The organism is Ruegeria sp. K3, from assembly GCF_056531845.1.
Window position 1 is genome coordinate 111536 of sequence record NZ_JBQFMM010000009.1, and the last position, 57206, is coordinate 168741.

General features: G+C 56.4%; 51 protein-coding genes and 1 pseudogene (1 of these 52 cut by a window edge). 36 read left to right on the forward strand and 16 right to left on the reverse strand.

Annotated features, from left to right (window positions below; all coding sequences use genetic code 11):
- Nucleotides 1–1055: 1055 nt before the first annotated feature.
- Together ACR0MP_RS16255 and ACR0MP_RS16260 are read right to left on the reverse strand one after the other, a co-directional pair.
- Nucleotides 1056–2600: a ShlB/FhaC/HecB family hemolysin secretion/activation protein gene (locus ACR0MP_RS16255; protein ID WP_480887261.1), complete on the reverse strand. Its 1545-nt coding sequence runs from the start codon at nt 2598–2600 to the stop codon at nt 1056–1058.
- 124 nt (nt 2601–2724) lie between these two features.
- Nucleotides 2725–3024, reverse strand: coding sequence for a hypothetical protein (locus tag ACR0MP_RS16260; protein WP_170408154.1), 300 nt, complete (start codon nt 3022–3024; stop codon nt 2725–2727).
- 569 nt (nt 3025–3593) lie between these two features.
- Between ACR0MP_RS16260 and ACR0MP_RS16265 the strand changes: the two genes are divergently transcribed.
- On the forward strand, nt 3594–4109 hold the full coding sequence (locus tag ACR0MP_RS16265; protein ID WP_170395437.1) for a DUF805 domain-containing protein: 516 nt from the start codon (nt 3594–3596) through the stop codon (nt 4107–4109).
- Nucleotides 4110–4183: 74 nt separating this feature from the next.
- A complete protein-coding gene (locus tag ACR0MP_RS16270; RefSeq protein ID WP_170408155.1) occupies nt 4184–4954 on the forward strand; it encodes a hypothetical protein in 771 nt (256 codons plus the stop codon).
- Nucleotides 4955–5230: 276 nt separating this feature from the next.
- Here the strand turns inward: ACR0MP_RS16270 and ACR0MP_RS16275 are convergent, their stop codons facing one another.
- Both ACR0MP_RS16275 and ACR0MP_RS16280 read right to left on the reverse strand, forming a co-directional pair.
- The gene (locus ACR0MP_RS16275; protein WP_170408157.1) at nt 5231–5461 is read right to left on the reverse strand and encodes a hypothetical protein; all 231 of its coding nucleotides are present in this window, start codon (nt 5459–5461) and stop codon (nt 5231–5233) included.
- A 13-nt stretch (nt 5462–5474) separates the two neighbouring features.
- Complete coding sequence (locus tag ACR0MP_RS16280; RefSeq protein WP_480761937.1) at nt 5475–6065, reverse strand: hypothetical protein; 591 nt, start codon at nt 6063–6065, stop codon at nt 5475–5477.
- Here ACR0MP_RS16280 and ACR0MP_RS16285 point away from each other — a divergent pair.
- Nucleotides 6060–6335: pseudogene (locus tag ACR0MP_RS16285) on the forward strand (IS3 family transposase); the annotation flags it as partial. The gene ACR0MP_RS16280 and the pseudogene ACR0MP_RS16285 sit on opposite strands and share 6 nt — an antisense overlap.
- Nucleotides 6336–6532: 197 nt before the next feature.
- Here ACR0MP_RS16285 and ACR0MP_RS16290 read toward each other — a convergent pair.
- Entirely contained in the window at nt 6533–7747 is a 1215-nt protein-coding gene (locus ACR0MP_RS16290) for a TIGR00180 family glycosyltransferase (protein WP_480887258.1), read from the reverse strand.
- A 615-nt stretch (nt 7748–8362) separates the two neighbouring features.
- Between ACR0MP_RS16290 and rfbF the strand changes: the two genes are divergently transcribed.
- The 8 genes from rfbF (at nt 8363) to ACR0MP_RS16330 (ending at nt 16571) form a co-directional block, all read left to right on the forward strand.
- Nucleotides 8363–9130, forward strand: a complete 768-nt coding sequence (rfbF, locus tag ACR0MP_RS16295; RefSeq protein ID WP_170408162.1) for a glucose-1-phosphate cytidylyltransferase — start codon at nt 8363–8365, stop codon at nt 9128–9130.
- Nucleotides 9127–10176, forward strand: a complete 1050-nt coding sequence (gene rfbG, locus ACR0MP_RS16300; protein WP_480893836.1) for a CDP-glucose 4,6-dehydratase — start codon at nt 9127–9129, stop codon at nt 10174–10176. The genes rfbF and rfbG overlap by 4 nt, the downstream gene beginning before the upstream one ends.
- The gene (gene rfbC, locus ACR0MP_RS16305; RefSeq protein WP_170408164.1) at nt 10176–10724 is read left to right on the forward strand and encodes a dTDP-4-dehydrorhamnose 3,5-epimerase; all 549 of its coding nucleotides are present in this window, start codon (nt 10176–10178) and stop codon (nt 10722–10724) included. Before rfbG ends, rfbC begins: the two co-directional genes overlap by 1 nt.
- Nucleotides 10721–11944 (forward strand): class I SAM-dependent methyltransferase, encoded by a 1224-nt coding sequence (locus tag ACR0MP_RS16310; protein ID WP_170408166.1) that lies wholly within the window; start codon nt 10721–10723, stop codon nt 11942–11944. The genes rfbC and ACR0MP_RS16310 overlap by 4 nt, the downstream gene beginning before the upstream one ends.
- Nucleotides 11941–13068 carry a DegT/DnrJ/EryC1/StrS family aminotransferase gene (locus tag ACR0MP_RS16315; protein WP_480893829.1) on the forward strand — a complete coding sequence of 376 codons (1128 nt, stop codon included), beginning with the start codon at nt 11941–11943 and terminating at the stop codon, nt 13066–13068. Before ACR0MP_RS16310 ends, ACR0MP_RS16315 begins: the two co-directional genes overlap by 4 nt.
- A complete protein-coding gene (locus ACR0MP_RS16320) occupies nt 13059–13805 on the forward strand; it encodes a formyltransferase family protein (protein ID WP_480887252.1) in 747 nt (248 codons plus the stop codon). Before ACR0MP_RS16315 ends, ACR0MP_RS16320 begins: the two co-directional genes overlap by 10 nt.
- A 1-nt stretch (nt 13806) precedes the next feature.
- The gene (locus ACR0MP_RS16325) at nt 13807–14583 is read left to right on the forward strand and encodes a cephalosporin hydroxylase family protein (RefSeq protein ID WP_480887250.1); all 777 of its coding nucleotides are present in this window, start codon (nt 13807–13809) and stop codon (nt 14581–14583) included.
- Between the two features lie 131 nt (nt 14584–14714).
- On the forward strand, nt 14715–16571 hold the full coding sequence (locus tag ACR0MP_RS16330; protein ID WP_170398548.1) for an SLC13 family permease: 1857 nt from the start codon (nt 14715–14717) through the stop codon (nt 16569–16571).
- A gap of 9 nt (nt 16572–16580) precedes the next feature.
- On the opposite strand, the gene ACR0MP_RS16335 is transcribed toward ACR0MP_RS16330, so the two are convergent.
- Together ACR0MP_RS16335 and ACR0MP_RS16340 are read right to left on the reverse strand one after the other, a co-directional pair.
- Nucleotides 16581–17681 (reverse strand): Gfo/Idh/MocA family protein, encoded by a 1101-nt coding sequence (locus ACR0MP_RS16335; protein WP_480887248.1) that lies wholly within the window; start codon nt 17679–17681, stop codon nt 16581–16583.
- A 12-nt stretch (nt 17682–17693) separates the two neighbouring features.
- Complete coding sequence (locus tag ACR0MP_RS16340) at nt 17694–18404, reverse strand: GntR family transcriptional regulator (RefSeq protein WP_170408174.1); 711 nt, start codon at nt 18402–18404, stop codon at nt 17694–17696.
- Between the two features lie 105 nt (nt 18405–18509).
- Between ACR0MP_RS16340 and ACR0MP_RS16345 the strand changes: the two genes are divergently transcribed.
- Genes ACR0MP_RS16345 through ACR0MP_RS16370 form a run of 6 tightly spaced genes read left to right on the forward strand, consistent with a single transcriptional unit; the run spans nt 18510 to nt 24087 of the window.
- The gene (locus tag ACR0MP_RS16345) at nt 18510–19664 is read left to right on the forward strand and encodes an LLM class flavin-dependent oxidoreductase (RefSeq protein ID WP_170408176.1); all 1155 of its coding nucleotides are present in this window, start codon (nt 18510–18512) and stop codon (nt 19662–19664) included.
- Nucleotides 19664–20554, forward strand: coding sequence for an aldo/keto reductase (locus ACR0MP_RS16350; RefSeq protein ID WP_480887245.1), 891 nt, complete (start codon nt 19664–19666; stop codon nt 20552–20554). Before ACR0MP_RS16345 ends, ACR0MP_RS16350 begins: the two co-directional genes overlap by 1 nt.
- On the forward strand, nt 20554–21069 hold the full coding sequence (locus ACR0MP_RS16355) for a flavin reductase family protein (RefSeq protein WP_170408253.1): 516 nt from the start codon (nt 20554–20556) through the stop codon (nt 21067–21069). The genes ACR0MP_RS16350 and ACR0MP_RS16355 overlap by 1 nt, the downstream gene beginning before the upstream one ends.
- Nucleotides 21070–21122: 53 nt before the next feature.
- Nucleotides 21123–21710, forward strand: a complete 588-nt coding sequence (locus ACR0MP_RS16360) for a TRAP transporter small permease (protein ID WP_480887243.1) — start codon at nt 21123–21125, stop codon at nt 21708–21710.
- Nucleotides 21711–23000 (forward strand): TRAP transporter large permease, encoded by a 1290-nt coding sequence (locus ACR0MP_RS16365; RefSeq protein WP_170398321.1) that lies wholly within the window; start codon nt 21711–21713, stop codon nt 22998–23000.
- A 25-nt stretch (nt 23001–23025) separates the two neighbouring features.
- Entirely contained in the window at nt 23026–24087 is a 1062-nt protein-coding gene (locus ACR0MP_RS16370; protein WP_170408182.1) for a TRAP transporter substrate-binding protein, read from the forward strand.
- 30 nt (nt 24088–24117) lie between these two features.
- Here the strand turns inward: ACR0MP_RS16370 and ACR0MP_RS16375 are convergent, their stop codons facing one another.
- Entirely contained in the window at nt 24118–24588 is a 471-nt protein-coding gene (locus tag ACR0MP_RS16375; RefSeq protein WP_170408184.1) for a tetratricopeptide repeat protein, read from the reverse strand.
- Between the two features lie 15 nt (nt 24589–24603).
- Between ACR0MP_RS16375 and ACR0MP_RS16380 the strand changes: the two genes are divergently transcribed.
- The 3 genes from ACR0MP_RS16380 to ACR0MP_RS16390 all read left to right on the forward strand — a co-directional run bounded on the left by ACR0MP_RS16380 (nt 24604) and on the right by ACR0MP_RS16390 (nt 28505).
- Nucleotides 24604–25872 (forward strand): cytochrome c peroxidase, encoded by a 1269-nt coding sequence (locus tag ACR0MP_RS16380; RefSeq protein WP_170737055.1) that lies wholly within the window; start codon nt 24604–24606, stop codon nt 25870–25872.
- A 75-nt stretch (nt 25873–25947) separates the two neighbouring features.
- Nucleotides 25948–27333: a bifunctional enoyl-CoA hydratase/phosphate acetyltransferase gene (locus tag ACR0MP_RS16385; RefSeq protein WP_170408188.1), complete on the forward strand. Its 1386-nt coding sequence runs from the start codon at nt 25948–25950 to the stop codon at nt 27331–27333.
- A complete protein-coding gene (locus tag ACR0MP_RS16390) occupies nt 27333–28505 on the forward strand; it encodes an acetate/propionate family kinase (protein ID WP_170408190.1) in 1173 nt (390 codons plus the stop codon). Before ACR0MP_RS16385 ends, ACR0MP_RS16390 begins: the two co-directional genes overlap by 1 nt.
- Nucleotides 28506–28718: 213 nt before the next feature.
- Here the strand turns inward: ACR0MP_RS16390 and gph are convergent, their stop codons facing one another.
- Nucleotides 28719–29381: a phosphoglycolate phosphatase gene (gph, locus tag ACR0MP_RS16395; protein WP_170408196.1), complete on the reverse strand. Its 663-nt coding sequence runs from the start codon at nt 29379–29381 to the stop codon at nt 28719–28721.
- 225 nt (nt 29382–29606) lie between these two features.
- Between gph and hemP the strand changes: the two genes are divergently transcribed.
- Both hemP and ACR0MP_RS16405 read left to right on the forward strand, forming a co-directional pair.
- A complete protein-coding gene (hemP, locus tag ACR0MP_RS16400; protein WP_170408197.1) occupies nt 29607–29774 on the forward strand; it encodes a hemin uptake protein HemP in 168 nt (55 codons plus the stop codon).
- Nucleotides 29771–30247 carry a hypothetical protein gene (locus ACR0MP_RS16405; protein WP_480887240.1) on the forward strand — a complete coding sequence of 159 codons (477 nt, stop codon included), beginning with the start codon at nt 29771–29773 and terminating at the stop codon, nt 30245–30247. Before hemP ends, ACR0MP_RS16405 begins: the two co-directional genes overlap by 4 nt.
- Before the next feature lie 46 nt (nt 30248–30293).
- On the opposite strand, the gene ACR0MP_RS16410 is transcribed toward ACR0MP_RS16405, so the two are convergent.
- From ACR0MP_RS16410 to ACR0MP_RS16420, 3 genes are all read right to left on the reverse strand, one after another.
- Nucleotides 30294–33359 (reverse strand): aminotransferase class III-fold pyridoxal phosphate-dependent enzyme, encoded by a 3066-nt coding sequence (locus ACR0MP_RS16410; RefSeq protein WP_480887238.1) that lies wholly within the window; start codon nt 33357–33359, stop codon nt 30294–30296.
- 104 nt (nt 33360–33463) lie between these two features.
- Nucleotides 33464–34390, reverse strand: a complete 927-nt coding sequence (locus tag ACR0MP_RS16415) for an NAD(P)-dependent oxidoreductase (protein ID WP_480887341.1) — start codon at nt 34388–34390, stop codon at nt 33464–33466.
- A gap of 114 nt (nt 34391–34504) precedes the next feature.
- Entirely contained in the window at nt 34505–35146 is a 642-nt protein-coding gene (locus ACR0MP_RS16420; protein ID WP_170408200.1) for a pyridoxamine 5'-phosphate oxidase family protein, read from the reverse strand.
- A gap of 219 nt (nt 35147–35365) precedes the next feature.
- On the opposite strand from ACR0MP_RS16420, the gene ACR0MP_RS16425 reads away from it, so the two are divergent.
- Both ACR0MP_RS16425 and ACR0MP_RS16430 read left to right on the forward strand, forming a co-directional pair.
- Nucleotides 35366–36523, forward strand: a complete 1158-nt coding sequence (locus ACR0MP_RS16425) for an acyl-CoA dehydrogenase family protein (RefSeq protein ID WP_170398374.1) — start codon at nt 35366–35368, stop codon at nt 36521–36523.
- Nucleotides 36524–36739: 216 nt separating this feature from the next.
- Nucleotides 36740–37492, forward strand: a complete 753-nt coding sequence (locus ACR0MP_RS16430; RefSeq protein WP_170737047.1) for a nuclear transport factor 2 family protein — start codon at nt 36740–36742, stop codon at nt 37490–37492.
- Nucleotides 37493–37499: 7 nt separating this feature from the next.
- Here the strand turns inward: ACR0MP_RS16430 and ACR0MP_RS16435 are convergent, their stop codons facing one another.
- On the reverse strand, nt 37500–38399 hold the full coding sequence (locus tag ACR0MP_RS16435; RefSeq protein WP_170737043.1) for a LysR substrate-binding domain-containing protein: 900 nt from the start codon (nt 38397–38399) through the stop codon (nt 37500–37502).
- A gap of 217 nt (nt 38400–38616) precedes the next feature.
- Here ACR0MP_RS16435 and ACR0MP_RS16440 point away from each other — a divergent pair, with 217 nt between their 5' ends.
- From ACR0MP_RS16440 to ACR0MP_RS16450, 3 genes are read left to right on the forward strand one after another with little or no spacing between them, the layout of a single operon-like run.
- Nucleotides 38617–40809: a dehydrogenase E1 component subunit alpha/beta gene (locus tag ACR0MP_RS16440; protein ID WP_480887236.1), complete on the forward strand. Its 2193-nt coding sequence runs from the start codon at nt 38617–38619 to the stop codon at nt 40807–40809.
- On the forward strand, nt 40806–41840 hold the full coding sequence (locus ACR0MP_RS16445) for an ACP S-malonyltransferase (protein WP_480887235.1): 1035 nt from the start codon (nt 40806–40808) through the stop codon (nt 41838–41840). The genes ACR0MP_RS16440 and ACR0MP_RS16445 overlap by 4 nt, the downstream gene beginning before the upstream one ends.
- A 41-nt stretch (nt 41841–41881) precedes the next feature.
- Entirely contained in the window at nt 41882–43153 is a 1272-nt protein-coding gene (locus ACR0MP_RS16450; RefSeq protein ID WP_170595162.1) for an NAD(P)/FAD-dependent oxidoreductase, read from the forward strand.
- Between the two features lie 2 nt (nt 43154–43155).
- Here ACR0MP_RS16450 and ACR0MP_RS16455 read toward each other — a convergent pair whose 3' ends face one another.
- The gene (locus ACR0MP_RS16455) at nt 43156–43857 is read right to left on the reverse strand and encodes an SDR family oxidoreductase (protein WP_480459942.1); all 702 of its coding nucleotides are present in this window, start codon (nt 43855–43857) and stop codon (nt 43156–43158) included.
- 103 nt (nt 43858–43960) lie between these two features.
- Between ACR0MP_RS16455 and ACR0MP_RS16460 the strand changes: the two genes are divergently transcribed.
- A complete protein-coding gene (locus tag ACR0MP_RS16460; RefSeq protein ID WP_480887233.1) occupies nt 43961–44812 on the forward strand; it encodes a LysR substrate-binding domain-containing protein in 852 nt (283 codons plus the stop codon).
- Here ACR0MP_RS16460 and ACR0MP_RS16465 read toward each other — a convergent pair.
- Complete coding sequence (locus ACR0MP_RS16465; protein ID WP_170408208.1) at nt 44803–45705, reverse strand: LysR family transcriptional regulator; 903 nt, start codon at nt 45703–45705, stop codon at nt 44803–44805. The two genes, ACR0MP_RS16460 and ACR0MP_RS16465, sit on opposite strands and share 10 nt — an antisense overlap.
- Nucleotides 45706–45782: 77 nt before the next feature.
- Here ACR0MP_RS16465 and ACR0MP_RS16470 point away from each other — a divergent pair, with 77 nt between their 5' ends.
- From ACR0MP_RS16470 to ACR0MP_RS16490, 5 genes are all read left to right on the forward strand, one after another.
- Nucleotides 45783–48995 carry a reductive dehalogenase gene (locus ACR0MP_RS16470; RefSeq protein WP_480887232.1) on the forward strand — a complete coding sequence of 1071 codons (3213 nt, stop codon included), beginning with the start codon at nt 45783–45785 and terminating at the stop codon, nt 48993–48995.
- Between the two features lie 129 nt (nt 48996–49124).
- Nucleotides 49125–49991: an FAD binding domain-containing protein gene (locus tag ACR0MP_RS16475; RefSeq protein WP_480887230.1), complete on the forward strand. Its 867-nt coding sequence runs from the start codon at nt 49125–49127 to the stop codon at nt 49989–49991.
- A complete protein-coding gene (locus ACR0MP_RS16480) occupies nt 49988–50467 on the forward strand; it encodes a (2Fe-2S)-binding protein (protein WP_170408211.1) in 480 nt (159 codons plus the stop codon). Before ACR0MP_RS16475 ends, ACR0MP_RS16480 begins: the two co-directional genes overlap by 4 nt.
- Nucleotides 50467–52722: a xanthine dehydrogenase family protein molybdopterin-binding subunit gene (locus tag ACR0MP_RS16485; RefSeq protein WP_170408212.1), complete on the forward strand. Its 2256-nt coding sequence runs from the start codon at nt 50467–50469 to the stop codon at nt 52720–52722. The genes ACR0MP_RS16480 and ACR0MP_RS16485 overlap by 1 nt, the downstream gene beginning before the upstream one ends.
- Nucleotides 52715–52960: a MoaD/ThiS family protein gene (locus ACR0MP_RS16490; protein ID WP_480887229.1), complete on the forward strand. Its 246-nt coding sequence runs from the start codon at nt 52715–52717 to the stop codon at nt 52958–52960. The genes ACR0MP_RS16485 and ACR0MP_RS16490 overlap by 8 nt, the downstream gene beginning before the upstream one ends.
- 28 nt (nt 52961–52988) lie before the next feature.
- Here ACR0MP_RS16490 and ACR0MP_RS16495 read toward each other — a convergent pair whose 3' ends face one another.
- On the reverse strand, nt 52989–53861 hold the full coding sequence (locus tag ACR0MP_RS16495) for a LysR family transcriptional regulator (protein WP_170408214.1): 873 nt from the start codon (nt 53859–53861) through the stop codon (nt 52989–52991).
- Between the two features lie 99 nt (nt 53862–53960).
- On the opposite strand from ACR0MP_RS16495, the gene ACR0MP_RS16500 reads away from it, so the two are divergent.
- The 3 genes in view from ACR0MP_RS16500 to ACR0MP_RS16510 are tightly spaced (each overlapping or abutting the next) and all read left to right on the forward strand, a layout consistent with a single transcriptional unit that may run on beyond the window.
- A complete protein-coding gene (locus ACR0MP_RS16500) occupies nt 53961–55403 on the forward strand; it encodes an aldehyde dehydrogenase family protein (protein ID WP_170737030.1) in 1443 nt (480 codons plus the stop codon).
- A complete protein-coding gene (locus tag ACR0MP_RS16505) occupies nt 55403–56380 on the forward strand; it encodes a membrane dipeptidase (RefSeq protein WP_170408216.1) in 978 nt (325 codons plus the stop codon). Before ACR0MP_RS16500 ends, ACR0MP_RS16505 begins: the two co-directional genes overlap by 1 nt.
- On the forward strand, nt 56380–57206 hold the beginning of the coding sequence (locus ACR0MP_RS16510) for a hypothetical protein (RefSeq protein ID WP_480887339.1). 856 nt of this gene lie beyond the right edge of the window; the window shows 827 of its 1683 coding nt (coding positions 1–827); its start codon is at nt 56380–56382; the stop codon falls past the right edge of the window. The genes ACR0MP_RS16505 and ACR0MP_RS16510 overlap by 1 nt, the downstream gene beginning before the upstream one ends.

Below are 57206 nucleotides of genomic sequence, written 5' to 3' on the forward strand. Positions count from 1 at the left end.
CAACGCATTCCCAGTCTTCCTTGGCCGCCGCGTTGCGGAATCTCGGTAGGTCGTGCGGGTCATGTCGTCCAGGTGTTGCTGCGACGTGATCGTGTTTCTTCGCATTACTTTGGTGGGTTAAATGGTGGGTCACTTGTGTTGTGCTAGGTTGCTGGACACTACCGGTTGTCGGCCTCGGCTTGGGGCGCATGATTGTCACGACGCCTTGAGGTTTCAGATGTCCTGGGACGGCCACGTGAGTTGCCGTCGGTTTCGGCGTCAACTGTGGAACCTGGCTAGGAACCGCCGTGGGAACCTGATTGGGGGTTGCGGTTGGGGCAAGCGGTGGTGTCGCCGTAGTACCGCTGGGTTGCGGAACACGGCCGGGCACTGCGACCGGAATCTGGTTTGGTGTTGCAGTCGGGACGAGCGGTGGCACAGCAGTTTGTCCAGTGGGCTGAGGTGGGACCTGACCAGGAACTGCGACTGGTATTTGGTTTGGCGTTGCGGTTGGCACAAGTGGCGGTACCGCTGTTGGGTCGGTAGGTTGAGGCGGAACCTGGCCAGGGATAGCTATCGGAACTTGATTAGGAGTTGCAGTCGGAACTTGCGGCGGCACCGCGGTAGGACCGGTAGCCAATGGTGGAACCTGATTGGGAACGGCTGTCGGAACCCGGTTTGGTGTCGCGTTTGGTGCCAAAGGCGGAGTTAGCGTCGGCGCTACTATCGGTGTGGGAACCTGACCAGGAACCGCTATTGGCGTCGCAATAGGAACCTGACCGGGAATTGCGTTCGGTACCGCGCCCGGCGCAAGGACTGGAACAGTAACGGAAGTGGGTGTTTGCTGCGTTCCCTTAGGCGGCAACTGATTTGCCACCGGCTGAGTAGGGCCAGTAACTTGATTACCTGCCCCTTGCCCACCAGACTGCCCGCATCCTTGGCTCGACTGGTGCGGGTTCCCTACGCCTCGGCACCACCCGTAGTGATTTCCGCGGGCAACGACCTGGGTAGCGGCCAGTTCTGCGATCAAACAAGCTGCAGTAAGTAAAACAATGCGGTTCCGTTTCATAACATCCTCACCAACTTGTTGTCAGAGCAAGATACGCGCCAGGATCGCCAGATTCGGTTAAAGGGCCGTCTCTCAAAGGGACACCAACGTATCCGGACAGAAATAGGTTTCGCTTGAACTCGATGTCCAAACCCAGACCTGTGGATGCCAGTGTAGCATTATCAACTTCAAAACTCGCAGGGTCATTGTTCGAGATGTAACCCACGTCGAAAAAGGCAAAGGGCGTTAGCCGATGAATGCTCTGAGAGCTGGGGAAGTAGGAGTGAGATATTTCGAATATCGCAGAAATCCCGGAATCACCGTCTACTTCGTCAAATCGATATCCGCGCAAAGCATAACGATCACCAAGGAAGTACTCTTCAACAGAGGGCAACCGGTCTGTTGTGTACTGCCCCCAAATCTCGGTGCGCCAAGCTGTGTTGGGCGACAAGCCCGTAAGTGGGCTTTCGTATCCGACGCCGCCTCGTAGGTGCCAGAACGAAGAGTCCCCGTCGTCAAAGTTTGCGTCTGTGGTGTCGTTGTCATTGTCGCCAACAGACAGTGTTAACCCGGCTTCAAAGGCTTGCCCTTTGGAATAGTTTTGCCCGTACAGATAGGTAAGGCCAACAACACTTGCGTCACTGGACAATGGAACGCCACCGCTAACAGAATCCGATTCTGAAAGGCGATAATCCAAAAGCAGGTATCCATAACGAGCAACATCGCGGATCACAGGATAACCCAACGCAAGGGTGAAGTTCTCGCCGTCAATATCTGTTCTGGCAAAGTCCCCTGAAATGTCGCGTTTTGCGTTGACGTTCCCATAAAAAATCTCACCGTATAGACCATTGCTGTTCAGCGGCGTGCGATAGGTAAGCGCGCCCCACAATGAGTGTTCATCGTCTTTGTCCCAATTGTAATTGCCTGATCCCTCAAATCGCAGCAAATCTCCGACGGTCAGCGTCGAATAAAACTCTTGTACGACATAAAAACTAAGCGCTTCTCCAAGCTCACGCGGAGGGTTGTCGAGTGTCGCACTACCGGCTTGTTTTCGCAGTGGCTCTCCCAATACTCTCAGCCGAGCACCAGTCTGATCCGGGTAATCAAGTTCGGTCGACAATTCCAAGTCAGGTATGTCCTCGGCCAGCATCACTGCCCGCTCAAATCGTTTCAGCGTTATGGGATAGGAGGTGGTGAGGGGCTGAAAAATCTTCTCTAGTGTTTGGAACGTACGCGTATCTACACCTTCAATTTCGATGGTTTGAATGCGCCCTTCATTAACAATTATGCTCTGCCCATCAGGACCGGGCCAGGCTTCAGCCAAAAAATAACCGTCTTCTCGGTAGATCTGAGTGATCGTTGATGCGACCTCCACCGCTGTGATGCGCCCTGACCGATTGAAGGCCAATTGACCGGCAAAAGTTAACAGCTCATCCGTATCATACACCGTTACGCCGTTGACTGAGTGCTGTGATGCTATGTCCCAGGTTTGTGCAATGCTGTATTTTGGAACCGAAACAATGGCCACAAAAGTGCAAATGATCGCAATTACAACCGAGTTGGTCACGGGCATTTTCTACAACCTTTGCATGATTGAGAATGTTAGAGCCTAATCCTATTACGAGGTTTGAATGTCTGAGCTTGCCGTTATTCAAATTTGATCACGACTGGTGCTTTCGAGATACACAGCAAACAGACTACAATGCGCCTTCGTCGCCCAGGAACTCGATACCAGCGGTCGCGCCATCACTGTAGGCAATGCAATTCCAAGGAGCACGATCCTCGCCAACACCGACAGTGACTTGTGTTCCAGCCTCGCTGAACGCGGATGAGAGCACAACGACTTGCGAATTGTTCGTCGTCTTGGCTACATCTCGCAAACATGCTTGCTGAGCCGGTGTGAGCTCGGCGGACGCACTGGATGTACTCGCGTCGTCACAGGCCGCAAGCATTGCGAAACAAGTTGCGCCTGAAATCATCACCATCTTGTTGGTCATTTTCTTCTCCCTCTGGGTCCGTTGAAATTAGTGAAATTGGATGCGTTTATTTGAAGCTCTCGCGTCTGCGCAGCCAATAGAACTTACCTCGATCCTTTGACTATCTTTCCCAAAACTTGCCGCGTGGGGCTTGCTCGGCGGAACAACATTTCGTTGACCATCGGGGCCGCCAACAACGTGTGAAGGCCGAATGACGACACTGGCGAAAGCTAGAGCAAACTCTGGAAAGAGGGGGAGTACGTTAAGCTGCAGCATCGCGTCCTCCCAATGCTTGATCTTTGTTTGAGGGCCTCCGACCGCCAGCACTCACTCCAGCAGTCGGAAGGGCCCGACAAATCGGGCGACAGCGACATCAACGGAGGTAAAATGAAAGTTGTGTCGAATTCGCATGTTTGAATCTATTTTTTCATAAATCAACATTTTTTCCGCGCGTAAATTTCTCTACGCTCTCGTACGATAGGCCTCTGCATTCAAACAAAAAGGTAAGTGAGAGCATCCATACAGGCGAGTTTGTTCTTCTAGGTGGCGAAACGTTTTGAGGCCGCACAGAGATTAAGAAAGGAATGAAAATGGGATTTATTGAGGCCGTTAAAACGTGTTTTTCAAAATACTTCCAGTTCTCCGGCCGGGCTATACGTTCAGAATACTGGTGGTTCTTCTTGTTTGTGGTTCTCGTGAGTGCTGCTTTGGCTGTGTTGGATACGATCCTATTCGGGACTAACCCCGAGACAGGGCAAGGATCTCGGGTTCTGTCCTCTGTTTTTCAACTGGCTGTTCTCATACCTATGCTGGCCGCCGGTTGGCGAAGGCTGCATGATACGGGACGACCTGGCTGGTATTTGCTGCTGCCGATGGCGCTCAGCATTACAACGCTTTTTGTTATGCTGGGTGGCGTGGCGTTCTTTTCGGTATTGGAGCAAGGGACCGAGAACCCTGACGCATTACGAGGACCCGCGGCAGTCCTGGGCGTGACCGGTATTGTTGTTGTCTCAATTCTTCAATTGGTTCTGTCCATTCTGATGATCTGGTGGTTGACGCGCCCTTCGGAAGAAGGCGCAAACGAATACGGCGAACCTGTTTCCTGACCTGGTTGCCGGGGCAATTGGCCGGAATCTCAGGCTGAATGACAGTGCGAACCGTGACACCATGGAGAGAGAAAATGAGTTTCAAAACGATTTCCACTGGGACTCTAATGATGGTTATGGCGACAACTGCATCAGCGGAGTGGTCGTTCAACTCTGGGCCTATTCCCAATGCATTTATTCAAACCGGAAACATGACGCTGGAACTTCAGTGTAACCGTATTCGCTTTGCTCCGGCTGGATATGAGGACAGCCAGGACATTACGGACAAGCAGGGGCTTTCCATTCGTTTCTTGAAGAACGGAGCCACCGAAGTTGGAGCATTTCAGGTTGGCGCAGAAAACGCTGCCGTACAGATCGTTGATAACTATCCCGTCGAGGTCAGTTTCAATAGTCAAGAGGACTATGGTTTTGTACTGGGCCAGCTTGCGGCCAATGCATCGGTTAACCTGTCGATGATTGATCAAGATGTCAGCTACGGAATCTTTGACTTGAAAGGTTCCAGCGCGGCAATTCGGTCCCTTCGTTCCGCCTGCGATTCAGATACTGGCCAGGGGGCCTCCTACGAAGCACCCGAAGGCATCGTCTATTGTGGTGGCGGAGCGATAAACCGCGTGATCGAACCCGTAGTTTTCGACAATCCGGAGGGAGAGTGGGACGCGCGAGTAACGGTCAACGGTGAGTCAATTAGAGCCATGACGGCCTACAGTTACTTCGGAAACTCTGAGCCACCGGCCGGATTTGTCGTCGCCCTGCTAGGGGAAGAAAGGTCCGAGTTTCTGATATTTAGCGAAGGCTCGGTAAATTGGCTGGAATATGGGGACTACAGGTATGATCAGTGCAATTGATACCTCCTTCCAATCAGCTTCCAAATAGTGCGTCAGATGAAATGTTTGGCTTCCGGTATTGTACTGGTTTCGGGCCTAGATTGGACCTCAACAGCTTTCGCGGCTGACGTTTCGCAGCTTCCAACCGGTTTGCGGATAAACGTTGATCTGGCCGCACAGGCCTGCGCGTCGTTCAACGACGGTTAGTTTGACTTAGATTGGGGTGCGGTTGAGAGGGTCGATCTCGACGGAGATCTAAAACACGACTGGGTTCTGAATGAGTCTGGTTTCGCGTGTTCAAGCGCCGTATCTCTTTATTGCGGAACTGCCGGATGCATGTCGCACTTCCTGATCGGGGACCGTATATTTTTGCTTCTCAATCAGGGATGGGACATCGCGAAAATCGGCAACAGCGGTAAGCGGGATGCTGGGTTGCAAGCATAGCACTTTTTCAAAAGTTCGATAGTCGATTCCATAATCAAGAGCTAGACGAAAACTCATGGTGAAGCGTTCGTGTTGAAACAGCATGACTTATCCCAGACTAAAGATGGAAACCGTAATCGCGGTCTTTTTCTATCAACTGCTCGTCTAGCTCTCTTGCAGCAGAGTTTCGGCGGCTCTCGCTAGCTTCAAACTGGTCTGCAAGTTCTCTTCCAGCGTGGTGTGGTTTTGTTCTTCGGTCAGCAAGTCGATCAATGTAGCGACGGACTTTAGAAGTCATTTCATCAGTAGCTCGATGCACTGTACTAAGCCATTTAGTCTGACGTCGATCCTGCTCGTCGAGCGCTCTTCCAAACTGCGCAACTCCATTGTGGAGGTCTCGCAAACTGTCACTAATTTTTCTACGCAGGCGAGTAAGTTGCGTTCTGGTTCCAAAAACCTTTGACAGTCGAGCATGCATCTGAGACGCGTTAGTATGATCCAAAGAAGGCAAACCAACCCGTTCAAGACTGGCGTTCCAGATTTCCCACCAGATCAGCTTTTTCTTGTCGGTGACTTCGCGGCGCTTGTCATAAATGATGACTTCACAGTTTTGAGCACGTGACAGGTAAAGCGTCGGAAGCTGATACTGCTCTGATGGAATATCTTGGTATATGGAATCAGAACTATGGATAAAACCACCGAATGCCATTGTTTAACCCAAGGCAAGATCGAGCGCTGTCATCGGATCCTCAAGAACCGCATTATATTGGAAAACTATTTGCTTCCTGGCGAATTCACGCAGCAGATCGACGCCTTCGTCGACTACTACAGTCACCGTCGCCACCTCGAAAGCCGGCTAGCTCTTATACCCGCTGACGTATATATCGGACGAGGACAGACCATTCTGAAACAACGACAAGTGATCAAACGAAAGACCATCGAAAACCGGGACTTGCTTCGCCGTAAATCCGCTGCATAGTTAATCCATCCAGATGAACCGCACTCTTTCTTAGATCAGAGCGCAGTTTGTCCGAAAGTCTCTGATGGCAGACGCCAGCATCCAAAATGCCCGGTTCAAAGGCGCTGGGTCAATGGCCTTGTGGTTCCTACGTTCTCCTTTACTTAACGAGGAACGCTTCAAGGGAGGATAGGATCACAGCAAGATATCAGAATTTGTTAGCTAGTCTGGCGAGGGTGGTTTTGACTTCCGTCATCGCGCGTTGAAAACGTGGATCGATCTGCCATAAACCCCATCAATTGCACTACTTTTTCTATTTCATTCAAGTTAACAAGCACACCTTCTGCTCGCAAATCCTCAACGGCGAGAAAGATATCTTTTCTTCTAGGAGCATTTGACTTTTGATTTGATGAGCTTTTCTCCATTATGGGTTTTTGCCGTCCTTTCGTGGAATGAGTGGATTGCGGGGTTTTGTCACCGGCTCCAAAAATTAGTTTTTGAAACCTTTGCAATAAGTTTTGTTTCTTTTTTACTACCCGATCAGATCGAGCAGCCGAGTTTCGTGTTTGCCAAGCTGTCTTTCGTTCCTGGATGGTATTGTCATAATGTGTGAACGCTTGTTCTAGATCATGTACAATTTGACGCTCTTCATCTGACGCGGCATCTGTTCGAAGATGCTCGGCCATTAAGCTTAGAAACTCGCAGCGCTGATCAAATTTGTTTTCGTCATTCCACCATTCATGGAATGTGTTGCGCACATCTAAGGTTTCATCTTGTCCGCGTTTAGGCGGTTCGCCTACGTTTCGAAGCCAACTCAGTACCGGTATCACTCGGCTTGGACCTTGGTACGCGATTGCGGCCTCGAATCTGAGTTCAGGAAGGGCAAATACGGGGAAAGACTTTGCTACCGATGCACGTAATGCCTTTTTCCAAACATCCGTCCTTGTCACTGCATAAATTGTGGAAGGCCGATAGTCTCCCAAGTGTGCTCTCACCCTCTCGGCAGCAGTCTTTTGGTCAATTCGGCGCCCGGCCATTTCAGGGTAAGCAGGAACTCCTTCAACCCGATCGGATGTTGCATCAAAGGCAAGTGCCCTTCCAATGCATGCGACCAGTTCTGGGTCGTTCGAAAGTTCTGTCAAACATGCTCTCAGGCCGGTTGGTAAGAAAAATTCGTCATCTGAGATCAGACTGCAGAATGGCGTCTGGACTATTTCTGTTGCGAAACTCAATCGGTCGAACAGAGGTGCAGGCATATGATAGTAATGTATTTTTTGACTCTGCGGCAGTGCTTCAGTGGGAATTGGCTTCTCCGATCCGTCGATCACATGCAGCTCGACACCTAACTCATTCCAATATGACATTGCTAACAGCACTAGCTGTTGTCGCTCAAAAGTTGGGATGACAAGAGTTAGATCTTCAAAACATACCATCGTATTATGCGTCCAAGCTTGATACTAAACCTAGTTTGACTGCTTCGGTTCTTGCAGCAAACCTAGACGACTGCAACCTTCCTTCTATTCGCAAAATTACAGCTGACAGAAACTACTTCATTGTGCTTGTTCGCGACACTACCAACTGTATTGTGCAGGCCGCGAGATTGGATCGCCATCGTTATGCAGCACCTTCCTTAACTGGGATTTGCACTGCCGGAACAGAAACTGCGGCAAAGGATCGCCTCAATGTTACAGGCAGGTATGATTGTAACGCTTTTTAACGGATTGAAGCAGCGGCTTCACGCTACATTTCATGACTTAAGCCAACATCCCGGCTCAGTTGCATTTGTAGTTGGAAACTGGTTTAGAGTTCCCGAATTTACTGTTGGCGAGCGGTTGGCGTGTGCAAGCTTCCTTTGTTTGGACTCGTCTCGCTTGTAGTAAAAAGATGTGATTGTGGGGTTAGGCTTAGGCGATCGAACAGTGCGCCGCTACTGGATGAATACTGGGTATAAAGCTATGCGGTTTTAGGGAAGCATAGGGTGGCTAGGTGGTATATCTTTGCGCAAGTCAGCGCATCATAGCAAAATTACAGAAGGTCTTAGGAACTAGATGAAAGCTGTTTTGCTTGCCGGTGGACTCGGTACCCGGATTAGTGAGGAATCTCACTTGAAGCCTAAACCGATGATTGAGATCGGTGGCCGTCCACTACTGTGGCACATAATGAAGATTTACGGAGCTTATGGGATAACCGACTTCGTAATATGTTGCGGCTACAAGGGATTCATAATCAAAGAGTATTTCGCAAATTATTTTCTGCATATGTCAGACATCACGATCGATATTCAGGAAAATCGAATGGAGGTACATCAACGCCATGCGGAACCTTGGCGTGTCACACTTGTTGATACGGGAGAGATGACACAAACGGGTGGAAGAATCGTGCGTGTGCGCGAGCATCTGGACGATCGGTTCCTGCTTACTTACGGAGATGGGGTTAGCGACATTGATATCAGCGAACTTATAGCATTCCACGAGGCAGAAGGTGTGGAGGCGACCGTGACCGCTGTTCAACCGGCCGGACGCTTCGGCTCAATTCAGGTCGAAGGTGCGCGGGTCAAAAGTTTCTTAGAGAAACCGAAAGGTGACGGACAATGGGTATCTGGTGGTTTCTTCGTATGTGAGCCGTCCGTTCTGGATCGTATTGACGGTGATGACACGCTTTGGGAGCGTGAACCAATGGAGGCGCTGGCGGCTGACAAACAACTGGCAGTCTATAAACATAATGGTTTCTGGTCGGCTATGGATACGCTGAGAGACAAGAACTTTCTGGAAGATCTTTGGGCTAGTGGGAAGCCGCCGTGGAGAGTCTGGAGGTGACGACCGACTGGAAGGGACGCCGTGTCCTGCTCACGGGACACACAGGATTCAAAGGCGCCTGGTTGTCGCATTGGCTGCTATCGCGCGGTGCCAAAGTCTTTGGTCTTTCATTGGCGCCCGAAGATTCACCCTGTCTTTTTGATGAGCTCGAGTTGGCCGAGCGTATGGATCACTCGATTTGCGATATCCGCAATTCGGCGAATGTCAACGCACGTGTTGCCGATGCTGATCCCGACATTGTGTTTCACCTCGCAGCCCAATCACTTGTCCGCCGATCCTATCGCGAGCCGCAAGGCACGATGGATGTTAATGTGATGGGGACGGTGAACGTTCTTGATGCCTTGCGAGAGAGAGACAAGCCCACTGCGGTCGTGATCGTCACTACCGACAAAGTTTATAAGAATCTTGAACAGAATGCGCCCTACTTCGAGGATGACCAGCTTGGTGGTCATGATGCTTATAGCGCCAGTAAAGCGGCAGCGGAAATTGCTATTGCAAGCTACCGATCATCGTTTTTTTCGGGTTCGCCAGTTCGAGTTGCGACGGCCAGAGCGGGTAACGTAATTGGTGGCGGGGATTGGGCCGAAGACCGCATCTTGCCCGATTTGGCCCGCGCGTTTGGAGATGGTCAAGCTTTGGTCGTGCGCAACCGGCACGCGATAAGACCTTGGCAGCATGTTCTGGAACCTTTGAAGGGATACATGGATCTGGCTGATGGTTTGCTTGATGGTCGTAGTGATTTGGAAACTGCCTTTAATTTCGGTCCTGTGGTTTCCGATCAACGTCCCGTTCAAGATTTGGTATCAACCAGCTTGAACGCTTGGCCGGGTGAGGTCAGATATCAAAGCGAAACAAATGCACCACACGAGGCTGGCCGCTTGACACTGTCAATAGACAAGGCGAATTCCCTGCTGGGGTGGGCGCCTCGCTGGAACTTTGACCAGGCAGTAACCCGCACAGTCGATTGGTATCGGCAATTCAGCTCAGGCGTCGATGCAAAAACCCTAGTAGATGCTGATATTGAAGAGTTCGAAAAGGCCGAGTGATGAAATTCGAACCGATGATGATCAGTGATGTGCTGCGTATCGACTTAAATCGTATTGAGGATGATCGCGGTTTTTTTGCGCGTTCTTTTTGTAGCGAAGAGTTTCAGTCGCGACACTTGTTCTCGGAAATCGCACAGATTAACACTTCTTATACTCGGCATATGGGCACAATCAGGGGGCTTCACTTTCAACGAGCCCCGGCTGCAGAGGCAAAGGTTGTGCGCGTCGTGCAGGGCGCGATTTTTGATGTTGCCGTTGATTTGAGATCCGGATCAGAGACCTTTGGACATTGGATCGCTCAGGAGCTCAGCGCAGACAACCGCGTTGCGTTGTACATTCCGGAGGGATTTGCCCATGGTTTCCAGACCATGACAGATGATGTCGAGATGGTGTACTTGCACTCGATTCCCTTCAGTCCTGAGTACAGCGGTGGAGTCCATTTCGACGATCCTGAGATTGGTATCGGCTGGCCGTTGTCAAAAACTGTGATCTCACCTAGAGATCGTGCTCTGCCACTACTTGCCGAACTGGAGCCGCTAGAGTCATGAAATGCCGTCACTGCTATCATCCGCTCGGCCCGGCCTTTCTTGACCTCGGGTTTGCACCACCTTCCAATGCCTATCTTACGCAGGCCGATCTGCATGCACCTGAAGTCACCTTTCCTTTGCGGTTACGTGTGTGTGAACAGTGTTGGCTGGTCCAAACAGAAGATTACGCCAGAGCAGATGAGATTTTTCGCGCGGATTACGCATATTTTTCATCGACTTCACAGTCCTGGGTTTCGCATGCCGCTGAGTATGCAAGCACAATCACCCAAAGGCTAAATCTGGGTGCTGACTCTTATGTGATCGAAGTTGCCTCCAACGATGGTTACTTGCTGAAGAATTTCGTGCAGGCAGGAATACCTTGCCTGGGTATCGAGCCTACTGATGCCACGGCAGAAGTTGCGGAACGCATTGGCATTCCAGTAATGCGGGCCTTCTTCGGTGAAACGCTGGCGCAGCAACTGGTAGCCCAAGGCCACAAGGCTGATCTTGTGTGCGGCAACAATGTATTTGCACATGTGCCCGACATCAATGACTTTGCTCTTGGGTTGGCAACAGTGTTGAATTCAGAGGGTGTTGTTACTCTGGAATTCCCTCATTTGCTCCGGCTTCTAGATGAATGTCAATTTGATACTGTGTATCATGAGCACTTCTCGTATCTTTCGTTAGGCGCGGCGCGGCGGATTTTTGAAATGGCGGGATTGCGTATCTTCGATGTCGAAGAACTCCCAACCCACGGTGGCAGCCTGCGAGTATACGGATGTTTGCATGATGCGTCACATCTTCTAACCGACTCGGTTGCAAGCGTTTTGGCTAAGGAACAAGCCGCGGGTCTAGAGACCCAGGAACCATACATTGCTTTCCAATCTCGCGTAGAAACGGTTAAGGACATGGCACTTTCTTTCCTACTGGAGGCCAAGCGTAGCGGCAAGACCGTCAGCGCGTATGGAGCGGCCGCAAAAGGCAATACGTTGCTTAACTTTGCAGGCGTCGGCAGAGACCTGATTCAATTCGTATCGGACGCGGCTCCATCCAAGCAAGGCAAGTTCCTGCCGGGTAGCCATATTCCCATCCGCCCGCCCCAAGAGCTGAACGACAGCCGGCCTGACTACATCTTAATACTGCCATGGAATATCGCGGGTGAAATTACCGCTCAGTTGGCGGATTTGGCTGATGCAGGTTCAGCCTTCGTGACATTTGTGCCTGAGTTATGCATCAGATGACCAATCGGATACCATATACAAAGCCATCAATTACTGAACTTGAGGTCGAATACGCTGCAGATGCAGCGCGGCATGGATGGGGTGCCCAATGCTATGAGTACATTGATCGGTTCGAAAACGAGTTTGGGAAATATCTTGGTGTGGAACACACCATCGCCACCTCTAGCTGTACGGGTGCGATGCATATGGGCCTTGCTGCGCTAGGTATTGGACCTGGCGACGAAGTAATTCTGGCCGACACCAATTGGATTGCCACAGTGGCTCCAGTGAAGCATCTGGGTGCAAGCCCGGTCTTCGTTGATATTGACCCGGTCACATGGTGCATCGATCCTGAACGGGCTGATGCGGCAATTACCCCTCGTACTAGAGCCATTATCGCGACGCATCTTTATGGTAATCTGGCAGACATGACGGCCTTGTTGGCGCTTGGTGAGCGTTATGGAATTCCAGTGATCGAAGATGCAGCAGAGGCGATCGGATCGGAGTGGTTGGAAAAAAAAGCTGGTTCGATGGGTTTGTTTTCCACGTTCTCATTCCATGGCACCAAGACCCTGACAACCGGCGAGGGCGGGTTATTCGCAACCAATGACACAAAGCTGTTCGAAAAGGTTCTGACGCTGTCTAATCATGGGCGCGTGCGAGGGCAAAGCCGCCAGTTCTGGGCCGATATGATTGGCTTCAAGTATAAGATGTCCAATATTCAGGCAGCGATCGGTTGTGCCCAGCTTCAGCGCATCGACGAGCTTACGGCGCGAAAGAAGGAAATTCTGGCGGGCTACAAGACAAGGTTAATAAATGAAACAGGCATTTCACTAAATCCAGAACCATCCGATGGCATAAATGGCGCATGGATGCCGACTGTCGTTTTTACAAAAGAAACTGGGGTCACTCGCGAGATATTGCAGGCCGCGTTTGCTGAAGCCAACATTGATGCTCGGGTGTTTTTCTGGCCCCTGAGTTCGCTTGAAATGTTCTCAGATTGTTCTGAGAATATTCATGCATGGGATATCCCTTGCCGTGCGATAAATTTGCCGAGCTATCACGATATAAACCATGAGCAGATTGAGAGAGTCGTTAGTGTGATCTCTAGAACCATCCAGTGCTCGGGTACACAATGGAACTAGCAACCTGCAAAACTCTTTTGATGGCCGATGGCGAGGTAGGGTATCGTATCGCCAAGCACTTAACTCGATATTACCTCGACGACATTGCCGCTATTATCACGACCGATAAAAACAAAATCTCTAATGTTGCAAGTAGTTGTGGAATCAACACTACCACCTTCCTAGGCGAGGACGAGCTACTAGAGTGGCTTGGAGCTGATGAGTTCGATCTCGGTCTTTTGGCATGGTGGCCGCATTTGGTAAGTGGAAATTTGCTGTCTAGGGCCCGTAGGGGATTCCTGAATACTCATCCTAGCTTTCTGCCGTACAACAGAGGAAAGCACTACAATTTCTGGGCAATCGTGGAAGAAGCACCCTTCGGAGTTTCTTTGCACGGAGTCACTCCCGGAATTGATGACGGTCCAATCATTGCTCAATCGTCAATACCATATGGGTGGACCGATACCGGCGGTACGCTCTATGAAAAGGCCCAAGTTGAAATGGTCGGTCTGGTTTGCAGATCTTGGGAAGCAGTTCGTGCTGGTCAGCTACCTGCAATCGAACAAGAACGAAATGTGGGCTCATTTCACCTCGCTTCGGAACTAGAACCAGCGAGTAAGCTTGATCTAAATGAAACAACAACCACTCGGGCCCTTTTGAATCTTCTACGAGCCCGAACCTTTCCTGGACATCCAGCTTGCAGTTTCCAAGACGGGGACGAAGCCTTCGAGGTTCGAATTGAAATAACGAGAAAGTAACATGGATCCACACAAAAAATTCAAATTAGAATGTGAAATAGAAATCGCCAGGGCAGGCGCAGATACCGACTTCTCGGACCTTACCAGGCAATGGTTCGAGCAAGCGAACTCGCATAAATACTCCTATCACTTTGATTGGTTTGGCAGACCGATAATCCAATATCCTCAGGACATTGTTGCCTTGCAGGAAATCGTCTGGAACGTCAGGCCTGATCTGATTATCGAGACGGGCATCGCACATGGCGGATCACTGATTTACTCGGCCTCACTTCTCGCGATGTTAGAGTATTGCGACGCCGTAGAAGCGGGCAAGACGCTTGACCCCGCTAGTCCCAAACGCAAAGTGCTTGGCATTGACATTGATATTCGCGCCCACAATCGTGCAGCCATAGAAGAGCATCCGATGGCCTCCAGAATCGAGATGATTCAAGGCTCATCTATTGACGAAGACATTGTGGACCAGGTTCGAACTGCTGCTGAAGATTACCAAAAGGTACTTGTTTGTCTCGACAGCAATCATACACACGATCATGTGCTTGCCGAGTTAAATGCGTATGCCCCGCTTGTTTCTTCGGGTAGCTATTGCATTGTGTTCGATACAATCGTTGAGGATATGCCTCCCACTAAGTTCACTGATCGTCCATGGGGACCTGGAGACAACCCAAAGACTGCAGTTCATGATTGGTTGAAAGTCAATCCTGGTTTCGAGATCGACAAGAGTATCGATCACAAGCTGCAAATTTCGGTGGCACCGGACGGCTTCTTACGACGCCGGTAGTTTTGTCACGGTGGATTTCGACCAAACAGACAAAGTCCATGACAGGCCCGCGCTGATTGCCTAGAAGTGCCTATTAGATTTGCTTTTGGAACCAGGTGATCCCAGTGGAGCAATTGGCGTTTACATACGAAATGGGTGTGGTCTCGGCGCTTTTGGCCTTCACGGTGTTCTTGTTTGTGTCCGAGATTGTAAGGATCGATCTTTCGGCCATCCTGGTGTTGGTCATTGTGGGTCTGCTGAGTTATGCACCGGGTCTCGAAAATCTGGCAAATGTTCCTCATCTGTTTGACGGGTTTGCGTCCAATGCCGTGATTTCGATCATTGCGGTCATGATCGTAGGTGCGGGTTTGGATAAAACGGGCCTAATGAACAAGGTCGCGTCCGTCATTTTGAAATATGGTGGTAAGTCTGAAAACCGAGTGCTGCCGATCGTTTCGGGCACAGTCGGTGTTATCTCATCATTCATGCAAAATGTCGGGGCGGCGGCGTTGTTCCTACCGGTGGTTAGCCGTATCTCATCGCGATCGGGTATTCCGTTGTCACGTTTGCTTATGCCCATGGGGTTTTGTGCCATTCTGGGGGGGACAATGACGATGGTCGGGTCCTCGCCGCTTATTCTGTTGAATGACCTGATCCAAACTGCAAACGAAGGGCTGCCCGAAGCCCAGAAGATGGAACCCTTTGGATTGTTTTCCGTTACCCCCATCGGTGCGGTGCTGATCCTGACGGGGATCGCATATTTCCTGCTGCTGGGACGTTGGGTGCTGCCGGGCGATTCAGGGTCGGAGAGTACGGGTACCGGGCGCGGGACTCAGGAATATCTTCAGCGGGTCTACGGGCTGAAGGCCGATGTGTTCGAGGTTGTGGTTCCGGCCGACAGCCCGCTGGTCGGGCAGATACTGGCCGACATCAACTTTGAAAATCATCTCTATATCATCTCGACCTTTTACCGTGGCAAGACCTCGATGGTTCAGGTGCTAACAGCCGAGATTGCTGCACCTTGTCGATTGGCGATTGTGGGTCGGCGCTGGGTTGTCGAAGAGTTTGCCGAAAAGTATGGGCTGACGGTGCTGCCTGATCTGGATGTGTTTGTCGAAGAGTTCGCACCCACGAATGCTGGGGTCGCAGAGGTGGTCGTGACGCCTGACAGCAAGCTGATCGGCAAATGCCCTCGCGAATTGCTGTTCCGTAAAACCTACGGAATGTCTTTGCTCGCCATCCACAGGGGTGAAGAGACGCTGAGTCATGTCGAGACTGAGACGCATGAATCCACCCAGATCGGGCTTGAGAAGTTCAAGGCTGGCGACATGTTGGTTGCTCATACCCGCTGGGACAACCTGATGCGGATAAAGCGTGATCCGGATTTTGTTGTGGTCACGTCTGATTTCCCGCAGGACGAATTGCGCCCGCAAAAGGTAGGCTGGGCGCTCTTGTTCTTCTTGATCTCATTGTCGCTGATCCTGTTCACGGATGTGCGGTTGTCGCTCTGTTTGCTGACCGGAGCCGCAGGAATGATGTTGACCCGGGTGCTCAGTGTTGACGAGGCGTATCGAGCAGTTGGATGGAACACGGTCTTTCTGCTGGCGTGTCTGATCCCGTTGGGTCAGGCGGTGCAGAATACCGGGACTGCGGCATGGATTGCGCAACAGATCATGATCATCTTGGATGGATGGCCGAATTGGGCGCTACAGGCGGGCGTCGCCATTCTGGCGACGGCATTTTCTCTGGTCATGTCAAACGTCGGCGCGACGGTTCTGTTGGTGCCCCTTGCGGTTTCAATTGCGGTTGCGGCGGGTGCCAACCCGGCGGTCTTTGCATTAACCGTCGCGATTTCGACCTCGAACAGTTTCATTATCCCGACCCATCAGGTAAATGCGCTGATCATGGGGCCAGCTGGGTACAAAGTGACCGATTTCGTCCGTTCGGGCGGGATCATGACGATCATCTTCTTGATCGTCTCACTGTTGATGCTGAATGTGATTTTCTGACCCTGTTAATTACCCAGCTAGGCTGATCGTTTGGCCCTGCTCTGACGCCTGTTGTGCGGCAAGGCCGATACGCACGGCCCAAATCCCATCACGCAGTGAGACCTCGGGTTTGGCGCGCTCGCCCCTGACCAGCTCCAGAAAGCCTTTGTGCTGGTAATAAGTCGAGCCATTGTGGTCGCCAGCCGCCAGCAACTCGGGATCAACGGGGATGTCGCGCTGGATTGGACCTTTCGGTGCGCGAGGGCTGATGATCAGCTGTGGTACAGGCGCGTCGCCCAGATGTTCGGGCCAGAAGCGGCCCGGGCCGGGCACAAGCGCTTCGATTTTGGTATCGCGCCCAATGGCCGAGATTTCTTCTTGATACCGCGAACCCTCGGCAAACATGCAAAGCTCGAGCATCGCGCGCGCGCCCGAAGCAAAATCGACAATGACATAGCCGTGGTCCAGAATATCTGGAGTATCGCCGTCATAAACTTCGTCCAAATGATTGACAGCTTGGCCTCCGCTTGCGGAAACACGAACCGGGTCTGATTGCAGGATCAGGCGCATGAGGTCGAAGAAGTGGCAACATTTTTCGACGAATGTACCGCCAGTGTTACGGTTGAACCGGTTCCAATTGCCGACCTTTTCGAGAAACGGAAAGCGGTGTTCGCGGATCGTGAGCATCTTGATCCCACCACCTGCGGTCGCTGCTTCATCGATCAGCGCCGTGATCGGGGGCATATAGCGATATTCCATTGCGACCCAGATCGGGTGCGGAAAACTGCGTTCCAACTCCTCAAGCCGTGCAAGATCGGTGGGATCAGTGAACAACGGTTTCTCGATCAACAGTGGCAGTGGGCGGGTTTTCGCAATCTCGGCCAGTTGATCAACATGCAGGTGGTTGGGGCTGGCGATGACCAGACAGTCCAGATCATTGACTGCCAGAAGGTCCTGTAGGGAAGACACCATCTGCGCGTCGGGTTCAATCGCCTGCGCCTTATGCGCCATCTCCGGGTCGGGTTCGAAGATTGCGGCGACTCGTGTGCCCTCAAGCAGAGCAATGTTGTGCAGGTGTTCCTGCCCCATCATACCGCATCCGATCAGCCCGTAGTTGGTGGTCCAGGTCATGCGCAGTTCCTTTTATTTCAGGCGTTGAACGTATGTGGCTCGATCTGGATCAAACCATGTTTTTGAAAACTCGATAGGATCAGCTTTCTCAGACCAACTGAACCGTTCGATATACCCTGCGGCTTGGCCCGCAGGTTTGGTGAAGCCTTCAGGAGTCCAGTCGGGCAGGGCACTGACAGAAACGCGATCCTCTGCCCGTGTGATCCAGAAGCCAAGCTGTTGCTGGTAATAGCGATAAAGCGAGTCGGACAGCAGGTTCTGGTCGATGGTCCCGGCTGATTCGTCCAGCCAGATTTCTTCGACCGCGATGATTGTGTCATTCAGATAACGCATCCGGCGTACACGCGAACCGCTATCAGACAGGCCGAACTTCGGCAGTTTCGCAGGCTTCTTGAGATGATCAACCGACAGGATGTCTGCACGCGGTAACCCGCCGCCTTCGGGCAGTTCCAGCCGGAACATGGCATAGACGCTGTTCTGCGTTCCGGTCTCACGAATGTAATTGCCCGAACCCTGAATACGCTCCAACATGCCTTTTTTCTCAAGCTCGGCGAGCGATTTTCGCAAGGTCCCGACCGAGACATTGAGGTTCGAAGCCATGTCCCGTTCAGGCGGAAGACGTTCACCATCAATCAGACGGCCCGCAGCTATATCGCGGATCAGAAGCTCTGAGATCTGGACATAGATCGGCAGGGCATTTGGATTGCGGCTGTTGGCGGACATTGAGGGCGCTTCACTCGGTCGCAGGAAAAATTGATACACTATTGATCTACATCAATGCGCTTGCTACGCAAGAGGAAAGTCAAAGATGTACGGAGCGTGAATCAAATGACCATCGTCCCCATCACATCCCCCGACCTGGATGCGGCCGAGGTTTCGTGGTTTGCAGCGCTTTGCTCGGATGACTACCAGTTTCTGGGTGTGCCCGATGGTGAACTGCGATCCAGCTGGGAGCATTGTTCAGGCATCGTGAAAGAGGCCGAGGCGCAAGGCTTTCGCAACATCCTGTGCCCATCGTCTTATCAGGTCGGACAGGACACCCTGAGCTTTGTTGCAGGTTGCGCGCCGATTACCGAAAACATCAACCTGCTGGCCGCCGTGCGCTGTGGCGAAATGCAGCCCATCATGCTGGCCCGTACCATCGCGACGCTGGACCACATGCTTAAGGGGCGGTTGACGGTCAATATCATCTCGTCCGATTTTCCCGGTGAAAAAGCCGATAGCGCTTTCCGATATCAACGCTCGCGCGAAGTGGTCGAGATCCTGAAACAGGCCTGGACGCAGGACGAAATCAACCATGCGGGCGAGGTCTATAACTTTTCAGGCCTGACCACCGACCCGGCTCGGCCTTACCAGACCGGTGGCCCACTGCTGTATTTCGGCGGCTACTCGCCGTCTGCTTTGGACCTGTGCGGCGAGCATTGCGATGTCTACCTGATGTGGCCGGAAACAAAGGATCAGTTGGCCGAGCGGATGAAAGCCGTTCATGCGGTTGCCGAGAATTACAATCGTACTCTGGACTACGGTCTGCGCGTCCACATGATTGTTCGCGATACCGAGGCTGAGGCACAGGAGTACGCCGACTACATCGTCTCGAAACTGGATGACGAATATGGTCGTGCGATCCGCGAGCGGGCACTGGACGCGACATCATTGGGTGTGGCGCATCAATCCAAGAACCGCGATCTGGCGGATGAGTATGGCTATGTCGAACCCGGCCTTTGGACCGGCGTCGGACGCGCACGGTCGGGCTGTGGTGCTGCGCTGGTCGGTTCGACCGATCAAGTTATGTCTAAAATCGAAGAGTATCATAAGATGGGCATTCGCGCCTTCATCTTTTCGGGCTATCCGCACATGGACGAGGCCAAGCATTTTGGCTCCCGCGTGATGCCCAACCTGAAAACCTGCTCGCTTCCCGAAGCCTACGGGCGCGTGCCAGCAACCATCCCGGCAACCCCGCTGGGCAACGGAGTTCGTCGCTGATGCAACGTGTGAAACTATCTGACACGCTGGAAATGAGCCGTCTTGTCTATGGCATGTGGCGCTTGGGTGATGACAGTGACACCTCGACTGCGCATGTTGAGGCCAAGATTCAGGCCTGTCTGGATCAGGGCATCACCACCTTCGATCAGGCCGACATTTATGGCGGATACGCGGCCGAAGCCGTTCTGGGCAATGCCTTGCGCACCAATCCCAGCCTTCGCCAGAAAATGGAGATCGTCACCAAATGTGACATCGTCGCGCCGATGGGGCGTTATGCCGAGGCCAAGGTCAAATATTACGACACGTCGCGTGCGCATATTCTGAAATCGGTCGATACATCTCTGTCGGAAATGGCGATCGACCACATCGACTTGCTACTGATCCACCGCCCGGATCCAATGATGGATCACCATGAAACCGGTGCAGCGCTGGATGAGGTGGTTGCCAGTGGCAAGGTCGGCGCGGTTGGTGTGTCCAACTTCCGCCCTTGGGACTGGTCTTTGCTGCAGTCGGCGATGAAAACCAAGTTGGTCACCAATCAGATCGAGATATCTCTGGGCGAGATCAGCCCGTTCACTAACGGCGATCTGGCGTTCCATCAGCAGCATGGTCATCCGCTGATGGCGTGGTCCCCACTTGGCGGGGGCCTTTTGATGGCCGGGAACCCTCCGGTTGGTGTTGTTGCGGATGAGATAGCCGAGGAATTCGGGGTGGACCGCGCCGCCGTTGCGGTTGCCTTCCTGCTCGCGCATCCGGTGAACATCCTGCCGGTTTTGGGCACAAATAATCTGGGCCGTATCAAACGCGCCTCGGATGCGTTGAAGGTCAAGCTGGATCGTGAAAGCTGGTACCGCCTGTATGAGGCGGCGCTGGGACATGAGGTGCCATGATGAACGCAATCTCGCGCGATATGAACCATACATTCGTCCCGCATAAGGACGACACGCGAACCCTGCGCGATGCTTTTGGCCGTTTTGCCACCGGAGTTACTGTCGTGACCTGCGACAGTGAGGATGGGCCAATCTGCATTACCGCCAACAGCTTTTCGTCCCTGTCGCTGGATCCGCCGCTGGTGATGTGGGCGGGCGACCGCAATTCGCGCCGGTTCCGCTATTTTCACGCGGCGCGTCACTTCAGTGTGCATGTTCTGTCTGCTGAACAGGCCGAGCTGTGCTTTGGCTGTTCAAAAGACGCCCATGCGCTGCGTGATATCGAACATGACCGTTGTGAAAACGGCACCCCGTTGTTGCCGGGCAGTCTTGCCCGGTTCGAATGCGAGCAGCACGCTTATCACGATGCAGGCGATCATGTGATCGTGGTGGGCAAAGTTCTGAAAGTCAGCATGGCGGATGGAGACGCGCTGACGTTCTTTGCCGGAAAACTCGGCCAATTCGCGCAGAGCTAAGCGCGATATGACGACTGCGGGTCAAACCCGCAGCTGACAGTGGGAGGATCCGCATGGGCGGACTGGCATCGGCGTTGACGCCGATTGCATTCGTGAACGAAACCGTGCTGCGTCTGGGCCGCGCGGTCGGTGTTGTTGCGATTGCAGTTATGGTTATCGCGATCCTGATTCAGGTGTTCTTCCGATATGTCTTGGGTAACGCACTGCCATGGCCGGATGAGGCTGCCCGGTTCTGCATGCTCTGGATGACGGGCCTGATGGCCCCCACAGCTTTCCGTCGCGGAGGGTTCGTCGCCATCGATATGCTTGCGCGCTTCCTGCCGCGCGTGCTTGGTCAATCGCTCAATTTGTTCCTGCTGCTGATCTCGCTGGCCGTGCTGCTTGTTGCGGTCAATATCGGCTGGTCTGAGGTTACGGGCTTTGGTGGCCGGTTCGCCACTGCGGCGTTGTACCTGCCTACCTCTTTCGGGTTCGATGAATGGTACCGTATTCCGCGCAGTTGGATGATGGCCTCGCTGCTGGTTGGGATCATCTTGCTGATCTCGGTCAATATCGAACTGATCTTGCGGTCGATAGTAACCATGTTGGGCGGAGCACATCTTTTGCCTGAAATTCCCGAAACTGCGGTGGGGGCTGAATAAATGCTGATTTGGTTCCTGCCCACCTTCCTGATTTTCCTGCTGATCGGCCTGCCGGTCTTTTTCGCACTGCTGGCAGCGCCCGGCATTCTGCTATGGCTCAGCGGTCAGACCAACGACATTACGCTGCTCTATCGCAATGTCTATAACGGTATGGATAGCTTCCCGCTGATGGCGATCCCTTTCTTCATGCTGGCCGGAGAACTGATGAACCGGGGCGGCATTACCATCCGACTTGTGGAGTTCAGCCAGGCCCTGATGGGCCACCTGCGGGGCGGCCTTGCGCATGTGAACGTCCTCAGCTCGATCCTGTTCGCGGGCCTTTCAGGATCCGCTGTCGCCGATACTTCGGCGCTTGGGTCAATGCTGATCCCGGCGATGGAGAAGCAAGGCTATACCCGCAAATTTGCCGCCGCGATCACGGCAGCCAGTTCGGTGATCGGGCCGATCATCCCGCCCTCGGGCATCATGATCATCTATGCCTATGTCATGGGTGAAAGTGTGGCTGCACTCTTTCTCGCTGGCATCGTGCCTGGGGTCATGGTCGGTGTCGGTTTGATGCTCATGATCAAGCTTATGGCGGATCGATACGACTTCCCGGTCGCCAGCCGTAAATATACTTGGCCAGAACGCCGTCAGGCCAGCCTAAAAGCGTTCTTCCCACTGATGACCCCTGTGATCATCTTGGGCGGAATACTGGGTGGCATCTTTACCCCGACCGAAGCGGCCGCTGTCGCCGTAGGGTATGCCTTTATCATCGGTTTCTTCGTCCTGCGCACATTGACGTGGAAAGAAGTCCCCGAGGTGCTCAGCAATGCAGGTATGACCTCAGCTGTCGTCCTGTTGTTGGTCGGGGCAGCAATGGCCTTCAAGACGGTCGTTAGTCTTAGCCATGCGCCGGAGCAGCTGGCCTCGCTAATCCTCAGCCTGTCGGAAAACCCGCTGATCCTGCTGTTCCTGATCAACCTGCTGCTGTTCATCGTCGGAATGTTCCTGGATGCAGGCCCCGCTATTATCATCCTTGGCCCGATCCTCGGTCCGATCTTCACCAGCCTCGGTGTAGACCCGATCCATTTTGCCATTATCATGAGCGTCAACCTGACCGTCGGTCTGGCCACCCCGCCCATGGGGCTGGTGCTGTTCGTAGCCGCCGCCGTGTCTCGGGAACGGGTTGAAACCATCGCCAAGGCAATCCTGCCGTTTCTGGCGGTCGAAATCATCGTGATCTTCTTGATCACCTATATCCCCGCACTATCCATGACGATCCCGAGGATAACGGGATTTGCAAACTGAACTGAGTATCACAGGGAGGAAACGCATGCTCAGAAGATTTATCAAAACCGCAGCGGTGGCCACGTCGCTAGTGGCCGCGTCTGCGATTGCCGCGGCAGCCGCCGACTACACGCTACGCGCCACAGCAAACTCGAATGAAAACGACGAAGATTATGACGGTCTGGTCGTTTTCAAGAACTACGTTGAGGCGGCCTCGAACGGAGCCATTGAGGTTGAGCTGTTCATAGGTACGCAGCTCTGCTCGAACGGTGCCGAGTGTCTGCAGGGTGTGGCAGACGGTACGATCGACATCTACATCTCAACCTCTGGAGGGGCCTCGGGCATCTTCCCTTACGTGCAGGTTCTGGACCTGCCTTACCTGATGGCCGATGACCGCATTGCCGAACATGTCCTATCCGGTGATTTCACCCGGCAGATGCGCGACATGGCGCTGGAGGATTCCGGCGGTGCGATCCGTCTGATGACAATCGGCAATACAGGTGGCTGGCGCAACTTCGCCAATACACAACGCCGTGTTGCTGAGCCGGCTGACATGGAAGGTCTAAAAATCCGCACCGTGGTTGCCGACCTGCCGCAGGAGCTGGTCAAAGCACTGGGTGCATCACCGACCCCGATCCCGTGGCCAGAACTGTTCACCAGCTTCCAGACCGGCGTGGTTGAGGGCTCGAAAAACGGCATCACGGACATCATGGGCATGAAGTTCCCGGATGCAGGCCTGCAATATGTAACGCTGGACGGGCACGCTTATATGGGTGCGCTGTGGTGGATGAACAACGCCAAGTTCCAGGAGATGCCAGAAGATATGCGCCGCGTGGTAGTCGACGGGTTTTATGCGCTGCAGCAGGCGACCTTTGCCTCACCCAAGCGCAAGTCGATTCAGGCTTATGAGGATTTTGTAGCCGGCGGTGGTGACCTTTATGTCCTGACACCCGACCAGAAAGCTGCGTTCAAAGAAGCCGCAACCCCGGTCTATGACTGGTTCCAGTCCAATGTGGCACGTGGTGATGAGATCTTTGTAGCGTTGACTGACGCTGTGGCAGCAGCCGAGGCGGATGTTAATGCCTCACGTGATGCGGATCTGAACTGAATTGCTGGGCCGGGCCCTGGGGTCCGGCCCTCACCGAAACGGGTACATCCACCCTTTGTAGTCGTTGACCAGAACATGCGCCTTCTCGATCTGCTCCGGCGACATTTTTTTGACCACTTCCTCAAGGCTGATCGCCGCATCGGGATCGCCGCCAATGGCGCTGAGCGTGTACCACATGTAGGCCCGCACCAGATCAGGCGCGGGCATGCCCAGTCCCAGCTCATAGTACCAGCCGATACCGGACTGCGCCCCGGGATGTCCTTTCATCGAGGCGCGCAGGTACCATTCAAACGCCCGCTCATAATCCTGTTCGACTCCAAGGCCCAACCCGTACATCACACCGATCAATTCCTCGGCTTCGGCATTGCCGGAGCGCGCGGCGGGCAGCAATTCCTCACGCGCGGCTTCAAACTCTCCGGCCTCCATCAGATCGCGTGCTTGTTCCAGTTCAGCCAGCGCTGGGGTCGCGAGAAGGCACAGGGCAAATACAAACTGGCGCATGGGGTTGCTTTCCTCTTGGCAGGGGCTGCGGCAGCTCAGGATCTGCCGCGCCCGCTGACGGATGACGATTTCATCCCCTTTGATATGGAACAGGCCGCCATCGGTCATCAACTGTTTTACGATCCGATCTTGTCGGGCAACCAGAACATCAGCTGTGCCCACTGCCACCACCCGGATTTTGGCACCTCGGACGGGTTGTCGCTGGGCATTGGCGAGGGCGGGCAGGGGCTTGGCCCAGATCGCACGCCGGGCACCGGAGCGGACAAAATCCGCAAGCGTATTCCCCGCAATTCGCCGGGGCTTTGGAACCTTGGTGCAAAGGACCTTCACACGGTCTTCTATGACGGTCGCCTAAGTATCTCTGACGTCTACGGTAACGGCTTCAATTCGCCCGCGCAGGAATGGCTGCCGGAGGGGTTGAATTCACTGCTGGCCGCGCAGGCACTTTTCCCGCTGACCTCGCAATTCGAGATGGCCGGAAATGTGGCCGAAAATCAAGTCACCGGCGCGGTGCATGACCGCATCGACAAGGGCTGGCCGATCCTCGCCAAACGCGTGCGCACTGATCCGCGCTATGGGCCTGCCATGGTCAAGGCATTCGATGACATCGACACGACCGAGGACATCACGATCACCCAAGTAGCCAACGCGCTGGCGGCATTCATGGCGCTGGAATGGCGCAGCATGGACAGCCCGTTTGATCAATATCTGGCCGGAGATAACACCGCCCTGACGCCTCGGCAAAAGGACGGCATGACCCTGTTTTATGGTGAGGCAGGTTGCGTAAACTGCCATTCCGGCCCGTTGCTATCGGATCAAAAATTCCACGCGCTGAGCTTGCCGCCATTTGGACCGGGCAAGACCCGCCAATGGGACCCCTATGCCCGCGACGTGGGTCATATGGGTGAAAGCAACCGTCTTGAGGACGCCTATCGCTTTCGCACACCGATGCTGCGCAATGTGACAGAGACAGCGCCCTATGGTCACAACGGTGCCTTTCCCGATCTGGAAGGCATTATTCGCCACCACTTGAACCCATCTCAGAGCCTCGCTGCCTGGACCCCTGATTTGGCCGGGCTGCCCAACGTGCCGTGGCTTGAGAATGTGGATTTCATCGTCTGGCAGGACCGGTTCGAGATGGAGCGTCATCGTCAGAAAATTGACATCGAACCGCTGGAACTGACCGATGCCCAGGTCGCAGATCTGGTGGCGTTCATGGGTGCATTGACCGGGACCACACTGGATGCGCCACTGTTCGGTGTGCCAGATGGGTTTGAGCCCTAGAAACCCACCAAACGTCATTGGAAATTTACGTGAAATCTCATAATGATCGGTGCAAAACAGCCGCCGAGAGTTTCAATGCAGTATCACAACAAGCCCTTTGATCAGCTTCAGATCGGAGACACCGCCGAGTTGACCCGGTTCTGCACAGAGGATGATTTTTATGCCTTCGCATCGAATTCCGGCAACCATAACCCTTTGAACCTGGCCGACGAAGATGGGGACGGTGATAACGTAAACGAGGCGATCGCGCCCGAGATGTTTCTTGGGGCTCTGATCTCGGCCGTTTTGGGGAATATCCTGCCGGGCGCGGGTACGCTGTATAAGTCGCAAAGCTTGGATTTTAGCGCCCGGGCATATGCGGGTGAAGAACTGCTGGCCAGAGTTACGGTTATCAAAAAACGCGATAACCGCGAGGTAGTTCTGGAAACTCAGGTGATGCGCCCTAGTGATGAGGCGCTGATCGTGTCCGGCATCGCGGTCGTGATCGCTCCGGAGAAAGAACTGTCATTCAATGAGATTGAAGTGCCTGGTCTAGTCGTCGAGCGGCACCGGCATTTTGATGCACTGCTCGATCGCTCGCGCCCGCTGCCTCCGATCCCCACGGCAGTTGTCGCCCCAGAAGAGCCCAACTCGCTGGGGGGGGCCTTATTGGCGGCGCGTGAAACCATCATCAAGCCGGTCCTGATAGGTGACCCCGACAAGATTGCTGCAGCAGCGCGTGAGATTGAGTTGCCCTTGGGTGACGTTGAGATCGTTCCCGTTAAGGACCATCTGGACGCCGCCAACAAAGCGGTTGATCTGGTTGTCGAAGGACATGCTGAAGCATTGATGAAGGGGCATCTTCATACGGACGAACTGCTACGGGCGGCGTTGCGGCGGGATCGTGGACTTCGCGCAGGGCGCCGATTTACGCATGTCTTCGTCATGGATATACCCGGCCAGCCGCATCCCTTGCTGGTGACCGATGCGGCCATCAATATCGAGCCGGATCTGGAAACCAAGATCGACATCACGCAGAACGCGATCGATCTGGCAATCTCAATCGGAATTGGCGCTCCAAAAGTGGGTGTTCTGTCGGCGGTCGAGACGGTGAATCCAGCAATCCGGTCGTCGATTGATGCCGCATTGCTGTCGAAGATGGCCGAGCGGGGACAGATCAGGGGTGGCTTGGTCGATGGGCCGCTTGCCATGGACAACGCGGTCAGCCTGGCCGCGGCGCGCACCAAAGGGATCGTGTCCGAGGTGGCCGGACGGGCAGACATTCTTGTCGTACCCAATCTGGACGCAGGCAACATGTTAGCCAAGCAACTGACGTATATCGCGCACGCCGAGGCTGCCGGGGTGGTGCTGGGCGCGCGCGTACCGATTATTCTGACCAGTCGCGCAGATGGCGAAAAGGCGCGGCTCGTTTCCTGTGCCGTCGCGGCCCTGCATGCGGCGCGGATGTCGGGTAAGATCTGATGGACCATATCATCACACTGAATTCAGGCTCGTCCTCGCTGAAGTTTGGGTTGTTCTCCGCGGGCGAAGCAGATCCGATCCTGGTTTGTTCGGGAGAGGTGGAACGCATCGGCAGCCGCGCGGCGCGCATCAAAGCAGAGACCACGGATGGCCGCGTGCTTGCCGATACCGCTTCTGAAGCGCTGTGCGATCAGGCCAGCGCCTTGGACTATATTTTGGATTTGCTGGAACGGCAGTTCCCGTCGGCGGGCGTGACCGCGGTTGGACACCGCATCGTGCATGGCGGCCCGGATAATGACAGGCCCATTCTGCTGACCCCCGAAAGCTTGCAGATGCTGGAAAAACTCGAGCCTTTTGCGCCTCTGCACCAACCTTACAATCTGCAGGGCGCACGTACTGCGATGGACAGGTTCCCCAATGCCAAGCAGGTTGCCTGTTTCGATACCGCTTTTCACCGCCACCACCCTTGGGTCAATGACACCTTCGCATTGCCGACCGAGTATTACGATATGGGCGTTCGCCGCTATGGCTTCCACGGTCTGAGCTATGATTACATCTCGGACCATCTGGCCAAGACTGCTCCGCTGATACATGGCGGACGGGTGGTTGTGGCGCATCTTGGCAACGGTGCCTCAATGTGCGCCATGATCGGAGGTCGGTCGGTCGGTTCAAGCATGGGGTTCTCGGCCATGGATGGTTTGCCGATGGGAACGCGTTGTGGCCAGCTGGATCCGGGCGTTGTGCTGTATCTGATGGATCAGCAAGGCATGAATGCGGATGAGATCTCGGACCTTCTGTACCGTAAATCCGGGCTGCTTGGCCTTTCCGGGATGACCAATGATATGCGTACGCTTGAGGCGTCGAATACGCCGGGTGCACGCAATGCCATCAACTACTACACGTTCCGGATACGCCGTGAGCTGGGCGCTTTGGCCGCTGTGTTGGGAGGTCTGGACGCCGTCGTGTTTACCGGCGGGATCGGTGAGAACTCGACCTATATCCGCGATCGTATCTGCACTGACATGGGGTGGTTGGGTCTTGAACTGGACCACGATGCAAACGCGGACAATCTGCGCGTCATCTCGACCGACCTGTCACGTGTTAAACTGATGGTCATTCCGACGAACGAGGAACTGGTTATCGCGCGTGCCGCGGCTGAGAAAGCCGTATAAATCCCAGTTTTTAGGCTTCTGCGCGCTAAATAAATTGGGGGATTGGGAAAAAAATCGCAGCACTACGGGAATCCCCCAATTTCGCGATCCGCGCAGGTGCGTTAACTTTTCATTAACTACCGGGCCAGTGCGCCCAATCCACTTTCACTAATTTCCCCCGATGAGGGGCTGGCTTCTTACCCCCTTGGCCGGCCCCTCGACCTTTTTTGGGGTCTATGCCTGCGTCAGGATTTTCCGAACAAGTGCAGGCAGTGCGGTACTGTTATCATAGCTGAGCGTGTGCGGCATGTCCGAAACCGGCGACTTTCGATATCCCTGTTCAAACAGCAAAAACGGGACCTGAGCCCGTTGCGCAGTTTCGGCATCAACCTCACTGTCGCCAACGAAGATCAGTGGGCCTGCGGCTTGAAGGGTCTTGAAACAGGCGTGCAAGTGCTCTGGATCGGGTTTGCGTATATCCAGCGTGTCTCCACCAAAGACCGTGTTGAAATAGGGTAGCAGGCCAAGTTCGCCCAGCACATGCCGGGCAGGGGCTTCGGGTTTGTTGGTGCAGACCCCAAGCGCACAGCCCATATCGCGAAGCTCATCCAGCGCCTGGATCACGCCGGGATAAACTACGGTCTGATCGCAGGCGCCTGCATTGTAGTGCTTCAGGGTAAGCTGTGTCAGGTCCTTGTGAAGCGTTGGCTCCAGCCCGCAATGCGTCATCGCGCGCTCGACCAGCTTGGGTAGTCCGTTCCCGACGAATCCCCGGATCGTATCCTGAGGCAAGGCGGGGTGCCCCTGATCGTGCAGCATTCGGTTTACCGCAGCTGCAAGGTCGGCAAGGCTGTCTATCAGGGTGCCATCCAGATCAAATACGACAACTGCTGCCATCTGCGAATCCGCCTTTGTTTGTTGATGTCCAATGCCTAGGTCGTGCTGTGCGACGGCGCAATAGAGACCCGTGGGAGCGATTGAAAAAACAGCAGCTTGACAAACCTTACTATTTTTATCAGATTAATCACACGAACAGATAGCCAGCCCAAAACAGGGTCAGCCAGATCAAGCGAAACGAAGACAGACAAGGCCAAGTGCCACAGATGCTCTGGAGATGCCCCAATGAACGCGCAAACCCCTTCCTCGACCCTTAGCTACGCTGTTTCGATGCTTCCGGCCCACAAGGCGGAAGACCTCACCAATGGCGGCAATTTGGCCCATATCGAGCTGGGCGATCAGCTTTATACGCTGCGTATCACCCGCGCAGGCAAACTGATCCTGACAAAATGAGCGCACCTTCTTCGCGTGGCGGGGCGGCTGTTGGCCGTCTGGCTGACCTGAACCCCATTGAGGCCGGAGCCGTCATGTATCTGCGGCTTTGGGGTGATGGGGTCGAAGGCCGGGCAAATGCCGCAAGCGATTTTGACATCGCGCTGGGTGCAGATCAGGGACGCGCCACGATGCTGACGCTGGACCGGCTGTGTTCACTTTGTGCACATCACGGTCGCCGTCCGCTGGTGCGTCATGGGCTGGGATGTGCATGTCTGGGCGCTGATGAGAATTGTTTTGCCCAGATGATCGGTGCCGCCTCTGAAGGGGCGCGTGAAGATGCAGTGATGATGGCCTCGCTGATCGTACGGCCCGATTTCGCCCCGGCACTGGCCTCGTTGTCCGAGGAACTGGGCTTGGCGTTACGCCGGATGACCGTTTCGATCCCTTTGCCGACGACCGGGCACCACCCCCCACATTCAGTGCTCCACTGATCGACGGCGACAAAACCCCAGCAATTTCGCTGGGGTTTTGTGTTTCTTAGCAGCAGCCGCAGCCCGCATGATGATGATCGTGATCGCACATGGGGGCAGGGCTGTAGTCACCCACTTCGCCAAGAACCTCCCGCAGCGTCCAAAGAATCATGTCGACGTCCTCTGCTTCGACGGTTAGCGGTGGCCGGATTTTCAGGATATTGTCCTTGGGTCCCTCGCTACCGATCAGAATGCGATGATCGCGCATCCGATTCTTGACGTAGCTGCAAATCTCACCGCTTTCCGAACCGTCAGGATTGACCAGTTCCACCCCTAAAAACAGACCCATGCCGCGTACATCGCCAACGCAGGCAAAGTCCGCTTCGATCTTTCGGAGGCCGTCCATCAGACGAGTCCCCATCACACGGGCGTTCTCTTGAAGGCCTTCATCGTCGACGATGTCCAACACCTCTTTTCCGATCCGGCAAGACAGGGTCGATCCTCCGAAGGTCGAGAAAAACTCGATCCCGTTGTCGAAGCTTTCGGCGATCTCTTTGGTAGTGACCAGCACACCCAGCGGGTGGCCGTTGCCGATGGGCTTCCCCATTACCACTATGTCAGGCAGCGCGCCCTGATGTTCAAAGCCGAAGTAATAGTCGCCCAGGCGCCCGAGGCCGGTCTGGACTTCATCGGCAATGCAGACCCCTCCGGCGGCGCGGATTTTTTCATAGACCGCAGACAGATAGCCTTTTGGTGGAATGATCTGTCCCCCGACCGAGGGGAATGTTTCAGCGATGAACCCGGCTAGGCCTTGCCCTTTTGCCTGCAATGCCGAAATCGCCGGATCAATCAGGTCAGCAAACTTCCGGGCACGCTCGGGGTCATCACGCCGGAACGAGCCGCGATAGTCATCCGCGACCTCAACCAGTTCCACCCAATCTGCCTGCCCAATACCGCCAGGTTTGTTGAATTTGTAGGCCGAGATCGCCACCGCAGCGTTTGTGTTGCCGTGATAGCCGTGATCGGGCGTCACGATCCCTTTTGCCCCGGTATGCGCGCGCGCCAGACGCAGAGCCAATTCGTTGGCCTCAGTCCCTGAGTTGACGAAGAAACAGACCTCAAGGTGATCCGGCAGTTTCGACAATACCTTGTCGGCAAAGGCGGTTTGCGCCGGGTGCAGATAGCGTGTGTTCGAATTCATGCGCTTCAGCTGATCCGCTGCAACCGCCTGAATACGCGGATGCGCATGGCCTACATGCGGAACGTTGTTGTAGGCATCCAGATAGGGTCGCCCCCATTCATCGAACAGGTGATGCCTCCAACCACGCACCAGCATGACCGGGTCGTCGTATGTCAGGCTGAGATTTCCGCCGAAGTGTTCGCGCCTGTCCTGCAGGATCGCCTGCTTGTCGGTTGGTCGATAGAAAACCTTTTCATCAGGCAAGTTCAACAGTGCTGCGGGGTTGGGGCAGACCGCGTGCCAAAGCTCGAGCTCATCAGGATCCGCTACGCCCGGCCAGTCGGCCTGCATACCGTCGGTTGTCAGCGCCAGTTGGAAATGCACATGCGGGGCCCATCCGCCATTCTGACTGGCATCGCCCAGACGGGCAAAAGCTGCACCCTGAGCCACCGGGTCACCCGGTTTCAAACGCTCGCTCACCTCAGGGTCCAGATGGCCATAAAGCGTGTAGAATGCATCCCCTTCGGGCGTTTCGTGGTGCAGGATCACAACCCCGCCATAGTCGAGATGCGCGTCCCTGTTTTCAACCGCTTCGACCCGACCGCTGAGAGGTGCATGCAGCACTGTTCCGGCGGGTGCAAACACATCCACGGCCAGATGCACTGTGCGCCGATCCGACGCTTTCCACGGTCCCATGCGAAACCCCGGCTCAGCATAGATCAGGCGTGGCTCGCTGTAATACCCAAGCCAGGGACCATCCCCAAACTCCTCACCAACCCGCGCCGCCTCGTCCAGCGGCATTTGGAACGGGTTTTGAGGCCAGGTTGAGTTTTCCACCGACAGTGAGCCCATCGGTGCGTCGCTCAGATTCTGCCCGAACATCTGCGCGAATTGTCCGCGATGGCCGGACAGGTAGGCGTGAATGCGCTCGGCCCCGTCCACAACGGGCAAGCCACACGCTGCGCGCAATCGTGCGGGCATGAGCGCGCCATTGATTGCCCCATTTTCGATCAACCGCCACGCCGGGGCCTGGCTGATCGTGACATACGGATCATCCGGGTTCTCAATCGCCATCAGGGTCGAATTCACCACGGACACCGCCAAACGTGCTTGCAACAAAGGCCAGATCAGGTCGATCTCATCCGGGCGCAACCGATTGGCGGCGTGATAACCGCGTACCAGCGCAGCCAATGCGCGCTCGGGTTTAGGGTGGTCCAGAACGACATAGGCCCCGGCAATAGCCAGATCGCAAACACGCGGTGCCGCGCACATGTCGCCAAGATCGATCAGACCCGAGATGCTGCGTCGTTCGCCCAGATTGCCTTCGACAAGGATATTGTAATCATTGGCATCATTGTGAATCGCCTGCTTTGGCAATGCACCCAGTTGATCAGAGATCGCCTCAAAATCCGCAGCGATTTGTTGAACGCGCGCGCGTCTTGCCGGATCAGAGATGGCCTCTAGTTGGTCGACGATCCAACTCGCCCGCGTCAAATCCCATTTGAAATCGGCGCGCTGCAAACCCTCATGGGTGAACCCCTCCAGCGTCCGGTCGGTTGCGCCCAGAACACGGCCCAGTTTTAGTATCAGGTCTTCGGTCTTGGGCGCGCTGCTTGCATAGCATGCCCCCGGCAGTCGTTCCTGCAGCCAGACCTGTCGCGGTTGCCCATGTGCGTCGGCAATCTCGGGCAACATCATCCTGTTCAAATCGGGATAAACAGCAGGAAAGGGCAATCCGGGCGCTGCTGCGCTGAGATGTCCCAGCGCCTTGATCTGTAGATCGACCAATGCCGTATCGCACCCCGCGTGCATCACCTTGAGCACATAATCCTGCCCGTTGGTGGCTTCCACCAGAAAGTTGAGGTCGTACTCCCCATCCAGACGCGTCAGACGGGCGTCCAGACCCCAGTGTTCACGCAGGCGACCAGCCCAGAAAGTGTTCAAGTCGCTCATGCGCTATCTCTTGCAACTGCCACGGTGATCCTCTTCATCTGGCCAAAAATATCTTCGGGCGGAGTCGCGCCCTGGCGCGATGGGGCAGACAGCCCCCCCTTTGCTCAGTCCAGTGCTCGCAACCGTTTGAACAACGAGGACGTATCCCACCGGCCCCCGCCAAGTTTCTGCACGTCTTTGTAGAACTGGTCGACCAGCGCCGTCACTGGTAGTGAAGCCCCGGTCTCATTGGCGGTATCTAGACAGATTCCCAGATCCTTGCGCATCCAGTCGACTGCAAAGCCATGCTCAAAATGGTCATCCAGCATGGTCTCATACCGGTTCGCCATCTGCCAGCTGCCTGCCGCGCCTTGGCTAATCACCTCGACCACAGCCCGACCATCCAGCCCAGCCTTTTCGGCAAAATGTAATGCTTCGCTCAGGCCCTGCACCAGCCCTGCAATCGCGATCTGGTTGCACATTTTGGTCATTTGACCCGCGCCGCTGTCCCCAATGCGGCGGCAGATTTTGGAATAGACCTGCATCACCGGCTCAGCAGCACGATAAGCGTCCATGTCACCGCCGCACATGATCGATAGCACACCATTTTCGGCTCCCGCCTGACCGCCCGAGATCGGGGCGTCCACAAAAGCAACCCCCTGTGTCATGCCAGCCTCGTACAACTCACGCGTGACCTTGGCCGAGACGGTGGTGTGATCAACAAATACCGCACCCTTGGCCATTCCGTGAAAGGCGCCATCTTCACCTGTGCAAACCATACGCAGATCGTCGTCATTGCCAACGCAGGCCATCACGAACTCTGCCCCTTCTGCGGCTTGCCGCGGTGTCAGGGCCATCGCGCCGCCATGCTGGGCGACCCAAGCCTCGACCTTGGATGCGGTGCGGTTGTAGACGGTGACTTCGTGGCCGGCAGCCTGAAGATGCCCGGCCATCGGGTAGCCCATGACGCCTAGGCCAAGGAACGCAACTTTTGCCATGTGATGATCCTCTCTGTTATCCGCTCCTGCCTCAAGCGGACGGCAGGTCGTGATGTTTAGAAAGGACAAAGCAAAGCTTGGACCAAAGGGCAACCCTGCGTCACAATTTGCCGCTCAGATCCATAGCGATCGCGCGCCATTCGTTTCACATCTGAACCGGCGCGGATTTCATCTTCGAAAAACGGCCGCAGCTTTGAGCTCAGCCAATTCCCTCTGTAAACGCTGGTTTTCTGATTGCAGAACAGCCAGTTGCTGACCCAGATCATTCAGATGTGGCCGAAGCTCGGCCTCGGTAAAGCGCGGCGTGATGTGGCGGGGGCAATTCCAGTCAAGCGCTTCAACTTTGATGATCGCGGCACGTTCTGCCTCGGTCTCGGAGCCTTTGGTGTAAAGATCAGCCGCTGCTGCGGCACCTTCCGAGAATGTCATCTGGCCAAGTATCTTGAGGCGGCGCTGGTTCGCGTAGTCCATTAATATCAGTGCCACGCGGTCATTCCCATCCAGGTTGCCGCGCGAGATATATTGTTTGTTACCAGACAGGTCCGCATAGCCGATGGTGTGCGGGTCCAGCACTTTCAGAAACCCTATCGGCCCACCGCGAAACTGCACATAAGGCCAGCCGGTTTCTGAGACGGTGGCCTGATAGAACCCGTCGCGGGCGCGAATGAACGCCTCTTCGATCGGTCCGATTTGGTGGCCCTGTTTTGGTCCTCGGCTCAGGAATTTCGCGTAGGTCGCTGCGGATCCCATGCGTTCTTGATGGGCGCGAACGGCGGGTGTGAAGGTCAGTTCAGAAAAGGCGCGGGGCATTATGCTGTCTCCTGGGTCTTCCGGGGCGTTTGCGCAATATGGTCGATGATGGCCTGCTCTGTCAGGCGTGGGAACACAGATGTGAACGTTTGGCCCCAAATTCGGCAACGTTGCCAAGGACGTTGCGTAGCATCTGTCCTGGACGCCACGTCACATGGATTGGAAGGAATCACACACCCGGCTAGTTTTGGGCAAACACCTGATCTGGAGAGCTATTTGATGTCGCTTTTTACCAGCACCGCCGCCTGGGTTACTGACGAACACCGAATGTTTGCTGAAATGGCGGGCCGGTTCATGGATGATGCCTTGGTACCCAATACCGAGAAATGGGCCGAGAACGGGGCGGTTGATCGTACCTTTTGGTTGCAGGCGGGAGAGACGGGTCTGATGGCCGGTTCGATTGCTGAGGAATATGGTGGCGTCGGCGGCGGGATGGGTTTCGATTCCGTTACTTTGTATGAGCAGACTGCGCGCGGGGACGCAGGATGGGGATATGGCATCCAGTCTATCGTGACCCACTACATCACCGCTTATGGCAGTGAGGATCAGAAACAGAAGTGGCTGCCGAAACTGGCCTCGGGTGAGATGATCGGCGCGCTGGCCATGACCGAGCCGGGCACGGGATCGGATGTGCAAGCCGTGAAGACGACCGCTGAGAAGGATGGCAATTCTTATCGGCTCAACGGGTCCAAGATATTTATCACCAACGGGCAATCGGCTGATCTGGTTATCGTGGCTGCCAAAACTGACAAGTCGTTAGGGGCGAAGGGTGTCTCTCTGATTGTGGTCGAAACCGACGGGGCTGATGGATTCCGGAGGGGGCGGAACCTCAAGAAACTGGGAATGAAGGGCAACGACACAGCCGAGTTGTTCTTTGAGGATGTCAAAGTTCCAATGACCAACCTACTGGGTCCGGAAGAGGGGCAGGGGTTTTATCAACTGATGAAACAGTTGCCGTGGGAGCGGCTGACCATCGGGATCATGGCGCTGGGCGCGATCGATTTCGCCATATCGCAGACGGTGGACTACGTGCAGGAGCGCAAGGCGTTCGGACAACGGGTGATGGATTTCCAGAACACACGTTTCAAGTTGGCCGAGTGTAAGACCAAGGCCGAGGTGCTGCGCAGTTTCGTCAATGACTGCATTGGAAAACTGGAGGCCGGTGAATTGGATGCTGCGACGGCCTCGATGGTGAAATACTGGGGCTCTGAGGTGCAGAACGAAGTGATGCACGAATGCCTGCAACTGTTCGGCGGCTATGGGTTCATGATGGAATACCCAATCGCGCGGCTCTATGCGGATGCGCGGGTCCAAATGATCTATGGCGGGACGAATGAAGTCATGAAAGAGCTCATCGCCCGTTCGCTGGACGTCTGAACCAAAACACTCCCGCCCGTCGTCCACATTCCTTACGGAACGTCTCCTCCCGTTGGGCCAGGCAGGCGCGGACGCAGCCCGCGCTTGCCTGGCCCCCTGCCGTCCGCAGGACGCAAGGCCGAAGGCCGCGCAGGGTTTGGCTGTTGCTGGCGTTGATGCCTGACACGTCGCCTGCCATTGTGATCACGGAGTAGTCAGACCTGAAGGGAACCCGGTATGGAGAAGTCCAACAAAGATCGCATATCTGCCTTGCTCAAAAGCATCGAAACGGGCGATCCGGGTCCGGTTTCGGTGGTAAATGAAGCACGATACATCCAGCACAATCCTCAAACCCATGAAGGCAGCGAAGGGCTTGCATCCCTATTCAAACGGCTGTCCCAGACCTCACCGCGCGTGAATATCGTACGCGCCTTTGAAGACGGCGATTTTGTATTTGCGCATACGGAATATGATTTCTCGCGTCGTAATATCGGCTTCGAAGTGTTCCGGTTCGAAGACGGGCAAGCGGTAGAGCATTGGGACAATATCCAGAAACGGATGGGGCCAAACGGCTCGGATCACAGTATGGTGGATGGTCCGACCGAAGTTCGGGATGTCGAGCAAACCGAGGAAAACCGGGCCTTTGTTCGCGCCTTCGTCGAAACCGCGTTGATTGCCGGGGATCTCGACCAGATAGAGGCCTGTATCAACACTTCCGCTTACGTAGAACACAGCCCGCAGCTCTCGGATGACTTGACTGCCTTGAGGACCGCATTGGCCGATAGGAACGCCCTAAACTATCAGCATCTGCATCGGGTATTGGCGGAAGGGGATTTTGTACTGACCGTGTGCGAAGGTGAATATCAGGGCACTCACAGCGCATTTTATGATCTGTACCGCGTTGCAGATGGCAAGATCGTCGAACACTGGGACACGGTTGAGTCCATTGCACCACGCAGCGAATGGAAAAATGACAACGGCAAGTTCTAAGGCCGCGTTAGGCGTGGGCGTCTGCCCCAATCTGTTCACTGATCCAGGCTTGGAAAGACCGTAGAGGCTCGGGCATCGAGCGGTCATTCGGCCAGACCAGATAATAGCTGCCAAGGCTCACGCGCGGCCCGTCCCATGCCTGGACAAGCCGCCCGGTGCGCAAATCATCCTGCAGCAGATATGACGGTAACAGAGCCACGCCCAACCCATGAATCGTGGCCTGAATCATGGTCGAAAACTGATCGAACAGCATTCCCCGTAGGCCGGTGACGGGCTGGCCCTGTATCTCAAACCAGCGCTCCCAGGCATCCGGACGCGACTCCAGATGCAGCAGTGGCGCGGCGCGGAGAGCACCCAAGCTATTGAAATTGACAGCGGTAAGGGCAGGGGCGCAGACGGGCAGGACTTCTTCCCGCATGATCGGTAAATACTGAACGCCCGCCCAGTCTTGCTGACCGAAATGGATCGCGGCATCAAATGGTTCAGACATGAAATCAAACGGTTTGAGGCGGGTACCCAGATTGACGGTGACCTCAGGGTGCCGTTGCGCAAAATCCTGAAGGCGGGGTGCCAGCCAATGCATGCCGAACGCGGGAAGGATCGATAGATCAAGTGACCCACCCGCCGGGTTGGCTTTGAGTTTCAGTGCGGCCTGCGCCAGATCCTGAACAGCAGACCTTGCGGTTTGCACATAGTCTTTGGCTGCTGGCGTCAAGTGCAATCGCATCTGGCTGCGCTCAATCAATTGCACGCCCAGCTGATCCTCCATCGTCTTCAATTGCCGGCTGATCGCGCTTTGTGTCAAGGACAGCTCAGCCGCAGCAGCAGATGCGCTGCCCAGCCGATCTACGGCTTCAAGCGCAAGCAAGGACGAGATTGAAGGCAAGAAACGGCGGGGTGCAATCATATGACAATTCCTCATACCTATTGAACGCAATAGCACTGGTTTTTTCCTACCGCCAGAGCGATGAGTGGTGCGCCACATCACTTTTGTGGTCGAGCGGGTGCCGTATCATCCGCGATCTTGAAATTCACGTCGGAGCGCGGGACAAATCAGCAAGCGGGTCGGGCCCGCGCAGAGGTTCCCCAAGGCCGATGACACCAACAAGACAAAAGCGAGATACATGGACCGCGCCCAGATCGTACATGAGAATTTCCTGACCCGTGTCGCAAATCGTGATTTTCCCGACGGAGCCCCACCGCGCGTCGGTCTGGGCGATGCTGAAGCCGTTTCGCTATTCCGGTCGCAAGTTCTCAGCCGCGCGTTGGATCGGACCAGCCGGGTGATGCAGAAGGCGGGGCAGGGGTTCTACACCATCGGCTCATCTGGCCACGAAGGGATGGCCGCCGTCACGCACGCATTGCGCCCAAGCGATATTGCCTTTCTGCATTACCGGGATGCTGCGTTTCAGATCGCGCGTGCCGAACAGGTGCCGGGCCAGCAGATCGCGTGGGATATGCTGCTCAGCTTTGCGTGCTCGAAAGAGGACCCAACCTCGGGCGGGCGGCACAAGGTGTTGGGATCAAGGGCGCTGATGATCCCGCCGCAGACCTCGACCATCGCCAGCCATTTGCCCAAAGCCGTTGGTGCGGCTTATGCGCTGGGGGCAGCCCGGCGACATGCGCCCGAACATCGCGTGTTGCCGGAAGACGGGATTGCGATGTGTTCATTTGGGGATGCCTCGGCCAATCACTCAACCGCGCAGGGGGCGATCAACACGGCAGGCTGGACCAGTGTGCAATCGACGCCGCTGCCGCTGCTGTTCGTGTGTGAAGACAACGGGATCGGGATTTCGGTCAAAACGCCCAAGGGCTGGATTCAGGCGTCGATGGAGCATCGTCCGGGGATCAAGTATTTTCAGGCCAATGGGTTGGACATTTATGAAACCCATGCGGTCGCGAAAGAGGCTGCAGATTATGTCCGCAAGCGCAGGAAACCGGCCTTCCTGCATCTCAGAACCGTGCGGCTTTATGGCCATGCCGGGGCGGATGTGCCCACGACCTATCTGCCGAAAACTGAGGTTGAGGCGGATGAGGCCAATGATCCGCTTTTGCACACCGTACGACTGCTGGATCAGGCGGGTGCATTGTCGCCGGATCAGGCGTTAAAAATCTACAGCGATACCTGCACCCGAACGGATCGTGTAGCTACAGAGGCTGCCAGCCGTCCCCATCTTGCCAATGCGACCGAAGTGATGGCAAGCCTGATCCCGCCTAAGCGCCCTTGTAAAGCGACCAACGGCCCGAGCGCTGAGGCGCGTGCGAAGACCTTTGGCGCAGATATGCGCGCGATGGATGAGCCGCAGCCGCTCAGCCGCCTGATCAACTGGGCGCTGACCGATCTGATGTTGGAACATGCCGAGATCGTTTGCATGGGCGAAGATGTGGGCCGCAAAGGTGGCGTCTATGGCGTCACACAAAAGCTGCAGCAACGCTTTGGTCCGGACCGCGTGATTGATACGCTGCTGGATGAACAGTCCATTCTGGGTCTCGCGATCGGTATGGGCCATAACGGATTCATCCCGATCCCTGAGATCCAGTTTCTAGCCTATCTGCACAATGCCGAGGATCAGATCAGGGGGGAGGCGGCAACCCTGCCGTTCTTCTCGAACGGGCAGTTCACCAACCCTATGGTGCTGCGAATTGCGGGGCTGGGATATCAGAAGGGCTTTGGCGGGCATTTCCATAACGACAATTCACTAGCTGTTTTGCGGGATATCCCCGGAGTAATTATCGCCTGCCCGTCGACCGGGGCCGATGCAGCACTGATGCTGCGCGAATGCGTGCGGTTGGCGCGCGAAGAGCAGCGGGTCGTGGTGTTTCTTGAACCGATCGCACTCTACCCGATGCGCGATCTGCATGCGGCGCAGGATGGCGGGTGGATGACCACCTATCCTGCGCGGGATCAGAAAATTGCGCTGGGCGAGGTGGGAGTACACGGGGACGGCACCGATCTCGCCATCGTGACCTATGGCAACGGGCATTACCTGTCGCAACAGGCCCTGCCCGAAATTGAGGCGGCGGGTCTAAAAACCCGGATTATCGATATGCGTTGGCTAGCTCCTCTGCCAGAGGAGGCCTTGCGTGAAGCCACCAAAACATGCGCGCATGTTCTGATCGTCGACGAATGCCGCAAGACCGGCAGTCAGTCCGAAGCGCTGATGACTTTCTTCGCCGAAGAAAGTCCCTCCACCCCAACCGCCCGCGTTGTGGCCGAGGATTGCTTTATCGCAACCGGCCCGGCCTATGCCGCGCCTCTTCCTTCGAAAGACGGTATCGTTGCCGCAGCGCTGGCTTTGACAGGAGCAGCCTCATGACCCGCACCGCCGTTGTGATCTGCCCGGGCCGGGGCACTTATAACAAGCCTGAGCTGGGCTATCTGCACCAACATCATTCGGATCGTATGGACTTGTTCCGCAGCTTCGACGCCATTCGCGCCGGAACCGGACAGGATGCGATTACTGCCTTGGATGGGGCTGATCGCTTTAGCGTCGGGAAGTACTCGCGCGGCGATGTGGCCTCACCCCTGATCTATGCTGCCGCGTTGGCCGATGCGCAGGCATTGGCCAACGATATTGAAGTCGTCGCCGTCACTGGTAACTCGATGGGCTGGTATATTGCGCTGGCCACCGCAGGGGCATTGACCCCTGGGAACGGGTTTCGCGTGGTCAATACGATGGGCACGCTGATGCAGAAGCACCTGATCGGCGGTCAACTGGTTTACCCATTCGTCGATGAGACATGGGCGAATGATCCTGCCCGCAAAGCCGCATTGCTGGATGAGGTGGCGAGGATCAATGCGTTGCACGATCACACTCTGGCGCTTTCCATCGATCTGGGCGGGATGCTGGTATTGGCAGGCAATGAGGCGGGTCTGACGGCGTTTGAGGCGGCACACCCCACCGTGCAGGATCGGTTCCCATTGCGGCTGGCCAATCACGCCGCCTTTCATACGGCGCTGCAGGCCCCGGTGGCGGCGGAAGGTCGGGCGCAATTGAGTTCTGATCTTTTTGCTCAGCCCAAGTTCCCGATGATTGACGGGCGCGGCAAAATCTGGTGGCCCGGCGCAACTGACACGAGTGAGTTGTGGGACTACACGCTGGGCCATCAGGTGACCGAGACCTATGACTTCACCCATGCGATCCAGACGGCCGCACGCGAGTTCGCGCCCGAGCTGTTCATCATCACCGGCCCCGGTGCAACGCTGAGCGGCGCGGTGGCGCAGTCACTGACACTGGGGCGCTGGCGGGGCATGACCGACAAGGCGTCATTCCAGTCGCATCAGGAGGCGGATCCATTCCTCATCGCCATGGGGCGGGCTGACCAGCGCGCCCTTGCAACCAACTGAGACCAGCCTGATGATCAGCGAAACTTTGGCGAGGCCCGGGCATGCGCGACTATGATCAATCGTTATGGCGGCAGACCTGTCGCGAGCGTATCGACACGCAAAAGCTTTCTGATGACGTAAGCGTTGATCTTGCCGTGATCGGCGGTGGTTACACCGGGTGTTCTGCGGCCTTGACCGCAGCAAAAGCGGGGGCTTCGGTGTGCCTGCTCGAAGCGCATCAGATCGGCCATGGTGGATCGGGGCGGAATGTCGGTCTCGTCAACGCAGGGCTTTGGCTGCCACCCGATCAAATTCGGTCGCATCTGGGGCAAATGGCGGGGGATCGGTTGATCGATCTGCTGGCTAACGCGCCGTCAGACGTGTTCGAGTTGATTGAAGCGCACGGGATTGACTGCGAGCCTGAGCGGCAAGGCACGTTGCATTGTGCTCATTCGGCATCGGGCTTTGGTGATCTGCGTACACGCCACGCACAGCTGAGCGCTTCTGGTGCGCCGGTTGAATTGCTTGATCCTGATGCGTCGCGCCAGCGGACGGGCAGCCCGGCAGTCCACGGCGCATTGTTTGACCCCCGCGCGGGTACAATTCAGCCGCTGGGCTATGCGGTGGGACTGGCCCGCGCCGCACAGAATGCGGGGGCGCAGATATATACGCAAAGCCCGGTTCGATCTTTGCGGCAGGAAGCCGGGGCTTGGGTGCTGCAGGGGGATGGTGGAACCGTACGCGCAAGATCGGTTATTCAGGCGACCAACGCTTATCATCAGGGCATCGCCGATATGGCGCCCGACTATGTGCCGGTCTATTACTTCCAATACGCCACCGCGCCGCTGTCCCATAACCTGCGGGCCAGCATATTGCCGAAGGCAGAAGGATGCTGGGATACCGGCCTCATCATGACATCCTTCCGTTTGGATCAGACGGGGCGGTTCGTCATTGGCGGCATGGGGGATCTAAGCAGCGCCGGAGGATTTGCCCACAAATCCTGGATCAGGCGCAAACTGGCGGCGCTGTATCCGCAACTGGCGGATCAGCCGTTGATCGAGGGCTGGCATGGGCGGATTGCCATGACTTCGGATCACATTCCCAAAATCACTCAGATCGGGCCAAATGCGTTAGCCGCGCATGGGTTTTCTGGTCGCGGGATCGGGCCGGGCACCGTGTTCGGGCGCTTGATGGCAGAGAGCCTGCTGAAGGACGATCCGTCTTTGCTGCCGGTTCCGTCAGTGGCTGAGTATAGCGAAAACTGGACTGGCCTGCGCCGCGCCTTCTTCGAAACCGGCGCGGCGCTGACGCATCTTGTTAAGGCGCGGTTCTGAGTTCAGACAGACCGGGTGATACCGCCATCGACGCGGATGTTCTGCCCGGTTATGTAGCCTCCGCCTTCGGAGGCGAGCATAGCCACGACCGAGGCGATCTCATCATAGCTGCGCCCGTAGCGGCCCATCGGGATGCGTGTGCGGAACTCTTCTTTTTCCGGAAGGCTGTCGATGAACCCGGGCAAGACGTTGTTCATGCGGATGTTGTCGGCGGCGTATTTGTCCGAGAACAGCTTGGTAAACGCCGCCAGCCCGGCGCGGAATACGCCCGAGGTAGGAAAAACCGGGTCCGGTTCAAACGCAGCAAAGGTTGAGATGTTGATGATCGATCCACCGCCCTGCGCTTGCATGATAGGGGTCACCAACCGCGTAGGTCTTACGGCATTCATGAAATAGACATCCATGCCGGTGTGCCAGTCCTCATCGGTCAGCTCAAGCACCGCAGCGCGGGGCCCGTGCCCGGCTGAGTTCACCAGCACATCGATCCGCCCCCAATGGGACATTGCTGCATCGACCAGTTTCTGCAGGTCATCATTCGACTGGTTCGAGCCCGTGATGCCCACGCCACCCAACTCATGCGCCAGCGCCTCACCCTTGCCTGACGAGGACAGGATGCCGACTTTGAAACCATCCGCCGCCAATCTGCGCGCGGAATCCGCGCCCATACCGCTGCCGCCTGCCGTGATCAAAGCTACTTTTTCCATCTTCACGCTCCTTTGCGATGTTTGGTATAAAGATGGCTGGCAGCGTTCACTTTGACCAATCAGTTCTATTGCGCATAGGCTGTAGAAAATCTACAGTTTAGGTATGCCCGCTCTTCCACCTCTCAATGCGATGCGCGCCTTTGAGGCCTCGGCACGCCACTTGAACTTTCGCTTGGCTGCGGAAGAAATTGGGGTGACTCAAGGGGCCATTGCGCAGCAGGTGCGGGGGTTGGAGGCGCGGCTGGGCACTGCACTCTTTGAACGACTACCACGTGGGTTGCGCTTGACCGAAGCGGGGCGTCGGTTCCACGCGCCGCTGCGTCGGGCGTTTCGGCTGATTGAAGAGGCTGTCGATGAGCTGGCTGATCAGCGGCAGATCACGATCTCGGTCACGCCCAGCTTTGCCTCAAAATGGCTGGTGCCGCGTCTGAATGATTTTGTGACCCGCCATCCCGATATCTCGGTGCAGGTTGACGCGCGCGAGCGGTTGGCGGATTTCCAGTCTGATGGAATCGATATTGCAGTACGCCAGAGCCGTTCACCGGTTGCTCGAGATCTGCAAGCAACACCTTTGTTCTCGACCGAATTCGTTGTCGTGGGCAGTCCGGACCTCGCATCGCAAATTTCAGGTCCAGACGACCTGATGCAACACGTTTTACTCAGTGATTCCCATGGGCTGTGGCCGTTGTTTCTTGAACGCGCCGGGGTCGAGGGGAAGCCGCGGATGATGAGTTTCAGCCAGACAAGTCTGGCGATAGACGCCGCTGTCTCGGGGCAAGGCTTTGCGCTGGCCAATGCGCCACTTGTGTCTGCGGAACTGACTTCGGGTCGGTTGGTGCAGCCGCTCTCTGAGGTACTGGTTGACGATTTGAGCTTTTTCATCGTCACCCCGCAGAAACCGCGCCAACCGGAGCTGGTGAAACAGGTGCGCGACTGGTTGCTATCTCAGGTCTGAAGCGTGGCTGCAATCGCGTCTATTCGTTCCCGTAACCAACGATGTGCTGGGTCGTTGGCCGAGCGTTGATGCCAGACCATATAGATCGACACCGGTTCGCATTTGAACGGCAAAGGCGCGCTGTCCAGCGTGGCAAGCGGCCCGTGCTTCATCAACGCCGTGTCGGTCGAGATCAGGTCGCTGCCTTTCACGAAAGGTGGGATCGCGTTGAAATGCGGCAGGGTTACGACGGGCGGTCTGATCTGGCTTTGATCCACGCCACGCATCACGGCACGGGCGTTGCGCCCGTCGGCAAATCGCACCTCGACATGATCGCTGTTGCAATAGGAGCGCCAATCCTCAGGCGGATCACGGTGAGCGGCATCATAGAATACCAAAAAGGGGCTGGTGATCAGCCGCTTCTGAAAGATATCCGGCCCGTCCGGTGGCAGCGGGGTGAGCATCAATTGACACCGGTCGCTGCGCAGCAAGTCCGGGTCGGGAACACCCGACGGGATGAACTCCAGCCGCAACCTGACGCCTTCGGCGCGTGTCGCCCGCAGAAGTTCGGGAAAGATCAACTCACGCGGCATGTCGTTGGTGGCGACCTGAATGTCCATCTGTTCGGACAGCGGATCAAACGGGCGACCTTCGGTCAGGGCGCGCATGTTGTCCAGCACCTGTTGCACCGGCTCTTTCAACGACAAAGCGCGTTCGGTCGGGGTCAGCCCCTGTCCGCATCGGACAAATAGTGGATCGCCCAGCACTTGCCGCAACTTGCCCAGCGTATGGCTGATGGCCGATTGCGTCACCCCTAACCGGTCGGCAGCTTTCGACACCGAGCTTTCTTCGAGTATCGTCAGGAACACCCGTAGGACCTTGCCTTCCAGATCTGTGAAATCAATTCTGCTCATACAATTTATGATTATTCATGAATGGATTTGGTGTCCATGCCGGGGTAGGGGAAAGGGCAGCTAACTGGAGGCGCGCGATGGGGATCCGCTTTTTCTCGGACAAGAACAGACCTGTTCACATGGGTCCGTTCCCGCTGGAACGGCTGGCGCGGCTGGATCGGATGCCTGATCTGGCGCAGGTCGAACCGATGTGTGCGCTTAGCTTTCGCAAGCCCGAGCAGCCCGAAAGCATCGTGAATGCGATGGGCGAGTTTCAGGCGATGATGGACGCAATCCGGGATGGATTTGTGAACCCCGTCGCTTCAGAAATCCCTGCCAACCCAGCAGATCGTGCCAACCATCTGAAAGCGTTTGGCTATTTCAACGATGCGTCGATGATGGGCTGCGGGCCGCTACCCGCGGAGGCGATGTTGGCTGAGCCTCGGCGCAACCCGGATATCGACCGGCTGGCACATGCGCTTAGGACGCGGCAAACCAAAACGCTGGCCTCGGGAATCGATGTGATCATGGCGGATCTAAAAGAAAGCATGGAGGCCGCGCCACACCCGATGGACCGCCATCGCCATACGCTCGTGTTTCTGTATGAGTTCAACCGCGATCCGGACCCCTCGGAGCCCGGGTCCGATTGGATCATGGATGCGCAGGATCACCGCGCCTGTTTGCTTGCCACCGAGAATGCTGTGGTCATTGCCAACTACATCCGCCTCCTGGGTTTCGATGCGCGGGCGCATACGGCGATGTCCTCTGAGGTTGATCTGGGCAAGCTGGCAGTTGCTGCGGGTCTGGCCTCGGTTGAGGATGGTGCGGTTGTGGTGCCTTGGTTGGGTAAGCGGTTCGGATTGGCCGCTGTGACCACCGAAATGGAGATCGCGCATGACCGACCCTTGCGACCGCTGGCCGAACAACCGTGGTTCCGCACGCAAGGACCTGCATGGTGGCTGGGTGCAGGCTTCGCCAAGAACGCTCTGAACCGGGATGCCTTTGCCAAGCGGCGCTATGTGGACGGGGCACATCCTTTTGAAAACCTCAAACGAGTCGAAACACCGACCACCTATATCGACGAGCAAAACGTAGCCCGGGTGCCCAAACGCGCAGACATGTTTGCGCGGGCTCAGTTCGGCGACATGGGTAAGTCGCTGCAGGACGCGACCAAGGGCGGGCATTACGTGCGCAAATCCGCCCCCAGCTTCGCCCAACGCCGCGCGCTGGGCGCATTTGTTTTGCTGCAGGACGGTGACAGCGCCGAGGCTGTACAGCCCACAGATACCGAAAGAAATGCCGCGAATATCAAGGCTGCAACCTATTTCCTTGGGGTCGATGCGGTCGGGCTCAGCCGGTGCCCCGAGTGGAGCTGGTATTCCCATGACGCCACCGGAGAAGAAATCGTTCCGCCCCATGATCAGGCGATCAGCATGATCATCGACCAGGGCTATGAGACGATGGAAGGCGCCAGCGGGGATGACTGGATCAGCGTGGCCCAATCCATGCGCGCCTATCTGCGGTTTTCACTGCTGGGGGGCGTGATCGCGCAGCAAATCCGAAATCTCGGCTACAAGGCCAAGGCGCATACGGTGATGGATGGCGAGGTGCTGCAACCACCGCTGCTGCTGTTGTCGGGGTTGGGCGAGGTCAGTCGGATCGGTGAGGTGATCCTGAACCCCTATCTTGGCCCGCGCCTGAAATCCGGTGTCGTGACAACCGACATGCCGATGACGCATGACAAACCCATCGATTTCGGCCTTCAGACGTTTTGCGAAAGCTGCAACAAATGCGCTCGGGAATGCCCTTCGGGCGCGATCACTGCCGGGCCAAAGCTGATGTTCAACGGCTATGAAATCTGGAAATCCGACAGCCAGAAATGCGCCACTTACCGTATCACCACGCCCGGGGGGGCGATGTGCGGACGATGCATGAAGACCTGCCCGTGGAATCTCGAAGGTATATTCAAGGAACGCCCGTTCCGATGGGCCGCGATGAATATTCCGCAGACCGCGCCTGCATTGGCCAAACTGGATGACGCCGTCGGTAATGGTGGTCTGAATGACACCAAGAAATGGTGGTGGGATATCGAACTGGAAGCCGACGGAGCCTATCGCCCGTCGCAGCACCCATTGAACCGGCGGGACCTACAAAAAGACCTCGATTTGAAGTACGAGGATCAGACGCTTGCTGTCTACCCCGCTCCGCTCGCACCGCACCCATGGCCCTATCCCTTCAACATGGACCGGGAAGCCGGAATTGCCGCCTATGAGGCGATGGTCACAGCTGAAGACTACAAAGCGCGCAAAGCGGCCGGCGATATGTCTGTGATCCACCGTTATCAGGTCGCAGGGGACGCCCCGGTGATGCGGGTGGAATTAACCAAGGTCGACAAGATGACCTCGGATGTCACCAAGTACGAGTTCTCAACCCTCGACGGTGCGCCCTTGCCGAAATGGACGGCGGGTGCGCATCTGGACGTGCTGGTTTCGCCCGAATTCCTGCGGCAGTACTCGATGTCGGGCGATCCCTCCGACCGCAACACTTATCAGATCGGCGTGCTGCGCGAGGATGAGGGGCGCGGCGGCTCGGCCTTGCTGCACCGCATCTTCAACGAAGGGCGCAAGGTCTTCATCTCAAAGCCGATAAACCATTTTGAGCTGGACGAGACTGCAACCAAAACCTTCCTGATGGGCGGTGGTATTGGCATCACGCCGATGATTGCTTTTGCCCACCGACTGTATGCGATGGGCAAACCGTTCGAGTTACACTATTCCGCCAGCACACGAGCAGGTGCCGGATATCTGGATGATCTGGCGGCTGTGCCATGGGCCGATCACGTGCACTATCACTTCTCGGACGAGGGCACACGGGCCGATCTGGAGGCCGTTCTGGGCGGATATCAGGACGGATGGCACGTTTATACCTGCGGCCCTGACCGCTATATGGACGGCGTCATTCACGCAGCCGAACGGCAGGGGTTTCCGGAAGGTGCACGGCATCTCGAATATTTCTCGGTGCCGGAACAGCCCGAATATGAGAACCATCCGTTCACTCTGAAATTGGCGAAATCGGGTCGGGAGTTGACTGTACCCGCTGACAAAGATGCGGCGCAGGTACTTAATGAGGCGGGCTTTCACGTGGATGTGAAATGCGCTGATGGGATCTGCGGGGTCTGCAAATGTGACGTGATTTCAGGTGAGATCGAACACCGCGATTTCGTTTTGTCCAACAAACAACGCGAAGGTGCGATCATACTGTGCCAAAGCCGGGCGGCCCGGGCAGACGGGGTGATCGAGATCGATCTGTGATTGCTCTCGATAAAACGACATTTTGAATCCCAAAAATTGGTCGTTCCAGCCATGGACGCCGCCGACTTGCTGCACTAACGTCCCCGGCGAACCCCAGTCTATCCTGATCAACAGGTGCGAGGTACTTTCATGGATTATCACAGCCCCGCCAGCTTTGCCGAGGCGTCGGCTCTGGCCGCAAATGCAACGGGCATCACTCGGTTTCTGGCAGGCGGCACCGATGTGCTGGTGCAGTTGCGCTCGGAATTGGTGACGCCCGATACGCTGATCGACATCAAGAAGATCGATGGCGTTAGCGAAATTACCCGCAATGCCGATGGCAGCTGGACGCTGGGCGTCGCCGCGACCGGCGCCGAGATGAGCGAGCACGCCGCGTTGGGCCGCGATTGGCCGGGTGTGGTCGAGGCGATGGATCTGATTGGATCGACTCAGGTACAGGGGCGTGCGACGCTGACCGGGAATCTGTGCAATGGCTCTCCGGCGGCGGACTCGGTGCCAGCGATGGTTGCGGCAGGCGTTACAGTCACCGTGACGGGCCCGGACGGCACACGAGAGGTGGCGGTCGAAGACATCCCGACGGAACCCGGCAAGACCTCACTGGCCAAAGGCGAACTGATCTCGGCGGTCAACATTCCAGCGCGTGGCGACAACGCCGGTGACGCCTATCTGCGCTTTATCCCGCGCACCGAGATGGATATCGCGGTGGTTGGTGTGGGCGTAAACTTACGACTGGATGGCGATACCATCACCGAGGCGCGCGTCTCACTGGGGGCTGCCGCACCAACCGTCTTGCTGGTTGAAGACTGCGCCAAAGCGCTGATTGGCAGCGCGTTGGATGACGCGGCGCTGGACGCGCTCGCTGCAGCGGCCTCGGCTGCCTGCAACCCCATTGATGACAAACGCGGCACTATTGCATTCCGCACCGAAGTTGCTGGCGTTCTGGCCAAGCGCGCCGCAAAAATCGCCTATGCCCGCGCAAAGGGAGAAGACGTATGAGTAAGTTCCACGTATCCACCACCGTAAATGGGGACGCGGTTGAATACCTCTGCGACCCACGCGAAACCCTGCTGGACTGTCTGCGCGACAAGCTGAACCTGACCGGCGCGAAAGAGGGCTGCGGCACCGGCGATTGCGGTGCTTGTTCGGTCAGCGTCGATGGCCGTCTTGTGTGTTCATGCCTGATGTTGGGCGTCGAGGCTGAAGGTAAGCAGATCGAAACGGTTGAAGGGATCGCGGACGGCGACGTCCTGCATCCGCTGCAAAAGAAGATGATCGAGTATGCCGCCCTGCAATGCGGCATCTGTACCCCGGGCATTCTGGTGGCGGCCAAGTCGCTGCTGGAAAAGAACCCCAATCCCACCGAAGAGGAAACCCGGTACTGGCTGGCAGGCAATCTCTGCCGCTGCACTGGCTATGACAAGATTATTCGCGCCGTGATGGATACGGCGGCTGAGATGCGGGAGGCTTCGTAATGGCACTGGACGATCGCAAATCTGACTTCACGTTTGTCGGCACCCGCCCTGACCGCCCTGACGGTCTGGACAAGGTGACGGGCCGCGCCAAGTTCGGTGCGGATATCTCAGCCCCCGGCATGTTGCATGGCGCTATCCTGCGTTCACCCCATGCCCATGCGCGGATCGTCAAGATTGATGCTTCAAAGGCCGAGGCCCACAAAGACGTCAAAGCCGTTGTTACCCGCGCCGATTTCGCCGATGTCCCCTTCAAGCCGGGGCTGGAAGGCGAATTCTGGAACGTGCTGGAAAATGTCATGGCGGGCGAAAAGGCTCTGTATGACGGCCACGCGATTGCAGCAGTTGCAGCGACATCAGCCTTGGCGGCGCGCGATGCGCTGAAGCTGATCGAGGTTGAATATGAAGTTTTGCCCCACGTCACAGATGTGGACAAGGCGATGGCACCGGACGCGCCTGTCATCCGCGAAGGTGCGGCAGATTATTCGGTGCCTGAGGGGATGCACCCCAACGTGGTGCGCTATCACGAAAGCGGCCACGGAGATGTCGAAGCCGGATTTGCCGAGGCGGATCTGGTAATTGAGGACAGCTTCGTTACCGAGGCAACCCATCAGGGTTACATTGAACCTCATGCCTGCATGGGGTCTCTGGGTACTGACGGCAAAGGTGAGCTTTGGTGCACCACCCAGGGCCATTGGATCGCACAGAAAACCTGCGCGGCGTTGCTGGGCATCGAAACCTCACAACTGCGTGTGACCGCGTCTGAGATCGGCGGCGGCTTTGGTGGTAAGACCACTGTGTTCATCGAACCGGTTGCGTTGGCGCTCAGCCGCAAGGCCAACCGCCCCGTAAAGATCGTGATGACCCGGTCCGAGGTGTTCCGTGCGACCGGCCCGACCTCATCGGCGTCGATGGACATCAAGATCGGCATGAAAAAGGACGGCACCATCACAGCAGCCGAAGGCATCTTCCGCCTGCAGGGTGGTGCCTTCCCGGGTGCACCCGGCGACATGACCGCCATGTGTGCCTTTGCGCCCTACAACCTGACCAACGTTCGCCAGGTCGGTTATGACGTGATGGCCAACCGCCCGAAACAGGCCGCTTATCGCGCGCCGGGCGCTCCGATGGGTGCGTTTGCGGTCGAGTCCGTTCTGGATGAGCTGTGCAATCAACTCGGCCTCGACCCGGTGGATGTGCGCCTAAAAAACGCCGCGCATGAAGGCACCAAAGCCAGCTATGGCCCGACCTATGAGCGTATAGGTCTTGTCGAAACGCTTGAGGCCGCCAAGGCGCATCCGCATTACTCGGCCCCTTTGAAGCCGGGGCAAGGGCGCGGCATTTCCTGTGGGTTCTGGTTCAACCATGGTGGTGAGACCTCGGTATCTCTGGCGCTGTCCGAGGACGGCTCGGCCCAAGTCATGGTCGGTACACCGGACATCGGCGGATCACGTGCGTCGATGGCTCTGATGGCAGCTGAAGTTCTGGGTATCCCCTACGAGAATATCCGCGTGACCGTCGCCGATACGGCAACGCTGGGTTACAATGACGTAAGCCATGGCAGTCGCGTGACCTATGCCTCGGGTCTGGCGACAATCAAGGCGGCGCGCCATGCGGTCGAGCAGCTATGTGCCCGCGCAGCGGCCAGTTGGGGAATTCCGGTTGATGCGGTGAAATGGGAGAACGGTTGTGCCGTGCCCTCAGGCCCCAATGCCGGTGACTTCGATCCGCGCCCGCTGGCCGATATCACCGCCCATATGGGCGCGACCGGCGGCCCGATCTCGGGCCATTTCGAGGCTACGCCGGAAGGCGCGGGTGTATCCTTTGGCACCCATATCGTGGATGCCGAGGTCGACCCGGAAACCGGCAAGACCAGCATCACCCGCTACACGGTCATTCAGGACGCGGGCAAGGCGATCCACCCGACCTATGTCGAAGGCCAGTATCAGGGCGGAGCTGCGCAGGGCATCGGCTGGGCGCTGAACGAGGAATATATCTATGGTGAGGATGGCCGCTTGCAGAACTCGATTTTCCTCGATTACCGCATCCCGGTCGCCAGCGATCTGCCGATGATCGACACGGTGATTGTCGAAGTGCCCAACCCCGGCCACCCGTTCGGTGTGCGTGGTGTGGGAGAGACCGGCATCGTGCCGCCGTTGGCCGCCATCGCCAACGCGGTCTCCAACGCGGCCGGTGTACGCCTGAAGCAACTGCCAATGTCCCCGCCGCGCATTCTTGCCGCGCTCAAGGACAATGGTTGAGGTCCACCTCTGGTCTAGCCTCCGGTCTTTGGCCGGGGGTCGCGAGGTGGTCGAGGTTGAGGCCGCCACCACGGGCGAATTGCTGCAGGAACTGGTGCGTATACATCCCCGGCTGCAGGCACCGATCGATGCTGGGGTCTCGGTGGCGTTGGACGGGCGCATCATCGCGACCGGACTGTCTGAGCCGATTCCGGAAGGTGCCGAGGTTTATCTGATGCAGCGTCTCAGGGGCGGTTGAAGGCGAAAGGTCTAATCGACCCCCTCCCTCACGCGAAATCACGGGATAGGATGAACGCGCAACACTGCTCGGTCAGATCTTGGAAGCGCGAACGCTCGCGGACATAGAGATACACTTGCCTTTTGTCGTGAAGGTCCGTGATCGGGCGGTAAGACACCGCCTCCGGCAAGAATTCGGCAACGGTTTGAGGAAGCACCGTGATCCACTCGCCCGATCGCACTAGTGTGATAAGTGAATGCGTGTTGTGAATTGTGATCTCGGCGTTTTTGATTGCCGTATGGAAAGCCGGCGTTTGAATCAGATCGCATAACATGTTTCGGACAAAGGGCGCGGTGGCCATGTCGGGGATAGTCAGCGGTTCAGCGCGTGTGATCAGAGGATGATCCGAGGCCGCGACCAATCCAAAGGAGTCCTGAAATAGCGGAATGGTTTGGATGCCGTTAAGGGCGTGATACCCGGATGCGATTCCGATATCTGCCTGATCCTGAGCGATGGCATCCAACACCTGCTGCGTGTCGGTGTCGCGCAGCTCGATCTTCACCCCGGGGGATTCGCTGCTCATGTGGTGCAATAGTGGTGGAAAGATCAACGCGCCAACCGACGGGACGGATACGATCCGGATCAATCCCTGTTCAGCCAGCGCGGCGGCCTCGATATTCTGGACAGTCTGATCGAATTGGCGCACTTGCCGCAAGCCCAGATCGAGTACCTGCTCACCCAGCGGGGAAAGCTGGTTCTTGCGCTCGCCTTCGAACAGCTTTTTGCCCAGATGGTCTTCGAGCTGCTTCAATGTCATCGAGACGGCTGATTGCGTTCGACCAAGGCGGTCGGCGGCCTCGGACAGGTTCCCGGTCTGGGCCACCGTGCAAAAGCAACGCAGCATCTCAATCTTGATTGCCAACTTCAGGTTCCTTGAAGTTTGTTTAAGTTATTTGAGTTTGACTGATGTGCATCGGAAAATCCATCCTGTGACAAACGAATTCAGACTCTGGGGCGCATTGTGACCAAACTGAACCTGATCGCTGGCGAATGGCTGGCAGGCGAAAGCGAAATCGAAAACCGCAACCCTTCTGATTTGACTGACCTGGTTGGTATGTTCGCGCAAGCCAGCAGCGACCAACTTGAAGCGACGCTGGATCAGGCGCGTATCGCGCAAGCTGAATGGGCTGCCTATGGGCTGGAACGTAAGCAGGCCGTTCTGAACGCCATCGGTAACGAGCTGATGACCCGCGCCGAGGAACTGGGCACGTTGCTCAGCCGGGAAGAGGGCAAACCGCTGGCCGAAGGTAAGGGCGAGGTCTATCGAGCGGGTCAGTTCTTTACCTACTACGCCGCTGAATGTCTTCGGCAGATTGGGGAAAACGCCGACTCCGTTCGCCCCGACATCGAGATTGACGTGCGCCGCGAAGCGGTGGGTGTTGTCGCCATTATCAGCCCGTGGAACTTTCCCACCGCGACCGCTTCTTGGAAGATTGCGCCCGCGCTGTGCTATGGCAACGCTGTGGTGTGGAAACCGGCCAACATCACGCCTGCCTCGGCTGTGGCCCTGACCGAGATCATCGAACGTCAGGACATTCCCAAGGGTCTGTTCAGCCTGGTGATGGGCTCGGGCCGTTCGATTGGCCAACGTCTGGTCGAAAGCCCCAAGGTCAACGCGATTTCCTTCACCGGTTCGGTTCCGGTCGGCAAGGGCATCGCGGCGGCGGCGATCCAGAACCTGACCAAAGTTCAGATGGAGATGGGGTCCAAGAACGCGCTGGCCGTGATGGACGACGCGGATTTGGATCTTGCGGTTTCGCTGGCATTGGGCGGCGCATTCGGCGGCACCGGTCAGAAATGCACCGCCTCGTCGCGGCTGGTGGTGCATGCAGACATCCATGATGCTTTTGTCGAGAAACTCGTCGCAGGCGCGCAGGCGATGAAAGTTGGCCACGCGCTGGAAGAAGGTGTTCAGATGGGCCCCGTCGTAAGCCAGCAGCAACTAGGCGAGAACCTCGCCTATGTCGATCTGGGTAAATCTGAAGGGGCCGAACTGGCCTGCGGCGGACAGCGCCTAAAGATGCCGCATGAGGGCTTCTACATGTCGCCGGGCGTGTTCCTGAACACCACCAACGACATGCGCATAAACCGCGAGGAAATGTTCGCGCCGCTGACCAGCGTCATCAAGGTTGGCAGCTATGACGAGGCGCTGAGTGTGGTGAACGACACCAATTTCGGCCTGACCTCGGGCATCGTGACTAAATCGCTGGCCCGTGCCACCCATTTCCGCCGCAATGCGCGAACTGGTGTGGTGACGGTGAATCTGCCTACGGCAGGCACCGATTATCACGTACCCTTTGGCGGTCGCGGCGACAGCTCGTACGGGCCGCGCGAACAAGGCAAAGCAGCGGCAGAGTTCTATACCACCGTCAAGACCGCCTATATCAGCGCAGGCCCCGTCTGATGCGTATCGACGCGCTGCAATATGTCAACTGGTCGGAGAAGATTTTCCGCCAACTGCGCGAAGGCGGCGTGGATGCGATCCACGTCACCATCGCTTATCATGAGAATTTCCGCGAAACCGTTCTGAACTTTGAAAAGTGGAATCGCTGGTTCGAGCAATACCCGGACCTGATCATGAAAGGCCGTTGGGCCAGCGACATCGACATCGCGCGCGAAACGGGGCGGACGGCTGTGTTCTTCGGGTTTCAGAACCCATCCCCGATCGAAGACGATATCGGTCTGGTTGAGGTTCTGCATGATCTGGGCGCTCGCTTCATGCAGCTGACCTATAACAACCAGTCGCTGCTGGCGACCGGCTGTTACGAGGCCGAAGACACCGGCATCACCCGCATGGGCAAGCAGGTGATCAAAGAGATGAACCGCGTGGGCCTTGTTGTCGATATGAGCCATTCGGCGGATCGGTCGACCATCGAAGCGGCGGAATTGTCCGAGCGCCCCATCGCCATCACCCATGCCAATCCGCACGAATGGTCACCCGCTTTACGCAACAAGCGCGATGCGGTGATCCGGGCGGTGACGGAAAATGGTGGGATGCTGGGCTTTTCGGTCTATCCTCATCACCTCAAGGACAAGTCCGACTGCACGTTGGAGAGTTTCTGTGAGATGATCGCCCGAACGGCTGAGAAATACGGTGCCCAGCATCTGGGGATTGGCACCGACCTGTGTCAAGATCAGCCCGACAGTGTGGTTGAATGGATGCGCGTGGGGCGCTGGACAAAACAGATCGACTATGGCGAGGGTTCGGCCTCGGCCCCCGGTTTCCCGCCCATGCCGGGCTGGTTTCGGGACAATCGCGACTTCGGCAACATCGAGTCCGGCTTGCGCGCCACTGGCATGAACTCCGACGAGGTCGCGGGGATCATGGGCGGCAACTGGTACCGCTTCTTTGCCGATAATTTTGGTCCACAAGGCACATGATGGACCAAAGCCCGCATATCGCACGCCGCGACCCGGCCACTGTGATGCGCCTGTCCCGTCTAGGATCGTTGCATCAATGCCGTCTTAGTTTTATGCGGCAATTGACCCGTCGGATGGCTGCCGAAAACTGGACATTCACCCGCCCGGTCTTCCTGATTGATGAAAAGGGCGTCGGTCACGCGGTTTACACCGCACAAGGTCCCGAACGCGCTTATTCGTTGGTGGCGTTTGCCCATGATCTGCCACCCGAGCAACGCTCGGATCGTGTGATCGCCGAGGCATGGGACGCGACCTTTGCGTTGTTTGACGGAATTCCTGACCCGGAAGACATTGAGCGGCTTTCGCAAAACGTACCTCTGCAAGAGGCCGGGCGTGTAAGCGAAAGCGAGCTGTCCTTGTCACGGGCCAACCGCTCGGTGCGTCTGTGGGCACATGTTGTGGATCGTCTTGCCACCGGTCAGCAGCCCGACCTCGAACAGATTTACAAGGTCGGTTACCTGATGCGGACAACCGCCGTCTATGGCTCGGGCAAGTTCGGCGCGGCGGATCGTGAGAGGATTGCAGACCGAGACGAAGTCAGCGCGCCATTTCAGGCCGAGATGCTTTCGGTCTACCTGACGCGGACCTTCGTGCGCGATCTGGTGCAACATATGGCCCGCACCAAGGGTGGCGACCAGACCGCAGAGTTGAACCCGGAAATCGCGCGTTGGCTGGGTATAGGCAATTCGACCGGGCTAGGTATGGCGCCTTTCATCGTCAATCACCCGATCCTGTTCAACAACTGGATCATGGTCCGGGAAGAGGCGATCTCGCGGGTTCGGTCCAT

Excerpts from the sequence above, each read along its gene's own strand:
- ACR0MP_RS16255 (WP_480887261.1), bottom strand. The coding sequence starts at position 2,600 with ATGCCCGTGACCAACTCGGTTGTAATTGCGATCATTTGCACTTTTGTG.
- ACR0MP_RS16260 (WP_170408154.1), bottom strand. The coding sequence starts at position 3,024 with ATGACCAACAAGATGGTGATGATTTCAGGCGCAACTTGTTTCGCAATG.
- ACR0MP_RS16265 (WP_170395437.1), top strand. The coding sequence starts at position 3,594 with ATGGGATTTATTGAGGCCGTTAAAACGTGTTTTTCAAAATACTTCCAG.
- ACR0MP_RS16270 (WP_170408155.1), top strand. The coding sequence starts at position 4,184 with ATGAGTTTCAAAACGATTTCCACTGGGACTCTAATGATGGTTATGGCG.
- ACR0MP_RS16275 (WP_170408157.1), bottom strand. The coding sequence starts at position 5,461 with ATGCTGTTTCAACACGAACGCTTCACCATGAGTTTTCGTCTAGCTCTT.
- ACR0MP_RS16280 (WP_480761937.1), bottom strand. The coding sequence starts at position 6,065 with ATGGCATTCGGTGGTTTTATCCATAGTTCTGATTCCATATACCAAGAT.
- ACR0MP_RS16290 (WP_480887258.1), bottom strand. The coding sequence starts at position 7,747 with ATGGTATGTTTTGAAGATCTAACTCTTGTCATCCCAACTTTTGAGCGA.
- rfbF (WP_170408162.1), top strand. The coding sequence starts at position 8,363 with ATGAAAGCTGTTTTGCTTGCCGGTGGACTCGGTACCCGGATTAGTGAG.
- rfbC (WP_170408164.1), top strand. The coding sequence starts at position 10,176 with ATGAAATTCGAACCGATGATGATCAGTGATGTGCTGCGTATCGACTTA.
- ACR0MP_RS16310 (WP_170408166.1), top strand. The coding sequence starts at position 10,721 with ATGAAATGCCGTCACTGCTATCATCCGCTCGGCCCGGCCTTTCTTGAC.
- ACR0MP_RS16315 (WP_480893829.1), top strand. The coding sequence starts at position 11,941 with ATGACCAATCGGATACCATATACAAAGCCATCAATTACTGAACTTGAG.
- ACR0MP_RS16320 (WP_480887252.1), top strand. The coding sequence starts at position 13,059 with ATGGAACTAGCAACCTGCAAAACTCTTTTGATGGCCGATGGCGAGGTA.
- ACR0MP_RS16325 (WP_480887250.1), top strand. The coding sequence starts at position 13,807 with ATGGATCCACACAAAAAATTCAAATTAGAATGTGAAATAGAAATCGCC.
- ACR0MP_RS16330 (WP_170398548.1), top strand. The coding sequence starts at position 14,715 with ATGGGTGTGGTCTCGGCGCTTTTGGCCTTCACGGTGTTCTTGTTTGTG.
- ACR0MP_RS16335 (WP_480887248.1), bottom strand. The coding sequence starts at position 17,681 with ATGACCTGGACCACCAACTACGGGCTGATCGGATGCGGTATGATGGGG.
- ACR0MP_RS16340 (WP_170408174.1), bottom strand. The coding sequence starts at position 18,404 with ATGTCCGCCAACAGCCGCAATCCAAATGCCCTGCCGATCTATGTCCAG.
- ACR0MP_RS16345 (WP_170408176.1), top strand. The coding sequence starts at position 18,510 with ATGACCATCGTCCCCATCACATCCCCCGACCTGGATGCGGCCGAGGTT.
- ACR0MP_RS16350 (WP_480887245.1), top strand. The coding sequence starts at position 19,664 with ATGCAACGTGTGAAACTATCTGACACGCTGGAAATGAGCCGTCTTGTC.
- ACR0MP_RS16355 (WP_170408253.1), top strand. The coding sequence starts at position 20,554 with ATGAACGCAATCTCGCGCGATATGAACCATACATTCGTCCCGCATAAG.
- ACR0MP_RS16360 (WP_480887243.1), top strand. The coding sequence starts at position 21,123 with ATGGGCGGACTGGCATCGGCGTTGACGCCGATTGCATTCGTGAACGAA.
- ACR0MP_RS16365 (WP_170398321.1), top strand. The coding sequence starts at position 21,711 with ATGCTGATTTGGTTCCTGCCCACCTTCCTGATTTTCCTGCTGATCGGC.
- ACR0MP_RS16370 (WP_170408182.1), top strand. The coding sequence starts at position 23,026 with ATGCTCAGAAGATTTATCAAAACCGCAGCGGTGGCCACGTCGCTAGTG.
- ACR0MP_RS16375 (WP_170408184.1), bottom strand. The coding sequence starts at position 24,588 with ATGCGCCAGTTTGTATTTGCCCTGTGCCTTCTCGCGACCCCAGCGCTG.
- ACR0MP_RS16385 (WP_170408188.1), top strand. The coding sequence starts at position 25,948 with ATGCAGTATCACAACAAGCCCTTTGATCAGCTTCAGATCGGAGACACC.
- ACR0MP_RS16390 (WP_170408190.1), top strand. The coding sequence starts at position 27,333 with ATGGACCATATCATCACACTGAATTCAGGCTCGTCCTCGCTGAAGTTT.
- gph (WP_170408196.1), bottom strand. The coding sequence starts at position 29,381 with ATGGCAGCAGTTGTCGTATTTGATCTGGATGGCACCCTGATAGACAGC.
- hemP (WP_170408197.1), top strand. The coding sequence starts at position 29,607 with ATGAACGCGCAAACCCCTTCCTCGACCCTTAGCTACGCTGTTTCGATG.
- ACR0MP_RS16405 (WP_480887240.1), top strand. The coding sequence starts at position 29,771 with ATGAGCGCACCTTCTTCGCGTGGCGGGGCGGCTGTTGGCCGTCTGGCT.
- ACR0MP_RS16410 (WP_480887238.1), bottom strand. The coding sequence starts at position 33,359 with ATGAGCGACTTGAACACTTTCTGGGCTGGTCGCCTGCGTGAACACTGG.
- ACR0MP_RS16420 (WP_170408200.1), bottom strand. The coding sequence starts at position 35,146 with ATGCCCCGCGCCTTTTCTGAACTGACCTTCACACCCGCCGTTCGCGCC.
- ACR0MP_RS16425 (WP_170398374.1), top strand. The coding sequence starts at position 35,366 with ATGTCGCTTTTTACCAGCACCGCCGCCTGGGTTACTGACGAACACCGA.
- ACR0MP_RS16430 (WP_170737047.1), top strand. The coding sequence starts at position 36,740 with ATGGAGAAGTCCAACAAAGATCGCATATCTGCCTTGCTCAAAAGCATC.
- ACR0MP_RS16435 (WP_170737043.1), bottom strand. The coding sequence starts at position 38,399 with ATGATTGCACCCCGCCGTTTCTTGCCTTCAATCTCGTCCTTGCTTGCG.
- ACR0MP_RS16440 (WP_480887236.1), top strand. The coding sequence starts at position 38,617 with ATGGACCGCGCCCAGATCGTACATGAGAATTTCCTGACCCGTGTCGCA.
- ACR0MP_RS16445 (WP_480887235.1), top strand. The coding sequence starts at position 40,806 with ATGACCCGCACCGCCGTTGTGATCTGCCCGGGCCGGGGCACTTATAAC.
- ACR0MP_RS16450 (WP_170595162.1), top strand. The coding sequence starts at position 41,882 with ATGCGCGACTATGATCAATCGTTATGGCGGCAGACCTGTCGCGAGCGT.
- ACR0MP_RS16455 (WP_480459942.1), bottom strand. The coding sequence starts at position 43,857 with ATGGAAAAAGTAGCTTTGATCACGGCAGGCGGCAGCGGTATGGGCGCG.
- ACR0MP_RS16460 (WP_480887233.1), top strand. The coding sequence starts at position 43,961 with ATGCCCGCTCTTCCACCTCTCAATGCGATGCGCGCCTTTGAGGCCTCG.
- ACR0MP_RS16465 (WP_170408208.1), bottom strand. The coding sequence starts at position 45,705 with ATGAGCAGAATTGATTTCACAGATCTGGAAGGCAAGGTCCTACGGGTG.
- ACR0MP_RS16470 (WP_480887232.1), top strand. The coding sequence starts at position 45,783 with ATGGGGATCCGCTTTTTCTCGGACAAGAACAGACCTGTTCACATGGGT.
- ACR0MP_RS16475 (WP_480887230.1), top strand. The coding sequence starts at position 49,125 with ATGGATTATCACAGCCCCGCCAGCTTTGCCGAGGCGTCGGCTCTGGCC.
- ACR0MP_RS16480 (WP_170408211.1), top strand. The coding sequence starts at position 49,988 with ATGAGTAAGTTCCACGTATCCACCACCGTAAATGGGGACGCGGTTGAA.
- ACR0MP_RS16485 (WP_170408212.1), top strand. The coding sequence starts at position 50,467 with ATGGCACTGGACGATCGCAAATCTGACTTCACGTTTGTCGGCACCCGC.
- ACR0MP_RS16490 (WP_480887229.1), top strand. The coding sequence starts at position 52,715 with ATGGTTGAGGTCCACCTCTGGTCTAGCCTCCGGTCTTTGGCCGGGGGT.
- ACR0MP_RS16505 (WP_170408216.1), top strand. The coding sequence starts at position 55,403 with ATGCGTATCGACGCGCTGCAATATGTCAACTGGTCGGAGAAGATTTTC.